Genomic DNA, 57,671 nt, shown 5'->3' with positions numbered 1-57,671 from the left:
CGATCCCGTTCAAGACGGCGCTATCATTCATGTTCATGATCAATCTCCGTGGGATTTTTCTGTAGCGAAGGGTGTATGCAGGCTATCCTGAACCGGTTTCGGACTAGGCCATACGCGCTGCAGCAACCGGGTGATGTACACATCGATGTACAGGCCGTTGTACAAGTGCATGTACAACCCTTCTCTCAAGGCAGTTGGAGCGTATTTGAGAGCCTGCTGCAACATCATCAGTGCCAGAAAAACACCGACGATGACAAGGGCTAATGCGCTCTGGAAAGGCCCAGCCGCATCCTGTATGGGCAGCACGCTACCCTTCAGGGCCATCTCAAATAGAGTATGCAAGGTGAAATAGGCGACGCAGACTACGGCGCTCAGCCCCAGGCCGCGCAGCAGTAATACGCCATTACCCATCGCGCTGGCCGATTGCAGCAGCAGCTGACTCATGGCTATTGCGACGATAGTCGCTGTGGCGATAAGGGCCGGTTGTGCATCGGGGGTGATGCCGAAGGCGGCCCCTACGCCTAGCGCCATGAGCCCCCCGGTAATCAGGGCCATGACTATCAGTCCGGGCTTGAAACCGCCGGGACTGCTGGTTATGGCGGGTGCCCGAAAGGCGTCCACACCACTGCCGGAGGCCAGGAAAGCGTGAGCCTTGTACAGAGAGTGGGCCACCAGGTGCAGCATGGCCAGGCTGTAGAGACCAAGACCGCACTCCAGCAGCATGAAACCCATCTGCGCGGTGGTGGACCAGGCTAGCGACACCTTGATGCTAGTCTGGGTGAGCATCACCAGAGAGGCCAGGGCCAGGGTGGTGAGGCCGATAACCGCCAAAGATCCCTGAGCGACTTCGGATTGCGACATGATGGGGCTCATGCGAATGATCAGAAAGGCACCGGCGTTGACGATGCCAGCATGCAACAGGGCGGACACGGGCGTGGGCGCCTCCACCACCTGAATCAGCCAGCCATGTAGTGGGAACTGGGCGGATTTGAGGACGGCGCTCAGCACGATCAATACCGATGCCCATTCCAGAGCAAGCGGTAATGGGCCATTCATCGCCGCCATGCTGTGGAGCACGTCCGCGTACTCAAGACTATGCAGGGTCGAACCGATCAGAAAAATGGCAGTGAGATGGCTCAGATCGCTGATCCGGTTGGCGATAAATTTCTTGTGCGCGGCCAACAAGGCAGCCGGACGCTCTCGATAGAACGTCAGGAGTTGATGCAGGCACAGACTGTTGGAGATCCAGGCCAACCAGAACATGAGCATATTACCCGATATGATCAGGGTCAGAATAGTACCCAGGGTCAGGCTAAGCCACTTGTGGAAGCGCCCCTGGTTGCGATCCCCATCCAGGTTGTTGCGCGAGTAGCGAGTCACCACGGCACCAACGAAGGACACCAGAACCAGCATGATTACGGTAACACTGTTGACGTAGGCGCTGATGGAAAAGGCACCAATGTCTCCCGGCAGGTCAATAGTGTAGAGGGTCCAGGTGCGGGTGCCGTCGAAGCTGTGTACTGCTGCCGCCAGCAAGGCGCTGAAGCAGGCGATCCAGGAAATGGTGCCGTTCAGGCGCGCCATAAACCTTGGGCGTTGGTTGGCCCAGCCAGTCGGTATCAATCCCGCCAACAGCAAGATCAACGGGGCAAAAATAACCAGAATAGGCGTAAGGAGGCTAGATATTGATTGCATGACAACCTCCGTTTAGGGTTAGAAAAAAGAGGGAATAGCATCCTTCTCTGCCGTCCCAGGGCAGTAGGAGGCAGGTGCATGGTCGCCCAGACGAAACGGATTTCGGCGTAGGATGATGGCTCATGATTCGACTCCTGGGTTAACAAAGGGATTTGGCGGGAGCAGTAAGGACGTGCCGCCATTGGGAAATAGTCTAGAGAATTACTATGGATAACGATAATGAATTATTACTATGGTTATGATAGACTTTTGGCTATATATAAATGTAATCAGGAGCCGGCTATGATGCATGTCACCCTGCGTCAGTTACAGACTTTCGAGGCGGTGGCGCGGTTAAAAAGCTTTTCCCGTGCCGCGGAGGAAATGCATGTCACTCAGCCCACCGTCTCGAAGCAGATCAGGCTGCTACATGAACAGGTTGGCTTGCTCTTATTGGATCAGCTTGGAAAGAAAATCTTCCTGACCGAGGCCGGCCAAGAGCTCTACCTGACTTGCTCCAACTGGCTGGATACATGGAACCGGTTTGAGCAGACCATCTCCAATATTAAGGGCCTAAAGCAAGGTCGCCTAAAGATCGCAGCAGTGACGACTACCAAGTACTTCATGCCCCGCGTGCTGGGCCCTTTCTGCGCTCAATACCCGGGAATAGACATCGCGATGGAAGTAGTCAACCGCGATCGACTTCTGGAGCGATTGGCTCGCAATCAGGATGATCTCTATATTATGGGGCTTCCACCCGATGATCTTGATGTTGAAAGCGAAGCGTTCATGGAGAATCCGCTTGTGGTAATAGCCCCGGTCTCGCACCCCTTGGCCCAACGCAAACGCATACCGTTTGCAGAGCTGGCTAACGAAACCTTTCTAATGCGGGAGCAGGGCTCAGGTACGCGAATAGCTATGGAAAAACTGTTTCAGAAACGCAAGACTCCCATAAAGATCAAAATGGAGTTAGGGAGCAATGAGGCCATAAAACAGGCTGTGGCTGGCGGTCTTGGGCTTGCGATGCTATCCAGAAGCACGCTCAACCCTGATCCCCGCCAGGAAGAGCTGGCTGTTCTGGATGCGCAGGGCTTCCCCATCATGCGGGCTTGGCATGTTGTCCGCCCCAAGGGGAAGGATCTCTCTGTCGTAGCCACTACTTTTCTGGATTTTCTGCGCGCCCATATAAAGCTGTTAACACCACGGCTGCAAATTTCAGCGCCAGAATATGTGCAATCACCAGAAAATAAATAATACGGGGGTGACGATGGACTGGTGCAGCGTGTCGAATAGTAGTGCACTTATTCAACGCGAAATAAGCGCAGGTAACCTTGCCGAGGAAATTGCCGGTTTTGGCAGTCCAAATGAATAACCTGGGCTCGGCGTTGTGACAGGAATTGAATTTATTGAGGAAATGGGTTGAAAAGCAGACAGCTATTCCGGGACTACCTCTGCAACAGAAACGGGTCGATATTGTGTAAAAACACACCTATAAAGCGGCATTTTACTGGATTAGCTTTGGCATGAGCTAACTTCCCCGTTTTCTGATTGACGTTGAAAACACGCTTGAATCTATCTGAAAGCGGTTTGTCATGGCCAATAATCCTGGATAATCAGAAGGCAATTTTTTCTTTATCTACAAAAAATGGATCCCATATTAAAAGTGATGACGTACCCCAATCACCGCTGTTAAATCTGCTGTTAATTGCACACCGTTTACATACTGATAAACAGGTTTCTGAATGAATCCATAAACCTGTGAATGTGGACCTAGTGCATAGCTCAAACCCGGACTTACAAAAACATATGTCCCTCCAGACAAATCCGGTTCAGCATTGGTGCCTGCATCTCGATTCTTATGCAGCGCATTCAATTGAAGCAATACTCCCCATTTTTCCGACAACGGGTAATTCAGCCCCAAATCAATGGCAATGCGATCGCCCGGTGTAAAATTGTCGTAAGTTGTTATGGCATGTTGCCACACGGCTTGCACAAACCAACCACCTGAAGTATTCGGCAGGGCCTGATGCACAAATGCGCCAAGCAATGCGTCTGTGCTACCCGTTCCTGGTTGAAGCGCACGCTCCGCCTTTGCGCCTTCAGAATTGACAATATCTGTGGATCCCGTTGGGAGTTTTACCCCGAATTTGAAGCCATACCGGAAATTCTGGAAAGCCTCTACAGAAGGTTGATAACGCCCCGTTACCAAAACATCACCCAATTTTGAAAAATTCCAGGATTCTGTCTCCTGCGTATCATTTAACACATGGGTATGATCGCGACTGACAATGGGTGCGCTTAACGCGAAACTCCAGTTTGCATCAAGCATATAATCCAGCGTAGTGACCAGATTCCGATTAGTAGTTTGCTTCTCTAGTGCTTCACCAGCGCCTTTCAGCGTTTTTGAAGCGCCTTCGCGCAATTGATCTTGCTTGATATATTCATAACGCAAATCAACAGCTATCCCCGGCGGCTGTATTCCCTGTTCCCACTGCGTATTAATGGCACAGGCGGCAGACCCGCAACTGGCATGGGCAAGTGTATGCACCAGCACAAACATCCCACATACAACAAAGCTGCTGCCTTGAACTTTCATATTACCCCTACCCATTGAATATTTTTTTGGCTTCATTGCATCATATCGATGTCATTCCAATTCAAGAATGTGACATGATGTCGCACCTTAACTATCCTTCCGGAAACAGGATAAAATAGGGATGACTGAAACACGGGACGACCCTTTATGATCTTGATTAATCGGCAAGTGCCAGCAGCCATTAACCTGCATCGTCTGTTCGTTCTGCGGAACATTGAGATTGCCGGGCAGGTTTTGGCAATCCTGGTAGCGCACTTTTTTTTGGCAATTTCATTACCATTAACTGCCATGTCCATTATCATCGGCGGTCTGGCGCTGATCAATTTACTCACCTGGCAACGTCTGAAGCGTCCTTGGTCAACCACTGATCTGGAACTGTTTGGGCAATTAACGATTGACGTAATAGTGCTGGCCTTGCTGGTTTACCTCAGCGGTGGCTCTACCAATCCTTTCATATCTTTGTTTCTGCTTCCGCTAACCCTCGCGGCTGCAACGCTGCCACTAAGTTATACCGCTGCAATGGCAACAATTACCATAAGCTGCTACTCGCTGCTGATGTTTTACTACGTCCCTTTCGGACATCCTTTCCCGGACCCTTCCCTACCGGGCAACATCATCTCTCGGGCACCTTCAGCTGCGCACATGCATCACACCGGGGGGGAAACATTCAGCCTCCACGTGCTGGGCATGTGGTTCAACTATGCGATCAGCGCAGTGCTGGTATCATTTTTTGTTGTCAAAATGGCTGCCACATTGCGGGAACGTGACCAACTACTGGCAAACGCCCGTGAAGAAACTCTGCGCAATGAACGCATTGTAGCCATGGGTACGCTGGCTGCGGGGGCTGCGCACGAACTGGGCACCCCGCTTTCTACCATGGCGGTAGTTACCAACGAATTACAACGCGAATATAAAAACGACCCGGAATTATCGGAAAATCTGCAAATATTGCGCGATCAGGTTGCCAACTGCAAGCAAATACTCTCTAATTTGCTCGCATCATCCGGACAAGTCAGAGCAGAAGGCGGCAACAGCTTGCCAGTAAATACCTACCTTTCCGAGTTAGTGGATAAGTGGCAAATTTTGCGCCCCAAAACGGAAATTGCTATCAATTGGGGCGGTACGCAACCCACTCCCGACATCATTGCGGACCAGACACTAAGCCAGGCGATCATGAATTTGCTCAATAATGCCGCAGACGCTTCCCCTGAAAGTCTTGAAATTCTGGGAAAATGGGACAATCAAACCCTGTTCGTTGAAATTCTGGATCGCGGCCCCGGTTTATCACCCGAAACGATGGCTCAGGCCGGCAAACCCTTTTTCACGACAAAAGCGCCCGGGCAAGGGATAGGTATCGGCCTGTTTCTTGCCAATGCCACGATTGAACGACTTGGCGGCACCGTGGAATTATTCAACCGCGAAGGGGGTGGAGCCTGCATCCGACTGACACTCCCTTTAGCAAAACTGGCTACGCACCTAATATGATGGAAAATAGCGCAACACCCTCCGAAGAAGAACTCCCCAGCTTGCTGCTGGTTGACGACGATGTGACTTTTTGCAAAGTTTTGGCCAACGCATTAAAAAAACGAGGGTTTACTATCAGTGTTGCCCATGAGGTTGGCACAGCACTGTTGCTCGCCCAAGCCAATCCGCCAGAATATGTCGTAATCGACCTGAAGATGCCCGGCCCTTCTGGCCTGATACTGGTAGAAAAACTCAAGGAACTGGATGAACAAACCCGTATTGTCGTACTCACCGGCTACGCCAGCATAACCACTGCGGTAGAAGCCATCAAGCTTGGCGCCACCCACTATCTGGCAAAGCCGGCTGATGCCGATGAGATTGTGGCTGCACTGCATAAAGAAAGTGGCGACGCCCAGATCGCCATTAACCCATCCCCTTTGTCTGTGGACAGGCTTGAATGGGAGCACATCCAGAAAATACTGGCAGAAAATCAAGGCAATATTTCCGCCACAGCCCGTGCCCTCAACATGCATCGCCGTACCCTGCAAAGAAAACTGACTAAAAAACCCGTCAAGGTATAGAAAAATTTTCGTTAACAACTACTTCAGTCACAGCCTAGCTAGCTTTCCAATAAAACACCGGCTACTTTAGGGTACACTTCAAGACGGCTAAAGAATTATGGCGCAAATCTAGAATGCGCTATTTTTCACACCCCAAATCTGCATATCACGCCGCATTTGCTAAAATAGCGCAGATTCCCAAAAAATTGGAGTAGCAACATGAATGCCCTGTGGATACTTGTTCTTCTGATTGTCCTTTCCGGATTTTTTGCCCTTGCCGAAATGGCGCTCGCATCCTCTCGACGCGGCAAGCTTATCAAAATGGCTAATGAAGGACACAAAGGCGCATCCGCTGCCATCACCATTAAAGAACATCCCAGCCGCCTGCTGGCAGCAACCCAGACAGGCATAACGGCTGCTGCCTTATTGATGGGTATTTATGGCGAGTCAGCCCTTTCTGCATCCGTTGATTCATTCATTCCCTCTGGCTTCGCCTTCCTCACAGAATGGCGCGGCACCATTTCATTCACCATTACCATTATCATCGTCACTGCTGTTTCCATTATTTTGGGAGAGATTGTCCCCAAGCGTATCGCAATCGCCCACCCGGAGCGGGTGGCTGCAATGTGCGCCCCGTTCATGGCGATTTTCATCAGGATGTTATCGCCGGCTATCCATTTCCTTTCCTGGACCGCAGACCGAATTCTGGCAATTCTGCCGATTAAATCAGCCCCTGCAGTCACCAGCGTGGAAGATATTCTTGCCTTTGTGGACGAGGGGTTCAAAGTAGGTGCCATCGCTTCGGAAGAAAGCCACTTGCTGGGAAATGTACTTCGACTGGAAGACCGCCGGCTTGCTGCCATTATGACCCCCACCGCTGATGTAACTTATCTGGATCTGCTTGCTCCCCGCGAACGCAATCTCAGACTGCTGCGCGAAGCCCCTCATTCACAATTACCGGTTTGCAAAGGCGACCTGCAACAAGTTATCGGCATCGCCGAGAGTCACGACATCCTGCAGGCGGCCATGGAAGGCAACGTGGATTTTGCCGAGCTTCCCCTGGCCACGCCACTTTTTGTACCCGGAACGCTAACCCTGATCGATCTCCTGCGCACGCTGCGTCAGCAAAAGGTCACATTCGCCCTGGTAGTCACTGAATTTGGTGTCACCGAAGGTATTGTCACTCTGGATGACGTGATGATGTCACTGGTAGGTGAAATGATGCCTCTTGGCGTCACTTCTGAAGAAGCCCTCGCCGTACGTCGCCCGGATGGCTCATGGTTGCTGGATGGTTTGCTGGCTATCGACGAAATGAAGGACAAACTGGAGATTCGCTCCCTTCCCCATGAAGATCTTGGCAATTTTCACACTGTCGGCGGATTCGTTCTTGCTTCTCTTGGCCGCATCCCTCGTAAATCCGAGCAGTTTTCTTGTGGTGAATGGGACTTTGAAGTGGTTGATGTAGATAGAAACAGGGTGGATCAGATACTTGCTATTCGGCACACCGAACCGGGTGTCGGGAATAATTAAGTACATTCTGATAACGTATAGTCACTAAAACACTTCAGAATCCATCAAGAATAACGTTTTTTTGCAGGCAAATTTGTTTGCAAATAGTGGATGTACCATTTATGCTTCCTTCAGCCAATATTAATGATCTGAAATAAATGCCACGGAAAAAACCTCCCATACAGCATCAATCAAAGCATTCAGGAATACAGAACTGCCTGGGAAATATCCAGGAAATCGATTCTGCGCTTCTTCATCATGAAAAATGGCTGAAAGATATACACCGATCGCTGATTTGCGATGGCAACCCCAATCCGGATGACCTTCAGGAAGACGGACACTGCCTCTGCAAATTTGGTCAGTGGTACTACAAGCAAAATCAGGGTGGATTAGGCTCGAACGTCAGGTTCCAAAAGTTGGAAAACCTTCATAAACTGATGCATGACAAAGTGCGAAACCTGCTTGTTTCCAAGACGGCTCAATCTCCCATTTCGATGGGGGCTTATAATGCATTTATGGATAATGCTATCCATTTTAAGCTTGAAACACGCAAACTTCAGTTTGAGCTTATTGAAAAAGTCTGCACAGTAGATCAACTTACTGGCACTTGGAATCGCCATGCCATGTCTTACAAGCTTGCCCAAGAACTGGAGAGATCAATTCGAACAAAAGAACCATGCTCTATTTGCCTGATGGATATCGATCATTTTAAAAAAATCAATGATCAATTCGGGCATCAGGCTGGAGATCTCGTTTTAAAGACGATCAGTCAGTTCTTTACTGACAGGCTGCGAAAATACGACACGATATTCCGTTACGGTGGCGAAGAATTTCTATTAAACTTTCCCGGTACGACGGAAGAACAACTTGAAGTCACTATCAATCGATTGCGTACCGAACTGCAAGCGCTGCCTATATCGATGCCTGACGGATCAATTATTCACGTCACCGCTTCATTCGGCATTGCTGACATGGTCAGTGACATAGGGATAGAGGAATCAATCGAACATGCTGACCACGCGCTACTTTGTGCAAAAGCAAGTGGGCGAAATTGCGTTTGCGTCTGGAAAACTTAGCGCTACCAGAAAGAGTATGAACAATTCTTTCGAATCAGTTCGATCCGATTTTCAAAATTATCCAGCATTTTACCCCCGGTGCTATAAGCACCATTTTTAATACCGGCATTACAGCTATACCTCCACCTCATCCAACCTTCTTCATCAAAACCAACCTGTTAACAAGCCGTACAACTCGCCACAGCTGTCAGAATCTCGTCAAATAAAAATAAAACTTATATATAAATCAATAAATTATAAGTGGCATATTTTTTGCTTCCTATTAATTGAGAATGAATTTTTTCAGAACAAGCTTTATTACTGAAGTCTGCCTTCACTAAAAATGGAATTAATGGATGCTCCATGTATCACGCTAATAAATTGAGGTCGTTAAACTCGCCATTGCGAAATAAATCCGCCCTTGAACTTAAGACAAAAACAACACGGCCAGCACAAATTCCTTTGAGCTTATCCATACAGCCATTTTGCAGGCCGCTTTTAGCCTGTATTATGCTGGCGCAACCGGTATGGGCTAATGCCGCCGAAAATACGCTCAAGCTTGCGGATTCACTCAACTCGCTGTCTTTTTCACTGACAACAGCTGAGCCCGTTTATCAGCAAGCGCTCGCTTCTTCTCGCAGCGGCAATCCGGATGCCGCTATGCTTTGGCAATCAGCGCTGACACAACCACAATTACCGCTTCGCTATCTGTTTGACTACGTAACAACGCTGACCTGGGCTGGGCGTGACCAAGAAGCATTGCTATGGATGGAACAATTGACAGCGCGGCGAGACACCCCAGCCTATGTACTGGAAGCCCTTGCCAGCGCCGCACGTAACTTGAAACATTACAGCCTGGCTGAAACCTTATACCGCCAGGTACTAGCCAATGCACCCGCACGCTGGGAAAGCCAATTGGGTTTGGTATATTCCCTGGCAGATGGTAACGCTTATGCATCCGCACTTACTGCAGGAAAATCCCTGACCATGCAATATCCCGACAAGCCAGACAGTTGGCGCGCTTATGGATATGCGACTGGAAGAGCGCAGGAATATACCGTGGCTTTGTACGCTTATCAGCGTTTGACAGAATTGGCTCCGAATGACCGGGAAGGGTGGCGTGGGCATGTCCAGGTATTACGCATGTTGGGGGCATATCACGAAGCTGGCTCATTAGCAGCAGCCCATCCCGGTGTGCTTACCCAGGCAGAAAGTGCCGCTTTACAAGCAGATACCACAGCCGTGCTGATACGCTGGGGTGCTGCAGATGAAGACAAGCCAATCTTGCGATTTTTACACACTGACATGGCTTTAAAAGAAAGTGATCAGTTACTAACAAATCCTCCACCCGCACAAACCACCCTGATAAACGACCAAATTCGGTATGACCGTGTGGTAGCGCTTACTAACCGGCGCAGAAGCGCTGAAGCCGTAGCGTTGTATGAGACGCTGCTACATGAAGGTAAAGCTGTGCCTGATTACGCCCGTGCTACAGCAGCCGCTTCTTATCTTGAACTTAAACAGCCAGAACAAGCACGCGACTTATATCGCGAACTCATAACACGCGACCCTAAAAATGCAGCGTATCGATGGGGATTGTTTCATGCGTTGGTGGATTGCGAATCCTATACCGAGGCGCAAGAAGTCATCGACCGCCTGGCCGAAGAAACCCCTTTACGAATTCACACCTACAGCCCGCTCATGGCGCGTGATAATCCGGCTTACCTGGAATCTCGGCAAGATGCGGCAATGGCACGCGCCTATGCCGACCAGTTAGACGAGGCGCAGCGCCGGCTGGAAGCGTTATTGCTGCGCGCACCGGGAAACTCAGGTACACGAGCGCTATTGTCACACATAGAGCGGTGGCGTGGCTGGCCGAGACGTGCGCTGGATGATGCTGACCTGGCCTTAAATATTGACGATAAAGACAAAGAAGCGCATTTGGCAGCGCAAGGCGCAGCACTTTCAAGACAAGACTGGCAACGTGCTCAAACAGAAACCCATTGGCTTTTGACAAACTATCCTGAAGACCGGACGGTTCGTGAAACAGCCACTTTGAACGCTCTGCATGACAAACCCGAACTTGTGCTGGAAAGCACTTGGGATGCGGGGGGCGAAGCAAGCCACAGTTTCGTTATGCGAGGCAAACTTTACTCTGCTCCGCTCGCCTGGGACACACCACGCTCATGGCGCTTATTTGCTTCGTTTGCACGTGCCGATGCTTCATTTCAGGGCGGAAATGGCTTCCGGCAGTGGATGGGAGCCGGTCTGGATTACGCTTGGCGCGACTGGTCGGCAGAATTGGAACTCAGACAAGCTGTCAAACCAAGCCGAAAAGGGCTGGCAGGCTCGCTGGCTTATGCCCCGGACGATCATTGGACTTTTAAGGCCGTAGCCGAAACTGATACCACAGATTTACCTTCAAAAGGCCTGAATCAAAACCTTACAGCCAGCAAGTACAGTACTTCTGTCACCTGGTGTCGTGATGAAGTACGTCAAATCGGTACAACCCTGTCATGGCAAGATTTTAACGACGGCAACAAACGTACGGACTGGAGTGCCAACTGGCGCGAGCGCTGGGTAAACCAGCCACGCTTCAAACTGTATACCGAGGCCAACTTCTCCTATTCCCAGAATTCACTGAACGATGCGGTCTATTTCAATCCAGCTCATGCAACCGGCACAGAGCTCACCGTAATCGGTGAATGGCTGGGTTTCCGCAGATTCGAACGATCCATGTGGCATCGCGTAGTGGCTGGCGCAGGCAGTTACGCCCAGGCAGGTTTTGGCGCTATGCCGGTTACCAGCCTGAAATACGAACAGGATTGGACACTTGACCATGCCACATCCTTTACCTGGGGCATCGGGCTCCGTCGCCATCCTTATGATGGCAATGAAGAAACTGCCCGCTACCTGGATTTACGCCTGAACTGGAGATTCTAACGCTGTGATGCACTTTATATTGCCAAAATTTTTCTCCCTGCTGCTCGGCGTCTTGCTGTTTTTGGGTTTGACGTTACCGGCCAGAGCCGCTGACAACGCCTATCTTGTATTGTGCTACCACGATGTAGTCAAGGATGTGCGAGCAGAACCTGATCCGGATGCAGTTGATCTTGATCAGCTAGTGGCACAATTTTCCTGGCTGAAAGAAAACGGCTACCACCCGATATCCGTTGATGACATCTTAGCCGCGCAAAAAGGAGGCAAAGCGCTTCCGGACAAGGCTGCACTACTCACCTTTGACGATGGTTACCGGAACTTCTACGAGGAAGTCTTTCCGTTACTCAAAGCTTTCAACTTTCCGGCAGTGCTCGCCCTGGTAGGCTCATGGATGGATGCGCCAGAAAACGGGACTGTCCTCTATGGTGACCGGCCATTATCCCGCTCAAAATTTGTCAGCTGGAAAAATGTTAAAGAAATGCAGTCTTCCGGCCTGATAGAGATCGCTTCACATAGCTACAACCTGCATCGCGGCATCCTTGCCAATCCACAGGGGAATCAGGAGCCTGCGGCAGTAACACGCACCTATAATGCCAGCACCCAACAATACGAGAGCGATACGGCTTTTCAATCACGTATTCGTGAGGATCTCGCCAGAAATTCGCAATTGATCGAAGAAAAAATCGGCAAGCGCCCCCGTATCATCGTCTGGCCATATGGGCGCTATAGTCAGGAAACAAGCGAGATTGCAGAGCAACTGGGCATGCCTGTGCAGTTCACGCTGGAAGATGGTATGAATCACGCCAACACGTCCGCTGCGCAACGTGAAATCCGCCGCTTTCTTATCCACTTTAACCCACCTCTGACTGGATTCGCCGATACTTTGCGCGTAACCACACCGAAACCGGTCATGCGCCTCATGCACATCGACCTGGATTATGTCTACGATACTGATCCGGATCAGCAAGAAAAAAACCTGTCCAGACTCCTCGACCGGGTGCTTGAATCAGGTGCCAACACCGTATTCCTGCAAGCCTATGCCGACCCTGCCGGACGCGGTACAGCCCAGGCACTTTATTTCCCCAACCGACGCATGTCGATGCGCGCCGACCTGTTCAATCGCGTTGCCTGGCAACTGGCAAGCCGCGCCAGTGTGAGGGTTTATGCCTGGTTGCCACTGTTGGCATTTGAGCTACCTGACAACGATCCAGCCAGCAAACATCTGGTGGTAGCTGCCAATGGTGACACCTCCGGTTATCGCCGTCTGTCGCCATTTTCTCCACAAGCCCGGCAAGCCATAAAGGAAATTTACGAGGATCTGGCTAAAAACACGCCGATTTCAGGTCTGCTGTTTCATGACGATGCCACATTATCCGATTACGAAGACGCCAGTTCCCAGGCCTTAGCGTATTACGCATCAGAATGGAAATTGCCGGATAGCGTGCCTGCCATCCGCAACACCCCTGCCTTGCTGAATCAATGGACAAAAGCCAAAACCAAATATTTAGTCGACTTCAGTCTGGCACTACGTGACTCCGCTGGGCGATACCGCCCCGGCTTGCTCACCGCCCGGAATCTCTATGCCTCAGTAGCGTTAAACCCTGAATCAGAAGCATGGTTCGCCCAATCCCTGCCGGTGTTTCTCAATGCCTACGACTGGACTGCCATTATGGCAATGCCCTACATGGAAAACGCGGCAGATACAGAAATCTGGCTGAAAACTCTCGCTACCAAAGTGTTAACTGAACCGCAAGCACAAGGCAAGGTGGTATTCGAACTGCAAGGGACAGATTGGCGAACGAATACTGCGGTTTCTGGCAATACTTTGGCGCAGCAGATGCGCCTGTTGAAATTAAACGGAGCGAAAAGCGTGGGGTATTATCCGGACGACTTCATTCAGAATCGGCCGACGCTTGACGAAGTCAAGCTGGAATTATCCTTACGTGTTTTCCCTAACCGATAGCGGAGAGATGTGTGTTTCAAGATTTTGGTAACTTCAGTGAACTTCTATTCGGGTATGTCTTCTATTACCCCTTCTTCATGTCCTACCTATGGATGGCAGGTGCACTATTCTATTGGCTGCATTATGAACGCAAAGGCAGCAACCCGGCTAATCCACCAAAATTGCCGGAATATCCCAAGATCAGCCTCATCGTGCCCTGTCACAACGAAGGAGACAATGCCAGAGATACAGTAGAAAATCTGCTCTCACATGACTATCCCGATTTTGAAGTCATCGCCGTAAACGACGGCAGCAGTGACAACACGGGCGCCATTCTGGACGAAATGGCGCAACGTCACCCCAAGTTGAGAGTGGTCCATCTGGCGCAGAATCAGGGCAAAGCCATGGCGCTTACCGCAGCAGCAATGGTGGCGGATAGCCAGTATTTCATATGCGTTGATGGCGACGCACAACTCCACCCCCATGCCGCATTATGGATGATGAGCCACTTCCTCAACTCACCCAGGGTCGGTGCAGTGACCGGTAACCCCCGCATCCGCACACGCTCTACGTTGCTAGGCCGCACTCAAGTGGGCGAATTTTCTTCAATCATTGGCCTGATCAAACGTGCGCAACGTACGCTGGGCAGAGTGTTTACTGTTTCCGGCGTAGCAGCAGGTTTCCGCCGCGCTGCTCTACATGACGTCGGTTACTGGAGCAAAGACATGCTCACAGAAGACATTGATATCTCATGGAAACTGCAATTGGCACACTGGGATATACGTTTTGAACCAGCTGCCACCTGCTGGATACTCATGCCGGAGACCCTGCGTGGATTATGGAAGCAGCGCTTGCGCTGGGCCATGGGGGGCGTACAAGCTATCCTGAAATATGGCTGGATGTGGAAATCCTGGCGCAAACGCCGCATGTGGCCGGTATACATCGAATTCATTTTGAGCATGGTGTGGGGATACGCAATGCTCACCACCATCATTCTATGGATTGCCGGTTTATTCCTGCCAATGCCAGCATCCTTGTATGTACCCACCCTGATGCCCGGATGGACAGGCGTCTTGCTTGCAGCAACCTGTCTGCTGCAAATGGGGCTAAGCCTGATAATGGATCGACGCTACGACTGTAATCTGCTGCGCAATTATTTCTGGGTAATCTGGTATCCAATGGCGTTCTGGCTCATTGGCATGCTCACCAGCGTTACAGCGCTCCCTAAAACCCTGCTTCGAGAAAAAGGAGCCCGCGCCGTCTGGGTCAGCCCCGATAGAGGAATAAAATGAGCTTTTCATCACCAAAAAACAAACAGGAGCAATTCGCTCTGCAAAGAGAGCAGAAACCCCCTGCCCCTTTTAATGTTTGTCAGTTGATCATCGAGAAACCAGAAAAACAGAAACCTGGACAAAAGTTTTTGCTCGGGAGTATTACCTTGCTGTTTTGGGGCGCATGGAGCTTCCTATGGGCGCCTGTTGCCAACACACTGGGGTGGGCATTCGGCTTTTATGCATTTTACGAACATCTGGTTGTATTACGCGGATGGGAAGGGTTGGTGAAACAACTGCCAACCTACGCAGTCATTGCTCAAATCATGTGCGGAGGACTGATTCTCTGGGCAATTATCAACTGGCGCCGCTTTAGTGGCTTTGATCGGCGCCAACCACCACAAGATGTCTCACTGGAAGACGTTGCGCAATGGCAATCGCAACCCAAAGAACAGATTCAAAAATGGCAACACGCCAGGCATATTGTGGTGCACTACGACACTCACGGGAAATTGATCGAAGTAGAAACAACGCCAAATTCCTCCAGCAACGCACCGTTACCTGAGTGGCAAGACCGGCGCAGCGCCTGAGCAACAGAGTTAATAAACATCATATTGACCTTACCTGTTTTCAATTTTGAAACAACCGTGCGGCCAATAAAGGTACTGTGTAACCGCCAAACTCTACAGCGCATGCAAAACTAATCCTGTTCTCTAGAAAAATGGACTTCTATATGGTCTCAAAAGTGCCAGGAACGGTCATTGGAGGAGATTGCCGTGATTGTCCGGTGTTACGGCCTTAGCTGCCATCGGTCAATTTGTCAGTTTAGTTATAAATATGGAGTTTGACCCCATTTAATTCGTTCTATTCATTTCCTGACTCACCTCTTGGGGGGGGGCAGGGTGGTCCTGGTAGATTGGCATTATTCGGGGAATACCAACCAGGTGAATTTATCGACAAGATTGTTGAAGTCTATACCGGACCCCATGATTTTTTGAACTCGGGGTACTGGTATGATAAATTGGGTAACGGAAAAAACCTAACTGGCTTCGCAAAAGCATTTGGAGAAGGATTTAATGCACTGAATGTGAATGTTGCAACACCATTCGCTGCTGCAGCTCCAGTGCCAACGTACACTTATGACATGGTCAAAAAATCCAAAGACAATCCATGAAAAACCTTCGAATCATTTTTTTATTATTGGTAACTGCTGCACTTTCTATCGCAAGTAATCTAACAATTAATCCGATTGGCCTATCATCCGGGATCATGAGTGCTGAGGCGCAAGAATTGCAAATACCAAAAAGGAAGGTTTCCGAATGTATTGAGATACATGGCATGTTTCGAAATTTTAGTGAAGACGCGCATTCAAGTAATAGGGTATTACATCTTTCACCATATTTATCATCTGATGTTCTGAGTAGCGGGTGGCCGGGGAAAAATATAGTCAAAGTGAAAATTGAAACTCTTGAAAATACTATCCTTCGATTTTGGTTTGTAGAGCAATTCGGCCAGACTTCTGAGTCGCAAGAATTTAAAGCGGTTTGTCAAAATGGGTGGTGGAATTTTAGCAAAGTTGTTTCTGGTGGAGGGGAAGGTTGGCACGGTACTCAAACAACTTTTATTCAACTTGCCATTTCCAACGACGGTTCGCTATTGGCGCACGTTGTTCGTAACAACAAGGGAAAGGATTTTTATCTGATACCACGAGAAAGCACAGAAAAATTCGAGTATCGCTTTCTGATTGCAGAGTAGCATGATACAGTTATCCAAGCCAACCCCCATGAAAAGTTGGACCGAAATATTTTCCTGATTTAAGTACGCCGAAGACGACATGAATCAGCTTTCGCATCACAGCCCCGATGATTACCTTGTTGGGAGCCTTACCGGAGGCTGCGAGGCGATCGTGGAAACGTTTTCCCCATGCTGTTTGTGAAGGGTAAACATGGCAGGCATATAAAGCGCTTAGCGGAGGAATCAGTGAATCAATGGGGTCAGACTCGATTGATATTGATTGAAAACGGAATACAGCTCGCGAGAGCAATTGTTATTGCGCCAAATAATCTCTCTTTCAATTCTTCAATAAACAAAAAGCCACTCCCACCTGCAAACTCGGAACAGGTGACTCCGACTCCTTACTGCTGCTTTTCGGACCTTGGACGACAGTGTGGTGATTGTCTCTCAAGGGTCGATATCGTCAGTTCACCTTCCCACATAAAGCTCAGCCAGACATCACTTATCAAATCAAACAAACCAACTAAAGCACATATCTTGCCAGATCCTCGCTTTGCGCGATCCCTTTAAGTTTGCTGTCTACATAATCAGCATCAATTACCAAGGTTTCATTCACATGGCGCCCCGCTTCAAAAGATACCTCTTCCAGCAATTTTTCCATCACGGTGTACAATCTGCGGGCACCGATATTCTCAGTACTTTCGTTTACTTCAAAGGCAATTTCAGCCAGCCGCTTGATGCCGTTTTCCTTGAATGCCAGCTTTACCCCTTCAGTTTCCAGCAAAGCTTGGTATTGACGGGTTAAGCAAGCATCGGTATTGGTTAGAATCTGTTCAAAATCATTGACGGATAACGAACCCAGCTCTACCCGAATAGGAAAGCGTCCCTGCAGTTCAGGAATCAGGTCTGATGGCTTGGACAGATGAAAAGCGCCGCTGGCAATAAACAAGATGTGGTCTGTTTTTACCATGCCGTATTTAGTGGTAATGGTGGTGCCTTCCACAAGTGGTAACAAATCACGCTGCACACCCTGGCGAGACACTTCTCCACCCGAGTTTTCTGAGCGACTGGTGATTTTATCCATCTCGTCCAGGAACACAATGCCGTTCTGTTCCACATTTTCCAGTGCACGGATTTTAAGTTCTTCTTCATTCACCATTTTCATGGCTTCTTCTTCCGTAAGCATTTTCATGGCTTCGCGGATTTTCAGCTTGCGCATTTTCTGGCGGGAATTTCCCATACTTTGAAACATACCCTGAATCTGGGAAGTAAGGTCTTCCATTCCCGGTGGGGCAAAAATCTCCATATGGGGCTGTGCGGCTGACACCTCAATTTCAATTTCTTTGTCGTCCAGCTGGCCTTCCCGCAGTTTTTTGCGAAATTTCTGCCGGGTGGCGCTCTCTTCTGTTTCCACCACAGCCTCAGCACCCAGCTGATGCGCCACATCACGCGCCGGAGGTAACAGGGCATCGAGTATGCGATCTTCTGCTATTTCTTCGGCCCGAAATTGCACTTTCTGGGTTTCCTGTTCCCGTAGCTGTTTGATCGACATTTCCACCAAATCGCGAATAATGGAGTCCACATCCCGCCCTACATATCCTACTTCTGTAAACTTGGTGGCTTCTACCTTGATAAAGGGAGATTGAGCCAGTTTTGCGAGGCGCCGTGCAATTTCTGTTTTACCTACCCCTGTTGGCCCGATCATCAGAATATTTTTAGGGGTGATTTCCTGGCGCAAGGGATCTGCCACCTGGCGACGGCGCCAGCGGTTACGCAACGCAATAGCCACAGCGCGCTTAGCGGCATGCTGACCGATAATATGTTTGTCCAGTTCATGGACGATTTCCTGAGGGGACATTTCTGACATGATATTTACCTTGCTTGTTTGAACCGCAGAGGCGCGGAGGCGCAGAGAAAAACAAAATCTTCCAGCAACAAATAAAGTCACGCGGGAGCAAAAATCTGCAAGACAGGGACTTCTCCTGCACTTTATCAACCTTGTGATTCAGCTCTCGCTTTTCTCTGCGCCTCCGCGCCTCTGCGGTAAAAAATTATTCCAAAACTTCGATCACATGATTGTGGTTAGTATAGATACACAAATCCGCTGCCACCGTGAGCGAATGCTTGACAATATCCTGCGGGCTCATCTCAGTGTGCTCCAGCAGTGCGCGCGCTGCAGATTGCGCATAAGCCCCGCCGCTGCCAATGGCAACCAAACCTAATTCTGGCTCCAGCACATCACCATTACCAGTAATAATCAACGATGATTCGTGATCAACCACAACCAGCATTGCTTCCAGTCGGCGTAAAATGCGATCCGTGCGCCAGTCTTTAGCCAGTTCTACTGCTGAACGGACCAGATGCCCCTGATGTTTTTCCAGCTTAGCCTCAAAACGTTCAAACAGAGTAAAGGCATCTGCCGTACCACCGGCAAATCCGGCCAGTATCTTGTCGTGAAATAAGCGACGCACTTTTTTTGCTGAAGCTTTTACCACAATATTGCCTAACGTTACCTGCCCGTCTCCGCCCAACGCAACCTGGTTGCCACGTCTTACAGATAAAATAGTTGTACCGCGAAATTGCTCCATCACACTCTTCCTGCATTACCAACAATTCAAATAATATAAACCAGTTACCCCATCACTGTAACCTGATTTTCCAACAATCCAGCCACTTGCAATCTGACATCAAAATGTCACAACCTTTGTGTACGCTTCCTGCCAAACACAACCTGGCAAACATCATGCTTAACGAAAATACCAATCCGTTTAAACTATTCGACCGCGTCACCCGCTTTGTGTTCGGAATCATGCTGTTTTTTATCATGCTGGGAATTATAGTCGGCGTTGCGCGATTATTCCTGAATCTCAGCGGTCTGTTATTTAATCCAGACATTACCAGCCAATACTTTCACATCATTTCAGAAGTACTGACTCTGTTCATCCTGATTGAGCTTTCCCGATCATTGGTCGATTATTTCTCGGAACATCGCTTACGCCTGACTTTCATCGTGGATGCGGGTATTGTGTTTGTGTTGCGAGAAATCATGATCAAACTTTTCGAGCACAATATCACGGCCGAAGAAATATATGCCTTAAGCACATTGCTGTTTGTTTTGGGAAGTCTGAGGATCGGTTCAGTGCTTGTTTTCCAACGAGAAAAAGCTATGCATTCCGAAAGCGCCTATCGCCTCTCTGAAAAACAGGTGAAAGAAGTAGCTTAGTGCGCCTTCTTTTTCAGGAAGGTCGCGAACTGATCAACTCCCATGACACTAAACAACGCGTGAATCAATTCATTCGGTTCACGAATAAAAATTTGCTTTCCACTGGTGCTAAGCTGAATCAGCGCATTCAGAAAGTTTCCGACGCAGATAAAATCCACCCTTAACACTTTAGACATATCAATACGAACATCTTGCCGCTTTAAGCCATACTCCAGTAATTCCTTGAGTATTTGCTCACTATTTCCGGAAATCACACCTGTCATCACAAAAGCATCTGCCAGTTGAGGACGCTCGCTGGCTTGCATATCTGTTTCTGCAGGTTCTTCAACCGATTCTTCCATCACAGCCTGCCCTACCAGGGGTTCCCACGAAGGGGGAGAAACCTCGAAAGTCACTGCATATTCAATAGCCAGTTCCTCAAAACTCTCTTCCTTCCCTAATAATTGATCAAATTCCAGGGCAAGCAGCCAATGAAATTGGGCATCCTCGCCAATTCCTGCTTTCATTGCGGTGTTTAACAGCCCAACAATATGGGTAGTGCCAATATATTGAATTTTGATGCCGGATTTCCGCAATCCTTGCAAGCTTTCCAGTAATTTACGACTACCATAAGCCTCCAGCCCTGTCACTTTAGAGAGATCAAGACGCAGATTGCCTGCTTTTTGGCCGATTTGCATCATTTGCTGAAACTTCGGCTCACTATCTACAGAGAGTACGCCTGTCAGTGCACAATAATTTGCAGACGCCGGAGCGGCAGCCTTTGATACTTCCTTAACAGGCACATTCCTTTCCACCCAAATAGGGGCTGACCGCTCAAATTTCACGACGAAATTAAGTGCCAGCTCTTCAAATTCAGGCTTTTTTCCCTGGATGCTGAATAAATCAAACAACATCAACCAGGGTTGAATATCTAATTCTGATGAGGGTTCATTAACATGGTTCAGCAGCGTTGCGGCGGCCTGATCCGCAAGATTGTTCGCATAGAATATTGCCGCCTCTTCCGCGACAGAAGATATAGCTGAATTACCTTCGGAAACTTCAATACCATCTGAAACGGAATATCCGCCAAAACCATCGTCTTCCCCAACGTCGCCAGGCAATTCCTGAGAACCTTTATTGGCAGATTGCTGCACATTCTGCGTAGCTGAAGCCATAGGTTTACTCGCGGGCGTAGCAGACGGTTTTTTTTCCGCCTTATCTTCACCCGCATCAGTCTGCTTATCTTTACGAAAAAAAGAGAAAACCACTATTAATTCACAACCCTAATAAAATTTATATGTATGCAGGACATGCTATGCCGTCCATTTTACATCCCAATGCGTTAGTTTACCTTAAACTTGGTCATCTATAGACAGCTTCTTTATAGCAATTATCTTAAACCATTCCAAGCTTCACGTATTCCCGGTCAGCCGGTCCAGTTTAAGCGCGTAAACCACCAATCCCAGCCCTGCCAAAGTCCACACAATCACTGCGCCACTTGGCAAATCATACAAGGAAGACAATATCAGACCAAGCGCATAACCCAGCACACCCAAAGTATAGCTTATTGGCAGCCGCCAACGTAAGGGGTAACGTCTGCATGCCAATGCTGGGACGATCAGGCTGGCAAAAACCAGATACACGCCAACCAGTTGCACGGATGCAGTCACAGCCAAAGCAAACATCAAATAAAATCCCAACCTGCCAAGCCGTTCCCTGAAACCAAACCACATGAAAAGAATAACTGCAGTTAGCAAAACAACAGGCAAAAGCTGAGAAAAATTCACCCAAAGAATCTGCCCGACCAGCAAATCTTTCAAATGCTCGCCTCCGTGAGGGTTATTGGCCAGCAGCAATACGCCACCGCTGGCTGCCAATACAAACAACACACCAATCAGGGCTTCCTGTATATCCGGCCAGCGTTTCTCTGTATACGTTAACAATACCCCGCCAAGCAATGCAGCACTGACCGCAACCACTTGAACAGCCCAACCTTGCGGTTCCCAACCCATTCCATCGGCTGCCACTACACCTAATCCGGCAATTTGCGCAATTGCCAGATCAATAAACACAATCCCCCGCGCCAGCACTTGCATACCCATCGGCACATGGGTAGCCAACACAAGCATTCCAGCCAGAAAAGCGGGGCCGAGTATGGTCAAATCGAGCCCATTTATGCTCATTTTATGGCGCTCAACAAACGCTGAATTGTGTCTTCATACAAGCCAAACAGATCTGTCGCTTTTTCCGATCCACCTACTGTGAAAGGGAGTGCGAGCGCATGTATTTTCGCGCGTTCCGCTAGCCAATCTGAGGCACGACCATCGTTATAGGCAGCGCGAATGATCACAGCAACTTTCTGACTTTGGACTTGTGACAACACTTCTGCCAAATGGGAACTGGTTGGCTCTACACCCGGTTTGGGTTCAAGTGCTGCCACTTCTTTTAACCCCAGCCAGTTTTCCATATAAGGAAATCCCTTGTGCTGCACAATAATGGGCAAGCCTTTGAGCGGTACGGCTTCTTTCTCCCATCGTTGCAACGCACTCTTCCAGCGATCTGCAAAGGCTTTGTGGCGGGCTTCATAATAGGCTGCATTGTTATGATCTATCTGTGTCAACCTTGGTAGCAACGCATTGGCCACCAACAGTATATTGCGGGGGTCGGTTTGGATATGAGGATTGCCGCCTGGATGTACATCTCCCTCAGCACGATCCAGACGAGTCGGCTTTTCAAGCATTTGCACATAATTCGCCGCTTCAAAATAGCCAGCCTTCCCCGGCTGAATTGCATCATTTCCAGATTGTCGCAACAAAATCGGCAACCAGCCGATTTCCAGTTCTGACCCTGTGCACACCAGCAAATCAGCTGATCTGGCTCGTGCAATCAGACTTGGCCTCGCCTGTATGCGATGGGGATCCTGCATGGCAGTAGTAGCAGTATAGATGGACACTTTATCACCACCTAATTCCTGAACCAGCGCACCCCACTCTGGTTCACAGGCAAAAACATTCAATGCTGCCGACGCACCCTGGGCAAGTCCTAGAAACATAATAGAAAATGCAATTAAAACCGAATTTTTCATCTTTCAATCCTCTTAATATATATGAGCGCCATGAGCACCCAGGCTCATGATGTATTGCAGAAATACCTGATTATCGGCAGCCCCTTGCCGCGATTTGTCTTGTGCTAACTGTAACCGCAACCGGCTGAACTCACTGGGGCTATAATCGACCATTACACTGTTTTTCGTCGGAATGTAATCCGGTCTCAACAGGTTTGCATTATTTACGCCATAATCTACGCCACCACTGCTCAAACGCTCGGTACGCAATCCTACTCGCCAATGTGGCACGAACTGATAAACACCTTGCACATACCAGCCCGATTGAGCAGAAGCGTAACTGCTTATAACGGGCGAAGTATCCACCTTATAGGCAAGATTCCCGTCTTCCCTGCGGCGCAAATATTCGCCTTGCAGTTTGAAGTTGCTAAAAGCAGGATCCCCGTTAGGCGCATATTTCCAGACAAAATCAGCGATCCAGAGCCCGCTATTTCCTGTAAATGCATTTTTAACCGTATCACCTGCGGCATCTATAACCGAATACTGGCGGTTTTGCGGGGAAGTTTGCAGAAAAGACAAACCAGCTCGCCAGCTCTGATTTATCCCCACATCTCCCCCCGCATGGGCAAATATCGTACTGGCACCAGCCCCGTTTTTATCACGATCAGAGCCAGGAAAACTTCTGCCACGGCCGATTTCTGCGCCCAATTCCAGATAAGTATCGGTTGGTGCCAGCCATTTAACCTGAAGACCGTCTTCACCCAACTGCGTCCCCAGGAACGCTTGGTACGCCAATGGATTGTCTACAAAATCCCATACGTGCGCATGCTGTTCATTAAGATAGCCAATGCCGGAGAAATAGCGCCCTGCTTTGAAGGTCAACCCCCTCTTTAATCCTATCGTTTGTACGAAGGCTTCTTCAACAGAAGCGGTATTATCCGGATGCATGGCAAAATTCAAGCCACCATAAAAATCAGGATCTATGTTGGCATACACTCCCAACTCAGATTCTGCCAGACTGAACCCCCGTTTCCCGGGACCAATATCACCACTGGGCACATAACCGGTAATGCGATAATTCGCAGGATCTTGCGACAAATTAGAATAGGTGCCTGACAGTACCAGCGAAATAGCTGGATTAAAAGAATTTGCCCCGGATGGCGGACCTGAAACCGGAGCAGATGCTACCTGGCTTGCTTTATCATCAGCTTTCGCTGCAAATGCCTCTGCATCTTTTAGACGCGTCTCAAGCGATTGAATTCTTGCCTCATAATTTTCTTTTAACTGCTGAATTTCATTGTGAATTTTCTGCAATTCGGCTGAATCAGCCGCCATAACGTCCGCAGAAAATATAACCATCAATGCAGTGCCAATGGCCACTGCACACGGTGTTTTATTAAACATGGTAATCCTCGTCTGAATATAAAACGTCAATCAACACCCGAATGAAAGGTGCTGAGTTATTTTGTCAGTCAGCCGAGAACAGGGGGGGCACGGGAAGAATAGAAAAAATCAAGTATGGAAACAAACGATTTATACTGCGGAAAATTCTGATTTAATGCCAACTGCGGAACAGGGAGCAAACTCGCCATAGCCGGTATAGCACCCGCCATATCCGCATAAAACATGCATTTATCACAAGCTGGTCCATGAGGAAGCTGTTTATCACTTTTGGATTGAAACGGCAGCGGCTCAGAAAAATGCGAAATCGAATGAGCAAGCGCACTCCCTTGTGCAAAAAGCAAAAGGAATACCAACCAAATATGAAAAATAAAGCGTGCGCGCATCCGAGCAGAATCAACTAAATTTTAATACCTGTCAAGAATAGAAGGGAAACATACGCTAAACCGCAAATTGCACTAGATAACGCATTATTAGCATGTTCCGAAACCCGCTCTACTTTCTAACACTCACACGATTTGCCTGGGGACCTTCGCTGCCCATTGTTTCAATAAAATGAACGTCCTCTCCTATATCTAACCGGTCAAAATCTTCATTTGCCAGGTTCGCTTGATGAAAATAGAGTTCACGCCCATCTTCCATTGTGATAAAGCCATACCCCTCATCCTTGAATAATTTGGCAATATGACCATGCAACGCCATATCATGCGCTTTTATTTCGCCTCGCTGGCGACGGCCATAATCCTCAAGTTTGCGCACCATGGCATTAAAAGAATCCCTGATCGCCACATAAACATCTTCGTCTTTATCGCGGTTAACCACTAGCTCTGCACCAGGCACAGTGACATCAATACGTACATTAAAAAGTTTGCCGTGATGCTGGTGCCGATGCGGCGCTTCAACGACCACCCGGCAACGCATGATCTTATCGTAAAATACATCCAGCTTTTCAGCCTTCTTATGGATATGCGCCTCAATGGCATCTGAATGAGGGATATCCCGCATAACAAGTTCAAATGGAAGTTTCATGTATTTATCCTCCAAAAATAAACACGCTTATTTCACTTTAGTACCAAAATATATCACTTTCAAATCCGCTGTTGAGCTCACTCCTTAAATTGAAAATCAGCCGGAGTTCTTTTCTTTTTTCTGGTGAATATTCCCTTCCCAGCAACAATGAATATTGCAGCAACGATAGCGCCAAACGTTGTAGAACAGACTTATCAGACGATCAAACGGACGCCTGTGTATCCTGGAAACGTTTCCGTGACAACGAGGACAAACAATTTGAATTTCATGAGGAGAATCTTGCAAGATCAATGGCTGAGGAAATTGCATAATGCCTGCTTTTTTTAACACCATCCTAGTTTAAGATTAGCACAGTATTTCTAACCTGCCAGGTTCTCATTTAACAACGGATAACGTTTGAAGTTTCGGAAATGCAGAGGGAGGGAACTTGTTTGATGTCATGATCCGCAATTCATGAACGCCAAGACGCCATAATTTGATCTTCCCTGCGTCTCTGCGGTTAATGCACTATTTTATTTATGGCTTCTTCTTTGCCCGTGGATGCGCCGCATCATACACCTTGGCCAAATGCTGAAAATCCAGATGGGTATAAACTTGCGTGGTGGAAATACTGGCATGCCCGAGCATTTCCTGCACAGCCCGCAGATCACCACTGGACTGCAATAAGTGCGTGGCGAAAGAATGACGTAAAACGTGGGGATGTACGTTACCCGTTAAACCCTGTTTCAGCGCCCATTCCTTGATCCGATACTGAACAGACCGCTGCGACAAAGGTTTACCCTGTTTACCCAGAAAAATAGTGGTCTCTTGTGTCTGAGCCAGGCTTGCTCTTACGGCTAGCCATGCCTGGATAGCTTCGACAGCAAACTTTCCTACTGGAACAATGCGCGTTTTATTTCCTTTACCAGTCACACGAACTTCACCCGCAACCAGATCAAGATTTTCCAGCCTTAATTCGACCAGTTCGCTTAAACGCAATCCAGAGGAATAAAACAGCTCGAAAATAGCCTTGTCACGCACGCCTAGTGGCGTTTCGCTATTCATGGAAACCAGTTTACTGGCTTCATCGGGAGACAACACATTGGGAAGTTTTTTTGCGGATTTTGGTGCCCGCATTCCCAAACAGGGGTTATGCGTAAAATGGTGGTCCCGCGCCAGATATTTGTAAAACCCTCGCCAGGCCGAAAGCATTCTGGCCAGGCTTTTACCGTTTAACCCACGGCTGTGAAGTTGGGCAACGAAACGCCGAACATGGTGAATTTGCAACTGCTCCAGTGGTGTTTCGCTGGACAGTTCGATAAATTGCCGCACATCCCGCAAATAATTTTCGCAAGTGAGTTTACTTAAACGCTTTTCATGAGCAAGATAGGATTGATAACCCTCCAAATAAGCCGGGGTTAGTTCCTTCTCGCTCATTTGTTACTTATTACCCTTTAAGCGTACGCATCAAAGCAACGCTAATCAGCTCACCCAACCGTTTTAAGTACAGCGTACCCATCTCCGGATAAAACCGCTCAGGATCTTCGCTAGCCAGCATCAGCAGGCCAAACGCCTGTTCTTCACGCAACGCTACCATGGCAAATGAGCGAAGGTGTTCACTATTTTCGCCAAACCAGTTCATGGTGTCATACAGGGCATGTGCGCCACAGGAAGGGTTGGTGAGATTGTCCGCGTACACGCGTAATTCATTACTCACCGGCTCAAATTCAGGCAGTTCGGGAAACTGGGTAACATCGCTCCACAAACGCAACGCAACATGGGGAACGGCAAAATCCTCGCGCAAGTTAAAATAAATGGAATACAGCAGCGATTCCAAATCACGCGCCATCATAAGTGCCAAAGTAATGCGATGGACTTTTTCACCCACAGCATCATTTTCTTCGCCAAACTGAATCAGCTCTCCCAGTTTGGATTCGAGGACTTTCACTTTTTCCCGCAACGCCAATACTTGCCGCTCTCCAATGGATATCGCACGCCCTCCATGGGGATGGGGAATAACCAATTCCATCAAAAGATAAGCGTACTCTTCATAAAATTCCGGATGTTCCTTTAAATACGCTGCTACATCTTCAGCTTTCATTACCTATCCTTCTTATACATTAATTTCACCTTCGAAAACTGTCACCGCAGGCCCTGTCATGAATACCGGCTGGCCTTCACCCGCCCAACGAATCATGAGATAGCCTCCATGGGTAGTCACATTGACCTCTGCATCCAGCAAACCGCGTGCTATACCTGCCACAACGGCAGCACAAGCTCCCGTTCCACAGGCAAGGGTTTCCCCAGCGCCGCGCTCATAAACACGTAGTTTAATCTGTTTACGTCCAACAATCTGCATGAACCCCGCGTTCACCCTTTCCGGAAAGCGCACATGTTGTTCAATTAGTGGCCCATGGTGCTCAACCAAAGCGGACTCCACATCGTGCACAACCTGAACTGCATGAGGGTTACCCATAGAAAGCACGCTTACATCAACTGTCGCATTTTCAATTTCCAAAGCATAAGTCAGCTTTTGCCCATCTGCAACAAACGGGATATCATCAAGTCCAAATTTTGGGACACCCATATTCACAGTTACTTGACCATCTGATTCCAGCCGAGGAATGATGATACCCGTTGCCGTCTCAACCCGAATTTCCGTTTTCTTTGTCAAACCCTTGTCATACACGAATTTAACAAAACAACGGGCGCCATTTCCACATTGCTGAACCTCACCACCATCCGCATTAAAAATGCGGTACCGAAAATCTGCATCGGCAGCATTTGGGTTTTCAACCAGCAAAATCTGATCACAGCCAATACCAAAATGACGATCACCCATTAATTTCAATTGCTCTGGTGACAACTGTATAGCCTGACTAATACCATCCAAAACAACGAAATCGTTGCCAAGCCCATGCATTTTAGTGAATTTCAGTAACATAAACTTTCAACCCAATATTTTAAGATCGCATTTAGGGAAGAATACATGGCTAGACGCATATCCCGACAAAATCCCTGTAAATACAGCGATCCATCACTACAACCATACCCGCATCCCGCGCACGCTCCGCAGCTGGTTCATTAATAATGCCATCCTGAATCCAGATGGCGGGTATTTTCAAAGCAATACATTCTTCCACAATGGCATCAATATGTTCTGCAGCCCGAAATACATCAACAATATCGATTGACCCTGGGACCTCAGCAAGCGTGGCATAAGCTTTTTGCCCCAGTACCTCACTGACTTTCGGCCTGACAGGCACAATCGTATAGCCAAAACCTTGCATCGCCTTTGCAACACCGAAGCTGGGCCTTGATACGTTGGGCGACAAGCCAACCACAGCGATGCGATTGCTTTTTTTCAGCAATGCGCAAATTTCATCATGCGAGGGATTTTCAAACATCCATTGTTCCCCAAATCAATATATGTCTATCACTGACTATCTCAACCTGAAAATGATCCAGATCAGCCTTATATAACTGGCGCTTCACTTCTTGCTGCCTATAAGATGCCAGCAGCGAATGGTAAAAATCCTTTTGCATATGTGGTGGTGCATCCGACGCGTATTGACGAACAAACTGAAACGCTTCCACTATCGATGTGGGCCGCATCAAGTCCATTACTAACACTGGCGCCCCGGGTTTTGCCACTTGTTTTACTGTTTCCCACAGTGTCATAGGATCATCGAGGTGGTGCAGCAAGCTGTTACTGATCACTGCGTCAAAATGCTGCGCAGCAAGTGTTTCATCTGGCAAATAACGATGCTCCAGGTGAATATGCCCGCCTAATTCGTTACCATCAATCATTTCCTGTCCACACTGAAGCATGGCCGGCGCACCATCTACACCCAGAATTTGAGCTCCCGGATAAACCCAGCAGAAACGCATTGCCACATCCGCTGTGCCACACCCCAGATCCAGCACTTCTCCTTCATGAAAATCGGGAAACCGTTGCCGAAAATGGGCTACAAAGGCATCGTGCGGCTCGCTAAAATCAGTGGATGCATAGGCCAATGCCTGTTCTGGCGTATCCATTAATTCTGGTTCAGGGGTACGGTGCATTGTAAAAATTTACCACAAACTCACTAAAGTACGTAAAAAAAGCGGTCAAAATGACCCAATCAACCCTATCCCCAACTCTTTAACCATAAAATCTGGCCTCACCCTCAGGCCTTGTTTTGAAGCGTTTATGCAACCAAAAATACTGTTCAGGCATTTCTCGCACACACGCTTCAATAAAAGCATTCATGCGTCGCGTATCCTGTTCTAAGTTCTCCCCCGGAAAATTTTCCCACGCAGGGTAAAATTTCATCACATACCCTTTTCCACCAGACAATTGTTTGGTTACACAAGGCACAACTGCCGCACCGGTCATTTTAGCAAGTCGGGAAAGGCCAGTAATTGTCGCTGCCTGAACACCAAAGAACGGAACAAAAACGGCATCCCGCGGCCCATAATCCATGTCTGGCAAATAATAAAATGGCAACCCCTCTTTTAGCCCTTTCACAATGGGTCGTATACCATCCTGACGGGATGCCAGCCGTGTAGTACCAAACCTTGTACGGGAACGGTAAAGCACTTTGTTAAAAACGGGGTTTTTCTGATTGGAGTACATGGACACTAACGGAAACTCACTGGTTAAACGTACCCCTCCCATATCCAGACCAACAAAATGGGGAGCCAGCCAGATAACCGGTCTGTCTTTAACGGCCAGCCAGTGTTCCATACCTTCTATGCGCACCAGTTTCTGGATGCGCTCTTTGCTGGACCACCACAAAATTCCCCTCTCCAACACGCTGCGACCAAAGGCGCGAAAATGGCGACGCACCAAAGCTTCCCGCTCTGAGTCCGGCATATCTGGAAAACAAAGGCGCAAATTGATACGTGCCACCCGTCGGCGTTCCGAACCTAGCCAATAAAGCAGCATGCCCAATCCCTGTCCAATCGGGGCCATCACCGAAAGCGGCAGAAAATGAACCAGCCAGACAAATAGCAAACCTAAACGAATCATAAAAAAATAATGAGCAAAATGACTGAAATTGAGTCTTACACCGGTGGTGCCTCAACACCTTTTGGCACTTTGTAACGGTTGTAACTCCATAAATACTGTGACGGACAGGCTTTAATCATGTTTTCCACAGCAGCATTCAGCGCAACTGCTGCTTCAACCTTATCCGCAGGAAAAGCTTCAGGCAAAGATTCAAATCGAAGAATATACCCTTTGCCTTTCGATAAACGTTCAGAAAACGACAATAAAACCGTCGCACCTGTCGCTTTTTGCAACTGACCAACTAAAGTCATGGTATAGGCCGGTCGTCCAAAAAAATTCACCCATGCACCATCCCCCCTACTCGGTACTTGATCAGGCAAAATACCAATCGCTTCACCCCGCCTTAATGCTCCCAGTAGCGCTTTCACCCCTTTGAGATCAGCAGGTACAGCTTTCAGCATACCTCTCTCTCGACCCGATACAACCAACGATTCCAGCCACTTTTGACGGGGAGGTCGGTACAGCACCGTAATCGGAAGTTTTGAAGCAAAATACTGTCCCGCAATTTCATAACACCCCAGATGAGGGGTCAGAACAATAATCCCTTTTCCCTTTTCTTGAGCCGCTTCTACCAGTGACCAACCTTGGCATTCCCGTACCAAATCCAACACTTTATCGTGGGGCCGCAACCAGACCACCAATAGTTCCAGAATGCCCTTGCCCGTTTCTAAAATCACCTGTTTAAGCAACTTTTTATAATTTCTTTCATCACTAAAGACCCTGCTTAACCTAAGGTTTTCCTGCATACGTTCTGCATAGCGCCCCGACAGATGAAAAACCACCCACCCCATCGCGCCACCCACCGCATGAATCAGCCAAAGCGGCAATAAAGCAATTAAACGTAATAAACCAGTCATGAACTTTACTTTATAATGCCAAAGAAATTTGATACCCTAATGGTTTTTGCATCTACGGCAAAACCCTCTAAAACCAAAAATTTATAAGCTAAAACTGCTATGAAAGAATTTCTGTTTACCTCTGAATCAGTATCTGAAGGCCACCCGGACAAGGTCGCCGACCAGATTTCAGATGCTGTATTGGACGCTATCTTAACGCAAGACCCTCATTCACGGGTAGCTTGTGAAACATTGGTGACAACGGGATTAGTCGTTGTAGCGGGTGAAATTACCACGGGCGCAACGGTTGACTACAATCAGGTCGCACGCGACACCGTCAAACGCATTGGTTACGACAGTTCAGAAATCGGCTTTGATTATCACACCTGCGCAGTACTCACCACTTTTGGTAAACAATCGCAAGATATCGCTATTGGTGTCAATGAAGGCGAAGGCATGTTTCTGGATCAGGGTGCCGGTGATCAGGGCCTGATGTTTGGCTATGCCTGCGATGAAACCCCTTCGCTTATGCCTATGCCCATTTATTACGCGCACCGTTTGATGGAACGCCAGGCAGAGTTGCGTAAAGATGGCCGTTTGCCATGGTTACGCCCAGATGCAAAATCTCAGGTTACCATCCGCTATGTAGATGACAAGCCACAACATATAGAAACCGTTGTGCTTTCCACTCAGCATAACCCTGAAATTTCTCACGCCATGCTGACCGAAGCGGTGATTGAAGAAATCATCAAACCGGCCATTCCTGCGCATCTGTTGAATGGTGACACCCGGTTTCTGGTAAACCCAACCGGACGCTTCGTGATTGGCGGCCCAATGGGCGATGCCGGTTTGACCGGCCGCAAAATCATTGTGGATACCTATGGCGGCGCTGCGCCTCATGGTGGTGGTGCTTTCTCCGGTAAAGACCCTTCCAAGGTTGACCGCTCTGCGGCCTATGCCGGTCGCTATGTAGCAAAAAATATCGTTGCTGCCGGTATCGCCAGCAAATGCCAGGTGCAAATTGCCTATGCCATCGGTGTTGCAAAACCGGTCAGCATGATGGTTAATACCTTTGGTACCGGTAAAATCACTGACGAAAAAATCGTTGCACTGATTGAAGCGCATTTTGATTTGCGTCCAAAAGGGATTGTGCAAAGTCTTAACCTGCTTCGCCCGATTTACACACGGACTGCTACCTATGGCCACTTTGGTCGTGATGAGCCGGAATTTACCTGGGAAGCAACCGATAAAGCTGAAGCATTGCGCGCGGACGCAGGCATCTAGTCATTTTTCCGCCACGCTGAGGAGCGCTGCAGCAGGCTATTTGCCTGCCAGGCTCGGCGTGTGAGGGTTTTTGTTTCAACGGCGCTCGTTCTTTGTTCTATTCAGGAGAACGTATATGAACGCTGTCACCAACTTCACCGACTGTAAAGTCGCCGATATGTCTTTAGCCCCTTGGGGTCGTAAAGAAATTCAGATTGCAGAAACCGAAATGCCTGGCCTGATGGCTTTGCGTGAGGAATTCGGCACCACAAAGCCGCTCAAAGGCGCGCTGATTGCCGGTTCGCTTCACATGACCATCCAGACTGCCGCATTGATTGAAACCCTGCAAGTTTTGGGTGCAGAAGTGCGCTGGGCTTCCTGCAACATTTACTCCACTCAAGACCATGCAGCCGCTGCCATTGCTGCCACCAACACACCGGTATTCGCCTACAAAGGTGAGTCACTGGAAGAGTATTGGGAATATACCCACAACATTTTCGAATGGCCAAACGGGCAATTCGCGAACATGATTCTGGACGACGGTGGCGATGCCACCCTACTGCTACACCTTGGTGTGCGTGCAGAAACCGATGCGTCTGTTATCTCCAAGCCAACCAATGAAGAAGAACGGGTGCTTTATGCTGCCATCAAGAACCGTCTGGCGACCCAGCCAGGCTGGTATTCTGCTCGCATTGGCCACATCAAGGGAGTGACTGAAGAAACCACCACCGGCGTACATCGTCTGTACCAGATGGCTGAAGAAGGCCACCTGAAATTCCCGGCAATGAACGTGAATGATTCTGTTACCAAGTCCAAATTCGACAATTTATACGGCTGCCGTGAATCGCTGCTGGATGGTATCAAGCGCGCGACTGACGTGATGATCGCCGGTAAAATTTGCGTAGTACTGGGTTATGGGGATGTAGGTAAAGGTTGCGCACAAGCTTTCCGTGGAATGGGTGCGACAGTTTGCGTGACTGAAATTGATCCAATTTGCGCTTTGCAAGCTGCTATGGAAGGTTATCGCGTTGTAACCATGGATGAAATCTGTGACAAAGGGGATATTTTCGTTACCGCTACCGGCAACCTGGGCGTCATCAACCATGACCATATGGTCAAGATGAAGCACGAGTCCATCATTTGCAACATTGGCCACTTTGACTCCGAAATTGAAATTGCTTCCATTGAAAAATACGAATGGGACGAAATCAAGCCACAAGTGGATCACGTTACTTTCCCTGATGGCAAGAAAATCATCGTATTGGCCAAAGGTCGGCTAGTGAATCTAGGCTGCGCTACCGGTCATCCTTCTTTCGTGATGTCGGCTTCTTTCAGCAACCAGACTATTGCGCAGATTGAGTTATACAACCACCCTCAGGATTATGAGAACAAGGTGTATGTATTACCTAAACATCTGGACGAAAAAGTAGCGCGTTTGCATCTGAAGAAGATCGGTGTGCATTTAACCGAACTCACGCCAGAGCAGGCTGCCTATATCAGCGTGCCCCAAAACGGCCCGTACAAGCCAGCGCATTACCGTTATTAATTGATCTAATCGCGGATGCGGCAGCAAACATGAAGCAGATTCAGAGATTGCACACCCCAGTGCAATGATTTCTAATCTGTGATAGTTGCTGCTCCGTATCCGCCACTTCTGCGGTGAATGATTATGACTTCAAAAAACAAAGGCCATCCGCGCACGTTCAGCTTTGAGTTTTTCCCACCCAAGACCCCCGAAGGCAGGGAAAAACTTCGAGCAACCCGTCAGCAACTGGCCCAACTTAAACCAAAATTCTTTTCCGTTACGTTCGGTGCAGGTGGTTCTACGCGCGACCATACGTTAGATACTGTCGTTGAAATCCAGTCAGAAGGATTCGATGCTGCGCCACATCTTTCCTGCATTGGCTCTACGCAGGATAATATTCGCGCCATTTTAAATGAATACAAATCCCACGGTATTCGCCACATTGTAGCGCTCCGTGGTGATTTACCTTCAGGCATGGCTGACCCGGGTGCATTTCGTTATGCCAATGAATTGATTGAATTCATTCGTGCAGAAACGGGCGATTATTTTCAGCTGGAAGTTGCAGCCTATCCGGAATACCATCCACAGGCACGTTCGGCCAAAGATGATCTGCTTAATTTCAAGCGCAAGGTAGAGGCCGGCGCCAATGCCGCCATTACCCAATATTTTTTTAATGCGGATGCTTACTTTAACTTCGTGGATGAGTGCACTGCGATGGGTATTGATATTCCTATCGTGCCGGGCATTATGCCCATCACTAATTACGTACAACTGGCGCGCTTTTCTGATGCCTGCGGCTCAGAAATTCCACGCTGGATCAGAAAGAAACTGGAAGGATATGGGGACGATTTACCTTCCATTCGTGCTTTCGGACTGGATGTCATTACGAACTTGTGTGATCGGTTATTGCAAAACGGTGCGTCTGGATTGCATTTTTACACGCTGAACCAGGCTGGTCCTACCTCTACTGTTTGGCAAAGGCTTGGGCTATAAAACGTTCAAAAACAACGGACTACCCGTTTGTAGTCAGTAGAGTTGCTACCCGCAAAACATTGAGGCTGCTGGCTTAAGTAAAGCCAGCAGCCTCAATGTTATCAACCATAACAATTGCAATATTATGCTTTACGTCTTGCTACCCCAACCAGCCCAACCAAACCCGCGCCCAATAACCATACTGCAGCTGGCAACGGAACAGGGGTTACATTTGCACCTGAAGGAGTAAGTGTCACTTGCGTCCCAATACCTGAAGGAAGATGCGAGTGTGACAGATGTCCAAAAAAATCAGATCCCGCTTTTTCATCCCGATCGTCATCCTTGTCATCTCCAGACTTGCCCGTGTTTTTTGCGAATTGTTCGCTCAAACTCTGACCAACCTTCGACTTGCTTTTTGAGTCGTGCTCACTCAAGTTTTTGATGCTTTTATCGTTACGCTTTTCGTCCCGCACATCCCAGGAAAACTGGCCATTCACATTTGCGTGAAGACTTGCTTTTTCCAGGCCTTTATCGCTATTCACAAAAGAAGCCTGCGCGCTGAAGGTGCTGATGGCGGCCATTACAGCGGCTAACAGTGTTAACTGCAATTTCATTATTGTTATTCCCATTAATATATTGATTTCTGAATGGCATGCACAAACAAAACACTGTGTAATTTATTGCACGCATTCTGACCCATATAAAGCAATTTTTATGCCATATATATTTATACTAATAAAAACAAATTATTATAGAAATAAATATTCAACAAAAATGTAACAATGTAAATTTATTCGACATAAAGTTTTCATACATTAATGATTTTCATTTCAATACAAATAATGGTTTCCTTATATTTTCATACGGTTACGTAGCAACTGTTAATGAAACAGGATTTCTTTACTAAATTTATATGTAAAATTTACCGACAAATTAAATTTACAGATATTGGAATGGCGATATATATAAGAAAATATCAACTAAAATGAAGAGGCACTTCTCAAAATCCGGGTCAAAAATTAACCTATTCAAGTAAGACCAAGATGAATTGCAACATTAACCCTGAGTATTTACGCTTTGTTCTCTGCTGCACCCGTTACAACCGGAGGTAATTGACTATCTAACGGCAGCATAATTTGCGCAACAACGCCTTGTTTATCATGCCTGTTGGCAATACTGGCTTGACCATGATGGAATTCTGAAATCAGGCGCACAATGTAAAGCCCCAGGCCAAGATGCGGCGCCTGACTCTCTTTACGGGGACGGATTGAAATCATCGATTCGAACAATTGACCTGCCATTTCAGTGGGGAGAGCAGGCCCTTCATTCAACACCCTCAGCGCTGCCCAGTTTCGGTCTTCGGCCAGCCAAATCTCGATATTCGTTCCTTCAGTACTGAAATCTGCTGCATTGGATACCAGTTTATCCAGCATCTGCGCAATCAGGTCTGGCACGCCATGCACTACCATGGGCCATGCAGGAACACGCACCACAAAAGTGTGCCGGGGGTAGGCGGCTTTGTATCCTTCTGCGCATCCGGTAACCACCTTTGCCAGATCAAACTGCTCCTGCTCGGATTGTTGTAATACCTGTTCCAGCCGCGTTGCTTCGCTCATTCTGGTTAAAATAGCATTGAGTCGGGCCAAGCCCTCCTGGGCACGCCCCATGTAAACCTTTGCCTCATCAGGCAGGGCTTCCATGGCCAGGTTATCCAGTGACGAGCGCACCACGGCCACAGGCGTGCGTATTTCGTGTGACAACCTGCTGGCCATACTCTCAAGGTAACTGTTGTACTGGGATAGCCTTTCCAAAACACTGGAAAAACTCCGTGACAAATCTCCTATTTCGTCTCCCGCATGGGTACCAGCAATGATGCCCCGTACACGTCCGCTTGAATCAATGGATTGTTCAGCTTCATTGCGTAATCGACGGATGCGGGAAGAAACGCGCGATGCGAAGAGGAACAGTGCCAGAGAACCAAACAGGAACACCCCCAGAATAACTGTAAACAGTCTTTCAAAAGCCTGATTCTTGATTGTTACGATCGCATTGGTTGTTTCCTCCACGACCACGGCCCCTATCACGTGATCTTTAGACCATACAGGGTATGCCGCAGAAAGTATCACCGCACGCGAATCCGGCGTGGATCGCCGGCGTGTTGCAGGAATTCCACTCAGCGCCCGATCTATTTCTGTCCCTTGCAGTTGGGAGGCCGCTTTAAGATCATCCTGAAAATTATCAGTAGGCTGATTGAGAATAAAGGTATACACCGGCCGCAGATATCGGTCTTTAATGGCTGCCCAGCCCCAGTGCTGTTGAGTATTTAGAGGAAGAACAGGGTTGAGCAATTGGGTATTTTCGGGCCGTAACGAGCCAGCATGGGCCAATACTCGCTGGTGACGATCAATAATCCAGATACGGGAAGTAGTACGCCCAAGACCGCTAATGATCTGATCGATGTCCGCCGCCGGCACCAGTGCCGCGCCGAGTTCTTCTGGTGTCCCGACTCCCGAAGTGCCGACAACCGATACATTCCCGTCAATGTCCGGATCGTCAACATTTGCAACGGCAAAGGCAAGCTTGGCACCAACCATTGAAAGCGGCATTTTCAGTTCAATCGAATAGCCTTGCGGAGTATCAATCCATTTACCCTTGATCCGGCTATCCGGCCGCATCATCATATCTGTCTGGCCAGTGGACATCAGGTTGGCAGTAAACCAACCCGGTGCCGTAGGACTGATTGTGTAGCGATTAAACTCCCCGCTTGGAGATACCAGCGCGATTTCCACATAATCCGAATTTGCAACACTGTTACTGCGAGGCAATCGGTAAACCACATGGGGATCCGTGACTTCAATCAAGGCAAAGAGTGCATCATCCTGTTGGCCGACCCGTAATTTGAAAGACACTAATGGCGCGCTATTCGGATTTGGCTCTTGCACCACGCTTTCTGGTCCATACACCCGTATATCGTCCGCCACATTTGGCCAATCTAGTGCCAAACCATCCACCGTGATGGTATTCGCTAAAGAACGAATATATAAATCCCGCGCATTATTCGCCCCCCCCTTGCCCACAGCTTGCCCATCGAACAGTTTTGGCCGATTATGCAGGGCAGTCGCCACCGCGCGTGCTGTACCCACTAACGTGCTTTCTTGCCCTGCACGTAAAAATTTCTCCATCTCTCCAACGTATTGATACCCCAGCCAGGGGATAGCCAGCAGCACCGAAGAAATAAGCAGCAGCTTAGTTCGGATACTAATGGAGAAAGGAAAATTCATGTGGAAACGTCGCTCATATTCCACCGATAGCCCATTCCATAAACTGTATCGATGCAATTAAATGATGGATCAACCGCTATAAACTTTCTACGGATACGCTTGATATGCGACGTAATGGTACTGTCGTCTACCACCACTTTAGCTTCTGACATCAACTGATCCCGGTCCTTCACGTGGCCTGGAAATTTTGCCAGGGCATGCAGCATCCAGAATTCCGTGAGTGTCAGCGCCACCGGCATTCCTGACCAGGTAGCAACCATTCGTTTCAAATCCAGAGTGAGATGCCCCCGTTCCAGAATATCTTCTGCGTCCGTGGTCACGCGCATTGCTTCCGTTCGCCGAAACAGGGCGGCAATTCGCGCGAGCAAGTGCGGCAGGCTGATATCTTTGGTCAAGTAGTCATCCGCTCCCATCCGAAGCCCCGATACCGTATCAAAATCACTATCACGGGCGGTCAAAAACATGATCGGCAATGTAGCGGAAAGCGACCGCAAATCTCTGCATAATGTAAAGCCACCATCCATTTCATCGCCCAGCCCTATGTCGATAATCGCCAGATCAGGCAACCTGACTTTCAGGGCATCAAATGCTTCCTGCCGAGACGCATAGGCACTGACTTCATAACCGTATTTTCTGAGCGCATCCGCGTAGTTTTCACGTATGGCGGGTTCGTCTTCAACAATGGCGACTCTCTTGCTCATTTGCTTGTTACCTGATTAAAACCGATGAAGCGAATATACACGATTGCATGCACACAGTTAACGCCTGAAGGCAATTGCCTTTTTTTTGCCACATTTCATCTCAGCTTTTCCATATCTCCCGCCTTATCAGGTCACTTTCATGGCTTTAAATGAGAACTGTCAGAAGCCGTTTCGAAGCAGTCCATTGAAGCCAGCCAATCTGAGTATCAATAACTTGTTGCCTAAGGAGAACAAAAATGTGCAAAACCAGCTGTGCTTATGTCAGCAACCGAGATAAATGCTTTGCAGAAGATACCGAAATGGGCTGCCTGTGCAAACGACAACCCAAGCCCCGGGTGCGCAAAATCCAACGCGCCTGGGTGGCATGGCGATCAGGACATCGTTTTCAGCCGCGCACTCACCTGCGCATGATCAAAACCTGGCAAGCATGGAATGGAGAACAAAAATGAATACCACCAACGAAACTACCCGGTTACCCTACCCTGCACGCGCTATCGTAGCCGACCTCTTGCGGATCGTTGCAGGAGGCGTAGCCGTCAGCATCATATTCAGCCTGATCGCCAGTGTGTTTGTGCTCCTGCTTGCGGGCAATGCCAATGCAACGGTTTCAGCCGAAGATGAGACTACCCCACCAGTCAAACTCTCTGATGCGCAAGAAGGTAGTCTGTTATTCAAAACGGGTGTGAAAGGTGAATACCAGCTCGCGCCAACCTTAAAAACAGACGTGGTCATGCACGTGTCAGGTTTGGTCTCCCGCACCCATGTGACTCAGCGCTTTCACAACCCATCTACAACCTGGGCCGAGGGAGTGTATGTATTCCCCTTGCCTGAAAATGCTGCCGTTGATCATCTGAATATGCGCATAGGTAGCCGTATGATTCAAGGGCAAGTCAAAGAAAAAGAAGCTGCCCGTGCAACCTATGAACAAGCCAAGCAAGAAGGTAAAAAAGCCTCACTGGTAGAGCAGGAACGCCCGAATATTTTCACCACCAGCGTTGCCAATATCGGCCCCGGGGAAGATGTAACCATCGAGATTGAATACCAGCAAACTCTGCATTACGACCAAGGCACCTTCCACCTGCGCTTTCCAATGGTAGTGGCACCTCGTTACATTCCAGGCACACAGCAAGTAAGCGGGTTTGCCGGTACGGGCTGGGCAAACAACACCAATGTTGTTCCTGATGCAGCGCGTATTACACCGGTGGTACTGCACCCCGCCAATAAATCCATTAATCCGGTGAGTATCAGGGTTGAACTGGATGCCGGCTTCCCATTAGCCCGTCTGGAAAGCCCCTACCACCCGATAAACACCCAAAAACTGCCTGACAATCACTATGTAATCTCACTAAAAGAAGGCGAAGTACCTGCCAACAAGGACTTTGAACTGGTATGGGCGCCCGCACTGATTAATGCGCCACAGGCAGCACTCTTCACCCAGCGCAAGGCTGACAAAACCTACGCTATGATGATGGTTATGCCGCCTGCGCCTCAGATTGCTGAAACCAAATTGCCACGGGAGGTTGTGTTTGTGATCGACACTTCCGGCTCCATGTCCGGCACATCGCTCACACAAGCTAAGCAATCACTTACTCTGGCTTTGGCTCGTCTGAGTCCACAAGACCGATTCAACGTGATTCAGTTTAATTCGATTACGGATATGCTGTTTCCCTCCTCAGTACCCGTCACCAATAACAACATCAGTCAGGCGAATAATTACGTTAACCGTCTGGAGGCGACTGGTGGAACAGAAATCGCAGCAGCCCTTAACGCCGCCCTAAACAACAGCAGTGAAACTCAGGTCGTTCGTCAGGTCATATTTTTAACAGACGGCAGCGTTGGTAACGAAGACCAACTGTTTGGCATCATCAAACAAAAACTGGGCAATTCCCGTTTGTTCACTGTCGGTATCGGCAGCGCGCCCAATAGTTACTTCATGAGCAAGGCGGCAGAGTTCGGCCATGGCACTTTCACTTATATCGGCGATGTTTCCGAAGTAAAGGAAAAAATGAGCCAGCTGTTTTCAAAACTTGAAAGCCCGGTTCTGACCGACATCCAGATCAAATGGACAGATGCGCAATCAGTGGAAATGTGGCCAAACAAAATTCCGGATCTGTATCTGGGTGAACCAGTCATCGTCATCGCCGCAATGGATGAACTGAAAGGCGAAGTCACGCTGCAAGGAAAACGCGGCAACCAGCCTTGGCGCATGACCTTACCCTTAAAAGGCGGAAAAGACGAAAATGGCGTACCGGCATTATGGGCGCGCAAAAAAATCGGTGCCCTGATCGATTCAATCCATGATGGCGCAGACCCAGAGGCGGTCAAAAAACAAGTCGTCGAGGTAGCTCTTACTCATCACCTGGTCAGCAAATACACCAGCCTTGTTGCCGTTGATGTCACCCCTGCACGACCAAAAGACGAAGCACTTAACACCGCCGGCATGCCAACCAATCTACCGGAAGGATGGAGTCATGAAGCCGTGTTCGGCACCCTGCCGCAAACTGCCACACCGGCTGAGCTAAATCTGGCATTGGGCCTAGGTGCACTGTCACTGGCTGCACTACTTGGGTTTACCCGAAAAATACGTTTCGCTGATACCCGGTTGAGGGGTTAACCATGCTAAAGATTGGCGCCAAAAAAATTACCTGGCGTAGCTTGCTTATCGGCGCACTGCTACTGGCAGGCGTCTGGCAAACAGGTGAAGCTGCCTACATCCATCTCAAGGCGCAACTGGCTCAACACCTGCTGCGCACTGCATGGGAGAAGACACGCGCCGGTGAAAAAGAAGTGAAGCCCTGGCCCTGGGCAGATACCTGGCCAGTTGCCCGGTTACGGGTACCTTCTCAAGGTGTCGATCTTTACGTGCTCGCAGGCGCCAGCGGCAGAACCCTCGCCTTTGGCCCCGGTCACCTAAGCGGCACACCACTGCCGGGACAAACCGGCAACAGCGTATTAAGCGCTCACCGTGATACGCATTTTAATTTTGTAAAAAAACTGGAGGCTGGCAATCAACTGCTTGTAGAAAGCCCCGATGGAAAAGTAAAAGGTTACCGCATCAGTGCAATGCAAGTGGTAGATAAACACGATACTTGGGTGACCAGAAATTCTGAAAACGCCAGACTGACATTGATTACCTGTTATCCATTTGACGCAATCCTACCTGGCGGGCCATTGCGGTATGTTGTAACGGCAGAGGCTAATTATACAGGCGTATAAATTACGAATATTCGACTGTCTGTTTCGTAACCAGCCTGCACCCAAAACTTTTCAGATAACGGCTAAAAGTATTACCTCAATGGAGCACCACTATGTTTAGAAATAAAGTCATTATTGCAGCCTTGATCACATTCTCCGGGCTTTCCTACGCAGGGCCTCCCAAGCCAATTGTTGTAATTGATTATAACGATACGTTTAGCAAAGATACCTTTCCTCGAAAAAGCGCCTGGTACGGACTCTATTGCAACGCATCAAACTGTGAAGTTCGGAATGCAAAAGTGCGCATTACTTCATCCACCGCGAAAAACATACTGGATGAGAACGAGCCAATTGACGTCTTGCACGTTAATGATAATCCAATTGCATTGTTTAACGGCTTTCCACTTAAAATTGGCAAAGTCACAACATGGTTTAAAGCCAACAACCCGATGGTTGAATCAGGACATTACTCAAAATTGAAAACGCTTGGTCAATGGCACTTGCCGTGGGGAACCACACCATTAACAGTCACATGGGTAAAGCTTCCTGAATACGGAGGCTTTCGTTACCACGTGAGTGATGGCAAAACAAAACAATTCCTGTTTAAAACTGAAATTGAAGGTCATTATGGTGGGGATACAGCCCCTTTTATTCATTGGATAGGCGATCTTGACAGAGATGGCAAGATCGATTTACTGCTTAGCCTCCCAGACGATAATTGCGGTTTTGATTATCGGCTTTATTTATCATCACAAGCCGGTAAAGGGGAATTGATGCACACAGCAGCCCAGCTTTCTGGGCGTTTTGCGGCTTGCGGTTGCTGAGTTTGGCACCCAATCTCTTAGTCCAAGCTTACGTGGAAACTCTCTGACCATGATTTAAAATTAACAGCTTTAATTTGTGAAAATCACTTTTTTCTGTCATTGAGATCCAAGGGTGTTTGCCAATGATATTGTGCATAGTCTAACCATAGACTATGCTTTACACAGGATTGACTAACTAACGTAATTTAAGATGGAAAGAGGATACAGTGAGCGCCGGAACAGCAGGCAGTCCTAGTCAACAAGGACAAACACTAGAAACGCTTGACCACACCCTTGTGGATGCCGTCAATGCAGCAGATCTGCTATTGGCTTATGCAACAGAGCAGGGGAGCAACGTTGACGAAGCTCTTATGGCGACGATCGTGCATTCGAAGCATATATTGGCCAGTCGCACTACATTGACTGAGGACGAAGAAAGTGCATTTTGGTATGCCTACCGTAAGCTCTGTATTGCAACCGCCCCTGTCTCCTATCAAAGCCTTGAGGCGACAAATCCTCGACTAGGTGTAATGGGAAACGTTTCCGATGCCGGCAAAGCTGTTCTTCGGTATCAAGGATTTACTATCTCCTTCATTGTCATACTGTTGCTTTTCCAAGTTTACTGGGTTTTTCTTTCGACCCTTGTCGATGATTCAAGGAGGATACACAAGGAAATTATTGAAATTCAGGTCGCAGCAAACATACAAGAAAAAAAAGACCCCACAAGTGCGCAGCAAAATACTCAAACGATAGAAAACGATCCAAAGTACATAGACTTGTGGCACCGATGGCAAGCGAACCTCGCGCTACTGAGCAAAGCAGACATCGTTGGTAAATTCTTCAAGGGAACTATCGAAGAAGCTGCCAAAAATGCCCCTGAAGATTTAAAATTATATATTAGTAAAAATAAGGATTATTTAGAGGCAGCCCAGCAAATGCAAACAGGTGCTATTTCTCTAACGATCATGTCTCTGTATATCCTGCCTATTCTTTACGGATTGATTGGCGCCAGCGCATATGTTCTGCGAACCTTATCGCAACAGATCAAAACACGCACGTTTACAAGAGCTTCAAAGATCCGCCTCCAATTACGGATCGTGCTCGGTGCCCTCGCTGGCTTTTCTATCGCTTGGTTTGTTGGAGGAGATGATTCGGTAAAGATTGCAGGCAATACGGCCCCCTTAACTCCCTTGGCTCTCGCGTTTCTTGCAGGGTACAGCATCGAGTTATTATTTTCCGCGATGGACACACTTGTAGAGGCATTTACGCAGGGTCGAGCCCATAAACCCATGCAACTCGAAAGTCCCAATAAATAGTAGTCTTATTCCATAACCGGCCACGGACAGGCAAAAGAAACAAGTGGCGGTAGGCACTCTCAAAAGCTCCAAAAAAAGCGACCCATTTGGGCCGCCAATCTTGAGTAAAAGGCTTGCTAAGCTACTTTGCGCCGCGCAATACCTACTAATCCAAGCAGACCAGAACCCAGCAACCATGCAGCAGCAGGCACTGGAACAGCAGAAACCGTGTATGTTAAGTTATCGATAACCGCACCATCGCTTGATCCATTAAATGCAATATGATCAACCAACCCGCTATAACCTGAACTCAACCAGGACAGTGAGCAGCAAGTATTGGGATCAAGCGGGCCGTGAGCCACTAGATTTCCACCCAAGTATAGATCGAAAGCATATCCGCTTTGAGCACCGCCCCAAGAATTGTAGTCAGCACCCTCAAAAACAACTGGAGCAGAAAAATCAACCTCAATTGCGGCAAGGCGTCCATGGTTAGCACGGATAAATGTATTCCCAGCGCTGGTATCCTGACTTCCTGTCCAGGTTGCAAGGACGTAAGTGGTTACACTACTGTCAGCCAGATTATCGAAGGTAATGACAGTTGTAGTCGTGGGAACAAATTTCATTGCATTTGCCATAGTGACAACTGAGGCCAGAAAGAGAAGAACCTTTACCCCTGAATTCAAACAGAAAGCGGTGTGCTTGGTGCTTAACCATGGATACTCAATATCTGAGGCTAGCCGCTCACTGGATGTGAGTGAGCGCGTATTAAGACGGTGGGCCCAGCAGCTCAATAGCGAACGTCAGGGAGTGACACCCAAATCCAAGGCACTTACCCCTGAGCAACAACGGATTTAACAACTCGAAACCCGGGTTAACCGGTAATAGTTGACCACTACGCTGAGAGTAAAGTTTGTTTAAATTGCATTTTTTAGATCCCTTGTTGAGAAATTAAGTTCTTTAACCTCTGAGGCGCGAAGGCGCAGAAGAAAACATCTTGATAGTAAAGTATGCGGAGCCACAATAAATACTGGGGCACCAAAATCGGATTACCCCTGCGTCTCAGCATCTCTGCCTGATACAAGCTGTTTTACACTAGCAAAACAACGAAGCGCCACTCAGACGAAATTCTTGCTAACCAGATTATTTTGCATCATAAAAACCATTTGCAGCAACCACGGCCCTCCCTGACTGGATGGGTGCTTTCATATCCGTTAGCACTTCATCCAGCGCACGCAAGGCCAGCAGTACATTTTCAGGCCTGCTACTATAACCCATGAGGCCCAGGCGCCAGATTTTGCCGGCCATGTCACCTAGCCCTACGCCTATTTCCAGATTGTAATCCTGTAACAAGCGGCGTCTGACTTCTGCATCGTCTATTCCTTCCGGGATGCAGATCGCGTTTAACTGGGGCAGGCGTTGGTCTTCTTGCACAAAAAACTTGAGTCCCATAGCATCAAAACCAGCCTTCAATGCCTGGTAATTATGGGCGTGACGGTTCCATGAATTTTCCAGCCCTTCGTTCTGCAGCATAACCAATGATTCGTGCAATCCATAAAGGGCATTAATCGGTGCAGTATGGTGATAGGTACGTTTAGTGGCGGCTGACCAGTATCCCAGTACAAGATTCAGATCCATAAACCAGCTTTGCACCACTGTTTTGCGGTTTTTAACGGTTTCTATTGCACGCGCGCTAAAGCTGACTGGTGATAAACCGGGGGTACAGGAAAGGCATTTTTGACTGCCTGAATAAATCGCATCGACCTCCCACTCATCCACTTTTAGCGGGGTACCGCCCAGGGAGGTCACTGCATCGACTATGGTCAGGCAACCATGCCGGTGGGCAATTTCTACCAGAGTTTTCGCGTCGGACTGGGCGCCGGTGGAGGTTTCTGCATGGACGAAAGCGACCACTTTGGCATCCGGGTTGGCTTTTAACGCATCTTCCAACTTGCCGGAGTCTACTGCACTGCCCCAGGCATCGTCTACTAATACCGGTACACCACCGCAACGCTTTACATTTTCTACCATCCGCCCGCCAAATACGCCATTTCGGCACACTATGACTTTATCGCCAGGTTCTACCAGGTTAACGAAGCAGGTTTCCATGCCAACGGAACCTGGCCCGGATACGGGAAAGGTTAAATCGTTATTGGTCTGAAACGCATAGCGCAGCAGGGTTTTTAATTCTTCCATCATCCCGACAAAAGCCGGATCAAGATGGCCGACCGTGGGGCGGGCCATGGCGTCCAGTACGCGTTGATGCACATCGGAAGGCCCCGGGCCCATGAGGGTGCGATGGGGTGGTTGAAAAGACTGAATATGTGGCTGATCTGACATGGTGTCTCCCTGCTTTAGTACTAATGGTTTTATAATTCTTCAGGCACTTCTACGATTTTGCTGCCCTCGGGTATTTCCCCCACATTTGCGGTATCATCCATCAAGGGGCGCATGGCAGTCAGCAAGCTTGCAAATAGTTTGTTATTTTCTGACTCCAGCTGCGCCAGAACGGTTTTCATGTGCATGCGCTGTGAGGGCATGGCAAAGCAGGCCGGGCAGTTTTCGGGTATTACCGGCAAGCTCGCCCGCTCTGCAAAATCTGCGGTTTGCCGCTCCCTGACATAGACGAAGGGACGAATAACCCGGACATCTTTGGCGTCGTTGAGGTAGTGCGCCTTCATAGTACGCAATTTGCCTCCGAAAAAGGTGCTCATGAGAAAGGTTTCGGCCAGATCATCCAGATGTTGGGCTAAAGCCAGTACGTTATAGCCATTTTCCCGGGCTGTTCGATACAAAATGCCGCGACGCATTCTGGAACAGTACGCACAAAACGAATCTCCCTGCAGGGATTTTTTGGCTTGTTCTACAATAGGCTGGCTTTCATAAAAATACTTCACCCCTAGGCTAGCCATGTAATCTTTGAGAGGTGAAGGGTCGAAATCAGGGGATTGTGGATCTACCGTGACAGCTGCCAGTTCAAAACGAATAGGTGCCCGTTTCTGCAAATCCAGTAATACGTGTAAAAGGGATAAGCTGTCCTTTCCACCTGACAGGCCCAGCAGCACCCGGTCCCCTTCACGGATCATGTCGTAATCACCAATTGCGCGCCCGGCTGCAGAGAGCAAAGACTTTGCCGGTTTGACGGGTTGTTCAAGCATCATCATAGCTTTGCACTCCGGCCGCCATCAACGGCCAATATTTGCCCGGTTATATAGGGGGCATCTTCAATCAGAAAACGTACTGCTTTGGCGATATCATCCGGTCCACCGGCACGTTTTAAAATAGTGTGGTCAATAATGCGTTCACGTGAGGTTTCATCAAAATTAGGGTCGTCTTCTGGCCACATAATCGGGCCTGGAGAAACTGCGTTGACACGAACTTCCGGGCCCAACTCTCTTGCCAGGGATTTGGTCATGGATACCAGCCCTGCTTTTCCGATGCTGTATACCACATAGCTTTTCATGGGACGTTCGGCATGGATGTCGGTGATATTCACAATACAACCCCGACTTTTTTTCAATTCAGGGGCGGCAGCCTGGGACAGGAAAAGCGGGGCTTTTAAATTGGTGCCGATCAGGTCTACCCAGGCTGTCTCATCTATATTACCGACAGCTGTAGGATAAAAACTGGAAGCGTTATTTACCAGCACATCCACATTGCCAAATACTTTGACGGTTTCGTGCACCAGATGAGGTAGCGCAGCAATATCCAGCAAATCGGCCTGGACCAGCGCCGCTGAATTGGGCCGGTCTGCATTTAATTCGGCTACCAGTGAGCTGGCCTCTCCTAAAGAGGACCGGTAATGAATCATGAGATTTGCACCGTCACTGTGCAATAACCGGCTGATAGCGGCACCGACTCTTTTGGCTCCCCCTGTGATTAATACCGTTTTGCCCTGCATCGAACCCATCTTATTATTTTCTGTTACAGACACAATCACACCACTTAGACTATTAAATTGATTAAATGTAGCATTTTATTGCACTATATTTATGGAATTTTTGGGTTTAATTACCAACTTAACTGATTTATTGCCCACAGAAGAGCATTTTTTCACCAATAATCCTGACAGATGAGCGCATCATTCAGGAAGCCTCAAGATGTTCCCTGCCACCAAACAATCAGACCTGTTTCAATAGGTGTAAGTACGTCTGCATGATAAGCCATCACACGAGGCGTAAAATCCGAAGCAGGTCGGGTAGTCATAATTGCGCAATCATAGACGTACCCATGGATGGCGCCAGGTATGTCACACCCACATGCCATCATGGGCAATTCAACTGTTTCGCCAGCTTCAGGCTCTGCATACAACTGCACCCGCACTGACTCTGGTGGAATCGCGCCCAGATAAACCTGGAGAGAAAATAACCAACCTCCTTCCTGCTGCTTAACCTCCAGGTTTGATAGATGTATTTCATGCCAGTTTCTTCGGACTTCTGATTCCCATGCTGCGAGTACTTTGCCCAAACGCCCGCCTTCTGCAGTGCGCTTCCGGTAAGATGCTATGGCCGGTAAGTAAGCATTGCGCACATACTCCTGCAGCATGCGGTTGCTGCTGAACTGAGGTGCCAGCTGAGACATACTGGCGCGCATGCGCGCTACCCATTCGCAGGGGATACCCTGAGAATCCCGCCGGTAATACATGGGTACAATTTCATGTTCCAGCAAGTCATACAACTGCTCAGCTTCTACTGCATCCCATCCAGGTTCGGCGTGCTCCTGACCATCACCCAATGCCCAGCCCACCCCTGGTGTGTAGGCTTCGGCCCACCAGCCATCCAGCTCCGAAAGATTAAGTCCGCCATTCACCAGCACTTTCATGCCGGAAGTACCACTCGCTTCCCATGGCCTGCGTGGGGTATTGATCCAGACATCCACCCCCTGAACCATTTCCTGGGCAAGATCCATATCGTAATCTTCCAGAAAAACCACATGTGCGCGAACACTGGGGCGACTCACAAACTCAGCCCACGCCTGAATAAACAGTTTTCCGGTTTCATCCTGAGGATGGGCTTTTCCAGCAACAATCAGTTGCACTGGATGTACCGAATTGGTCAACAAACGCTCCAGCCGGTCCGGGTCTCGCAATAGCAAATTGGGACGTTTATACTCAGTAAAACGACGCGCAAATCCTAATGTGAGCATATTTGGATCGAGAAAGTTTTCAGCTTTGGCGAGCATTTCATCGTCCGCACCCCGTTGCCCCAGTTGCCGTGCCAGCCGATGACGCGCGTATTGCACTAACTCATGGCGTTCTTTACCCCGGAACTGCCACAATGCGTTGTCACCCAGGGATTTAATTGCCTCCGACAAGGTTTCAGGCGTACCCAGCCAACGCCCTTTACCGCAAGTCTTAGTCCAAATTTCATCCGCCCATGGCGAATCCCAGGAAGGTACGTGGATGCCGTTTGTAATATGGCCAACGGGGATTTCACGTTCCGGCCAGTGCGGGTACAAATCATCAAAAATACGACGACTTACCTTGCCATGCAGCTCGCTCACGCCATTCACCCGATTACAGGTACGCATGGCCAGATAGGCCATATTGAATGCATCGTCATCACCGTTGTGTGACTTGCTGCCCAAAGCCATTAACTCTCGCGCTGAAACACCCAGCTGTTTGGCGTAATGCGCGCCATATTCTTTGATCAGCACACGAGGGTAAACATCAAAGGCAGCCGCTACCGGCGTATGGGTAGTAAAAACATTACCGCCGCGAGTGGCCCATAACGCTTCCCAGAAATCCACGTTATTTTCCTCCATAAAGTAACGTGCACGTTCCATTGTGACAAAAGCAGCGTGCCCTTCATTCAGGTGGCACACGTCAGGGCGTAAGCCCAATGCTGCCAATGCCCGCCAACCACCCAACCCCAGCGCTATCTCTTGCACCAGACGCGTCTCCAGGCCACCACCATACAATTTACCGGTAATACCTCGGTCAAGAGGAGTATTCATGGCATCATTACTATCCAGCAAGTAAAGGTTCACTTTCCCTACCTGCACCTGCCATACCCGTAAAATCAGAATCCGTCCTGGCAATTCAATCGGCACACCAAGCCAGCTGCCATCTTCTGCCCTTACTGGCGTGATAGGCATGCTGGTTGGAATATTGTAGGGGTAGATTTCGAGCTGCCTGCCACGGGCGTCAAGCATCTGACGGAAGTAACCTTCCTGATAAAGCAAACCTACAGCGACGATCGGCACACCAAGATCGCTTGCTGTTTTAAGATGATCTCCTGCCAGCATGCCAAGACCGCCGGAATAAAGCGGCAGCGCTTCTGTCAAACCGTATTCCATGCTGAAATAGGCGATCAGCCCGTCATTATTGGCATAGTTATCACCGAACCAGGATTCACTTTTGTGATAATCCCGCCGTGCCTGTTCCAGGCGATCCAGTTCCGCCAAAAAACTCTGATCTTGCGCTAACTGCTCCAAACGTCGTTCAGAAACACTTTGCAGGATCAACCAGGGGTTTTTAGTACGCGCCCAAACCGCAGGGTCTATCTCCTGCCATAAATGATCCGACCCATGACTCCAGGCCCAATGTAGATCCAGACTAAGCTCTACAAGTTTTTCCAGGCCTTGCGGCAGTTCTCTTAAATACGGATGTACCATGCTTACTCATAATCCTTCAAATAGATAAATACCGGGTGTTATTCAGGCCATTTCCAGTTGCGTATTTCAGGCATATCCTCGCCATAAGTCGTAATGTAAGCTTTATGCTCGATCAGCTTGTCGCGCATGATCTGCTTCAAATGTGCTGCCCGGTAACCCAGTTTAGGAACGCGGTCAATTACATCTGAAACCAGATGAAAACGATCAAGATCATTACGGACGGCCATATCGAATGGCGTGGTCGTGGTTCCTTCTTCTTTGTAGCCTCGCACATGCAGATTATTATGATTCGTACGGCGATATGTGAGTCGGTGAATTAGCCATGGATAACCGTGATAGGCAAAAATGATCGGCTTGTCAGTAGTAAACAGGATATCAAAATCCTTACCAGGCAATCCATCAGGATGTTCCTCTTTTGGCTGCAATGTCATCAGGTCTACCACATTGACTACGCGAATCTTCAAATCCGGAAGATATTGACGTAACAAGGCTACCGCTGCCAGTGTCTCCAGCGTTGGCACATCGCCCGCGCACCCCATTACCACATCAGGCTCGCCATCCGCATCGTTGCCCGCCCATTCCCAAATCCCGATACCGGTAGTGCAATGTTTGATTGCAGAATCCATATCCAGCCACTGAAGATCTGGTTGTTTACCCGCTACGATGACGTTTACCAGATTGCGACTGCGCAATATTTTGTCAGTAACAAACAATAAGGTGTTGGCATCTGGGGGTAAATACACTTTGATCACATCGCCCTTCTTGTTGACTACGTGGTCGATGAAGCCAGGGTCCTGATGAGAAAACCCATTATGATCCTGACGCCAGACATGTGAAGTCAGCAAATAATTAAGGGATGCAACAGAACGGCGCCACGGGATTTCTTTGGTAACCTTGAGCCATTTTGCATGCTGATTAAACATCGAGTCCACAATATGGATAAACGCCTCATAACAGGAAAACAAACCGTGGCGCCCTGTCAGCAAATAGCCTTCCAGCCAGCCTTGGCAGGTATGTTCGCTCAAAATCTCCATTACCCGCCCATCCGGGGCAAGATGATCATCATCATCGAAATGTTCTGCCATCCAGGTTCGATCGGTCACTTCAAACAGCGCACCGAGACGGTTAGAAGCGGTCTCATCCGGCCCCATAACCCTGAAATTACGTTTATCCCTATTTAGCTTCATCACATCGCGCAGCATTTTGCCCATAACGCGTGTGGCCTCACCCAGCACCTGACCGGGTTTAGGGACATCTATGGCGTATTCACGAAAGTCCGGCATCAAAAGCTGTTTCAGCAACACGCCCCCATTGGCATGGGGGTTGGCCCCCATACGGCGTTCACCTAACGGAGCCAGTTCTGCAATTTCCGGCAAAAGCCTTCCAGTTGCGTCAAACAGTGTCTCCGGCTGATAACTTTTCATCCATTCTTCAAGCAGCTTCACGTGCCCCGGCTTTGTAGCCATCTCAGATAGCGGAACCTGATGTGATCGCCAAGAGCCTTCTGTTTTAAGCCCGTCTACTTCCTTCGGCCCGGTCCAACCCTTCGGGCTGCGTAAAATAATCATTGGCCATCGCGGACGCTCAACCACACCGGTGGTCCGGGCACGCGCCTGAATGGATTTAATGACACCTATCGCCTTATCCATGGTTGCTGCCATTAACTGATGCATCGCCTCCGGGTCCGAACCCTCAACAAAATAAGGCGTATAACCATAACCGATGAACAGATTTTCCAGCTCATCATGGGTTAATCGGGCGAGTATCGCCGGGTTGGCGATCTTATATCCGTTCAAGTGCAAAATAGGCAGTACAGCCCCGTCGGTAGAGGGGTTTAGAAATTTATTGGAATGCCAGGAAGTAGCCATAGGTCCGGTTTCCGCTTCGCCATCACCCACCACACAGCAAACCAGTAAATCGGGATTATCGAAGACCGCGCCAAAAGCGTGTGAAACGGCATAACCCAGCTCACCCCCTTCATGAATGGAGCCGGGTGTTTCTGGTGCAACGTGGCTGGGTATTCCCCCCGGAAATGAAAACTGCTTGAACAGTTTTTTCAAGCCCTCGCGATTTTGTGAAATGTTAGGATAAACCTCACTATAAGTACCTTCCAGGTAGGTATTGGCCACCAATCCCGGCCCGCCGTGACCTGGGCCGGCAATGTAAATCGCGTTTAAATCCTGCGATTTAATGATCCGGTTCATGTGCACATAAATGAAATTAAGGCCGGGGGTTGTGCCCCAATGACCCAGCAGCCTTGGTTTTATGTGCGAAAGTTCTAAAGGTTCTTGCAGCAGCGGATTATCCATCAAATAAATCTGCCCAACCGAAATGTAATTAGCGGCTCGCCAATAGGCATGCATATTGCGCAACTCTTCAGAAGAAAGCGGTATTGTTGAGACAGATTGCGTTGTTCCAGTTAAGATTTCAGAATTCACAAATCATTCCTCCAATACACATTAATGTGCGACAAGCGCGAGTGCGTTCTGCGCCAAAATGGCGGCTTCATCAACCAGAATCACCCACACTTTTATTTGACTACCTGGGGCGCTAATGCAGCTTTCCGCAGCAATAGCAGCAAGATTCTTCTCTTCATCCAGCACAATGCCAGCCCATTCCATCCCTTCCAGGATAGCCGCCCTGATCGCAGGGGCATGCTCTCCCACCCCACCGCCAAAAATGATGGCTTCAGCGCCACCCAATACTGCGAGATATGCCCCCAGATACTTTCTTGCCCGATAGCAGTACAGTGCTATTGCCAGGCGGGCATTCTCATCTTCCGAATCCAGCAATGTACGCATATCAGCACTGATTCCGGAAACGCCCAACAGCCCTGATTCATGATTCAAAATATGATTTGTCTGCTCGGGTGACAATCCCTCGTGCTGTTGCAGATAGGTCAACAAACCGGCATCCACATCTCCCGAACGCGTAGCCATCACCAGCCCTTCCAGCGGTGAAAATCCCATGGATGTATCACACGGTTTGCCCTGTTTGCTCGCTGTAATCGAACACCCTGCGCCCAGCTGAAATGAAATCACTCTGCCGTTGGCAGCCTTTTCTGGTTGCAATTTACACCAGCACTGCCACATAGCCTGGTGGGCAATGCCATGAAAACCATAGCGTCGGAAACCATACTTCTTAGATAGAGTGCCTGGAAGCGCGTAAGTTCGTGCAACCTCTGGCAGATCCACATAAAATGCGGTATCGAATACTCCTATCTGGGGAACGCCATCACCCCACACCTCTTTTGCAGCACGTATCCAGCGCAAAGCAACCGGATTATGCAACGGCGCAAGCGGCACCAACTGCTCGATCTCATTTTCAACTGCTTCATTAATCAGTATAGGCGCATTAAACTTCACGCCACCGTTCACAACACGGTGGGCCACTAAATGCACTTTTGCCAGATCATGCTTCTGCGAAAAGGCACGTAACATCGTTTGGGGATCACTGCCATCGTTTTGAAAGTGGTCACTTGCTATTGCTTTCAAATTCCCGTGATCATCGCGTTCAAAAGCAACCAGGCGAACAGACGAACTACCCGTGTTCACGGTTAAAATCAGCATCGTGTATTTTCTCCTGGTTTCACATGCAATCCATCACAACTATTCTAGTTGCCGATTTCACCCTAAAAACAGCATGCCATCAAACGCTAAGAAAATCGTTCTAACTTTCTGATTCTCTCTGCGCCTCAGCGTCTCTGTGGTTCCATTGCTTTTAAATTTACAAAATTCTTGCTGCAATCCAATATATTCAACATTGAATCGTTTGTTTTCACCCATCATGTAAAATGTAAGTCATTCATGTTTCAATTTAGCATACTCCTATGGCCCATCTACCAGAACCCACTCCCGAAGCCCTGATTCATAGCCAGCAACTCGCCAATCTGATTCAGGCAGAAATTGAAAACAACCATAACTGGATTTCTTTTGCGCGATACATGGAACTGGCGCTTTACGCACCCGGCCTTGGCTATTACAGTGCAGGTGCATCAAAGTTTGGTCATTCTGGAGACTTCGTCACCGCACCGGAAATTTCCAGTCTTTTCGGCAGAACCCTTGCCCGTCAGGTTTCGCAAATATTACGTATGACTGACGGAGACATTCTTGAAACAGGTGCAGGTACGGGCGCCCTTGCTTTCCAATTACTTTCCGAACTAGCTAAATTAAACAGCCTGCCATCCCATTACTACATATTAGAAGTAAGTGCAGACTTACAGGAAAGACAACGCTCTTATTTGCAACAGAAGCTGCCTTATTTGGTTGATCGTGTCGAGTGGCTCAACCAACTGCCAAGCGCATTTTCCGGCGTTATTCTGGGAAATGAAGTATTGGATGCAATGCCCGTTCATCTTGTAGCGTGGCGCGAAAATGGATTGTATGAACGTGGCGTGACCTTACAGAACAACCGGTTTGCATGGCGTGAGCACCCCCTCACTACAGGCCGATTATTTGAAACAGTGTCAAAATTGATAGTGCCAAATGGTTACGTCAGCGAAATCAATCTGGCCGCACAAGGCTTCATCGCCAGCCTTGCTCAAATCCTTCAACAAGGCATTATACTGATGATTGACTATGGGTTTGGCGAAAGTGAGTACTATCATCCACAACGCAGTGAAGGCACACTCATGTGCCATTACCGCCACCACGCCCACGCTGAACCATTTTATCTTCCCGGATTGCAGGACATTACTGCCCACGTAGATTTCAGCGCTATCGCACTCGCCGGCATATCCAATGGATTGCAGTTACTCGGCTACACAACCCAAGCCAGTTTTTTGATCAATAGTGGTATCACAGACGTACTGAGTGAAACTTCACCAGAGAATGCAAGCATTTACTTACCTCTTGCAAATCAAGCACAAAAATTGCTCAGCCCCTCTGAAATGGGGGAGTTATTCAAGGTCATCGCCTTGGGTAAAAATATCTCTGACAGATTGATTGGTTTTACTATGGGTGACAAAAGCCGGTTGCTATAAAAGAGGGTAACTACGTGGCGCTAGGGACCGCGCGCCTTTGTGCCGTCCCGATTGGTCAGCATGATTGTCATTGTTTAGACTTTAAATAACTACTGACTTTCTATTTGTCTTGGTTCTAGCAAACATATGCACCCTGAACCATTGCAATAAGTGAAATGCAAATAGCGAGCCAAAGCTTTGTCATGGGTGTATATGCCAACCACACAAACGGGTACGTCACAAAATAAATTAGAGAAACCCAATTTCCAGAGTTTACCTTTTGCTTTGCGTCAGCCAAAGCGTCGATAAAGTGCTGTTTTCTGGTATACCGGAAAAATGTTGCTATGATCCATAACATGTACATTACCCCAAAAGCTACTAGGGGTTCGCTGTATTCACAAAAATTAGATGTCATGCTTTGGAACATTTGCAGCTACATAACCTAAAGTTTGCGGGACGGTTGTAAAGAGAAACAACGAAGCACTGATAATTGAATACATTGTACGATCCAAAAAGGTCACTATTAGCTACCCTTGCTTCAACGTTGGATTATGGCTTGTTGGTTGGTTACGAGGAAAACACAACCATCATTGTCTGACTGGCGTACCAAGTTGGCTTGTTCTCTATTTAAACATCGTGGCTTCATTTTCATAAAATCACCTTTGTTTCTAGGATGTTCAGTGTACGCAATGACTTCGTTTCCCTTCACAAAGGTAAGGACGTATATCCCGTCATTGCTACCGATAGAAGTCTTGCCAGTTGCGTCCCACTTGAACCCGAGGATTTTTTCGGCATGATCGTTCATAGTGTAGGGGCCTAAGACACACACCCGCTCCCATGATGACGGGCCGACGAGCGCCAAGTTGATTGGGCCCGTAGAGCTGGCATTGAACTGTGTCTGAATTTGCTCACTAATTCCGTTATTGCTGTCCGCACATGCAGAAATAAATAAGAAAGTGACTGTGGTGCTAAATATGCGAATATTCATGAGAATTAACGCAGAAGTTAAGAGACGGCAACTCAGCAATGGAACGAAGGCATGAAGTTAATGATAATAACATATATTAAAAGGAACAATATGGTCTTTCCCGTTCGATTGCGTTGAGCTCTTAATGATACTTCAACTGCGTTTCCATGCATTTTGACACAGTGAAGCCTCATTAAAGTTTGGGGCGGTTACGCGTAGTGATAAAAATTATCACAAACTTGATAGCTTGCATTCAGTAGGACCAGACTTTGACTTATCCTCATCTGCGCCGCTGAGCGTTACCGGAAAAATCGGGATGAAGGCAGTGCATGTCTGAGCATGTAGACGCGCAGCGGATCGTGCGAGTTTGCTCTGCCGCCCGATTTATTCGGTAACGCTCAGGCATCCCGAAGGGACGGCGTAGTTGGCGTCGCCTTCTTTTGGTTACTTTGCTTGGCGAAGCAAGAAAAGGGACTAGCCGCCGGGCTACCCCCGGCAGGTCAATTCAATTCGACTACCTTAATTTGCATACAAAACCAAACACCCACTCAAAATGAACGCATATAAACTCGCAAATATCCGGTGCAATGCACTTCGCTTATTGCACATTACGAATTACGCGAGTTGTCTGTTTTTAAACCACATCAATATAATCAAAGTTAATCCCATTATTAATGGGCCACTATTAAATATCGCGGATTCAAGTTTGAAGTGCAAGGCCTGTTGATTCGAAGAATACCTGATTGGGCGTTTGATATCCAAGTCGTTTTCTGGGGCGATTGTTCAAT

49 protein-coding genes, 2 pseudogenes and 1 riboswitch (1 of these 52 running past the window's edge) are annotated in these 57,671 nt (G+C 48.4%); of the genes and pseudogenes, 22 read left to right on the top strand and 29 right to left on the bottom strand.

The features are described 5' to 3' along the window. Positions 1–37, bottom strand: partial view of a YbcC family protein gene (locus EDC63_RS10820; RefSeq protein WP_124945327.1) — the start only. 2,573 nt of this gene lie to the left of the window's left edge; only the first 37 of its 2,610 coding nucleotides appear in the window; its start codon is at positions 35–37; the stop codon falls past the left edge of the window. A 2-nt stretch (positions 38–39) separates the two neighbouring features. Continuing rightward, entirely contained in the window at positions 40–1,695 is a 1,656-nt protein-coding gene (locus EDC63_RS10815; protein ID WP_124945326.1) for an NADH-quinone oxidoreductase subunit L, read from the bottom strand. 282 nt (positions 1,696–1,977) lie between these two features. Here EDC63_RS10815 and EDC63_RS10810 point away from each other — a divergent pair, with 282 nt between their 5' ends. Beyond that, on the top strand, positions 1,978–2,928 hold the full coding sequence (locus EDC63_RS10810) for a LysR family transcriptional regulator (protein WP_124945325.1): 951 nt from the start codon (positions 1,978–1,980) through the stop codon (positions 2,926–2,928). Positions 2,929–3,331: 403 nt separating this feature from the next. Here EDC63_RS10810 and EDC63_RS10805 read toward each other — a convergent pair whose 3' ends face one another. Further along, positions 3,332–4,270, bottom strand: coding sequence for a transporter family protein (locus EDC63_RS10805; RefSeq protein WP_124945324.1), 939 nt, complete (start codon positions 4,268–4,270; stop codon positions 3,332–3,334). A gap of 147 nt (positions 4,271–4,417) precedes the next feature. Here EDC63_RS10805 and EDC63_RS10800 point away from each other — a divergent pair, with 147 nt between their 5' ends. The 10 genes from EDC63_RS10800 (at position 4,418) to EDC63_RS10755 (ending at position 16,766) form a co-directional block, all read left to right on the top strand. Then, the gene (locus EDC63_RS10800; protein WP_124945323.1) at positions 4,418–5,755 is read left to right on the top strand and encodes an ATP-binding protein; all 1,338 of its coding nucleotides are present in this window, start codon (positions 4,418–4,420) and stop codon (positions 5,753–5,755) included. Continuing rightward, positions 5,752–6,315: a response regulator transcription factor gene (locus EDC63_RS10795; RefSeq protein WP_124945322.1), complete on the top strand. Its 564-nt coding sequence runs from the start codon at positions 5,752–5,754 to the stop codon at positions 6,313–6,315. Before EDC63_RS10800 ends, EDC63_RS10795 begins: the two co-directional genes overlap by 4 nt. 198 nt (positions 6,316–6,513) lie before the next feature. Beyond that, a complete protein-coding gene (locus EDC63_RS10790; RefSeq protein WP_124945321.1) occupies positions 6,514–7,824 on the top strand; it encodes a hemolysin family protein in 1,311 nt (436 codons plus the stop codon). A 137-nt stretch (positions 7,825–7,961) separates the two neighbouring features. Next, positions 7,962–8,879, top strand: coding sequence for a diguanylate cyclase (locus tag EDC63_RS10785; protein ID WP_124945320.1), 918 nt, complete (start codon positions 7,962–7,964; stop codon positions 8,877–8,879). A 441-nt stretch (positions 8,880–9,320) separates the two neighbouring features. Beyond that, entirely contained in the window at positions 9,321–11,801 is a 2,481-nt protein-coding gene (pgaA, locus tag EDC63_RS10780) for a poly-beta-1,6 N-acetyl-D-glucosamine export porin PgaA (RefSeq protein ID WP_165922981.1), read from the top strand. 7 nt (positions 11,802–11,808) lie between these two features. After that, positions 11,809–13,761, top strand: coding sequence for a poly-beta-1,6-N-acetyl-D-glucosamine N-deacetylase PgaB (pgaB, locus tag EDC63_RS10775; protein WP_223248176.1), 1,953 nt, complete (start codon positions 11,809–11,811; stop codon positions 13,759–13,761). 11 nt (positions 13,762–13,772) lie between these two features. Next, positions 13,773–15,032 (top strand): poly-beta-1,6-N-acetyl-D-glucosamine synthase, encoded by a 1,260-nt coding sequence (pgaC, locus tag EDC63_RS10770; RefSeq protein WP_223248171.1) that lies wholly within the window; start codon positions 13,773–13,775, stop codon positions 15,030–15,032. After that, positions 15,029–15,601: a poly-beta-1,6-N-acetyl-D-glucosamine biosynthesis protein PgaD gene (gene pgaD, locus EDC63_RS10765; RefSeq protein WP_124945317.1), complete on the top strand. Its 573-nt coding sequence runs from the start codon at positions 15,029–15,031 to the stop codon at positions 15,599–15,601. The genes pgaC and pgaD overlap by 4 nt, the downstream gene beginning before the upstream one ends. A gap of 254 nt (positions 15,602–15,855) precedes the next feature. Continuing rightward, positions 15,856–16,185: a hypothetical protein gene (locus EDC63_RS10760; protein ID WP_124945316.1), complete on the top strand. Its 330-nt coding sequence runs from the start codon at positions 15,856–15,858 to the stop codon at positions 16,183–16,185. Further along, on the top strand, positions 16,182–16,766 hold the full coding sequence (locus EDC63_RS10755; RefSeq protein WP_124945315.1) for a hypothetical protein: 585 nt from the start codon (positions 16,182–16,184) through the stop codon (positions 16,764–16,766). Before EDC63_RS10760 ends, EDC63_RS10755 begins: the two co-directional genes overlap by 4 nt. Positions 16,767–16,776: 10 nt before the next feature. On the opposite strand, the pseudogene EDC63_RS10750 reads toward EDC63_RS10755, so the two are convergent. The 3 genes and pseudogenes from EDC63_RS10750 to hslV form a co-directional block, all read right to left on the bottom strand. After that, a pseudogene (locus tag EDC63_RS10750) lies at positions 16,777–16,976 on the bottom strand (IS110 family transposase); the annotation flags it as partial. 292 nt (positions 16,977–17,268) lie between these two features. After that, complete coding sequence (hslU, locus tag EDC63_RS10745; protein WP_132920930.1) at positions 17,269–18,612, bottom strand: ATP-dependent protease ATPase subunit HslU; 1,344 nt, start codon at positions 18,610–18,612, stop codon at positions 17,269–17,271. A gap of 184 nt (positions 18,613–18,796) precedes the next feature. Continuing rightward, positions 18,797–19,333, bottom strand: a complete 537-nt coding sequence (gene hslV / locus EDC63_RS10740; protein ID WP_124945313.1) for an ATP-dependent protease subunit HslV — start codon at positions 19,331–19,333, stop codon at positions 18,797–18,799. 104 nt (positions 19,334–19,437) lie between these two features. Between hslV and EDC63_RS10735 the strand changes: the two genes are divergently transcribed. Then, positions 19,438–19,968, top strand: coding sequence for a phosphate-starvation-inducible PsiE family protein (locus EDC63_RS10735; protein WP_124945312.1), 531 nt, complete (start codon positions 19,438–19,440; stop codon positions 19,966–19,968). Here the strand turns inward: EDC63_RS10735 and EDC63_RS10730 are convergent. From EDC63_RS10730 to EDC63_RS10670, 13 genes are all read right to left on the bottom strand, one after another. Then, positions 19,965–21,215, bottom strand: coding sequence for an STAS domain-containing protein (locus EDC63_RS10730; protein WP_124945311.1), 1,251 nt, complete (start codon positions 21,213–21,215; stop codon positions 19,965–19,967). The genes EDC63_RS10735 and EDC63_RS10730 overlap by 4 nt on opposite strands. Before the next feature lie 144 nt (positions 21,216–21,359). After that, positions 21,360–22,130, bottom strand: coding sequence for a metal ABC transporter permease (locus EDC63_RS10725; RefSeq protein ID WP_124945310.1), 771 nt, complete (start codon positions 22,128–22,130; stop codon positions 21,360–21,362). Next, positions 22,127–23,032 (bottom strand): metal ABC transporter substrate-binding protein, encoded by a 906-nt coding sequence (locus tag EDC63_RS10720; protein ID WP_124945309.1) that lies wholly within the window; start codon positions 23,030–23,032, stop codon positions 22,127–22,129. Before EDC63_RS10720 ends, EDC63_RS10725 begins: the two co-directional genes overlap by 4 nt. Positions 23,033–23,044: 12 nt before the next feature. Further along, entirely contained in the window at positions 23,045–24,415 is a 1,371-nt protein-coding gene (locus EDC63_RS10715) for a porin family protein (protein WP_124945308.1), read from the bottom strand. 68 nt (positions 24,416–24,483) lie between these two features. Beyond that, positions 24,484–24,798 (bottom strand): hypothetical protein, encoded by a 315-nt coding sequence (locus tag EDC63_RS10710; RefSeq protein WP_124945307.1) that lies wholly within the window; start codon positions 24,796–24,798, stop codon positions 24,484–24,486. Between the two features lie 109 nt (positions 24,799–24,907). Then, positions 24,908–25,441 (bottom strand): HPF/RaiA family ribosome-associated protein, encoded by a 534-nt coding sequence (locus EDC63_RS10705; RefSeq protein WP_124945306.1) that lies wholly within the window; start codon positions 25,439–25,441, stop codon positions 24,908–24,910. A gap of 516 nt (positions 25,442–25,957) precedes the next feature. Next, positions 25,958–26,857, bottom strand: coding sequence for a tyrosine recombinase XerC (gene xerC / locus EDC63_RS10700; RefSeq protein ID WP_124945305.1), 900 nt, complete (start codon positions 26,855–26,857; stop codon positions 25,958–25,960). Between the two features lie 10 nt (positions 26,858–26,867). After that, a complete protein-coding gene (locus EDC63_RS10695; protein WP_124945304.1) occupies positions 26,868–27,521 on the bottom strand; it encodes a DUF484 family protein in 654 nt (217 codons plus the stop codon). A 12-nt stretch (positions 27,522–27,533) separates the two neighbouring features. Then, positions 27,534–28,364: a diaminopimelate epimerase gene (dapF, locus tag EDC63_RS10690; protein WP_124945303.1), complete on the bottom strand. Its 831-nt coding sequence runs from the start codon at positions 28,362–28,364 to the stop codon at positions 27,534–27,536. A 49-nt stretch (positions 28,365–28,413) separates the two neighbouring features. Then, positions 28,414–28,827 carry a CoA-binding protein gene (locus EDC63_RS10685; RefSeq protein ID WP_124945302.1) on the bottom strand — a complete coding sequence of 138 codons (414 nt, stop codon included), beginning with the start codon at positions 28,825–28,827 and terminating at the stop codon, positions 28,414–28,416. Beyond that, a complete protein-coding gene (locus tag EDC63_RS10680; protein WP_124945301.1) occupies positions 28,820–29,485 on the bottom strand; it encodes a class I SAM-dependent methyltransferase in 666 nt (221 codons plus the stop codon). Before EDC63_RS10680 ends, EDC63_RS10685 begins: the two co-directional genes overlap by 8 nt. A gap of 79 nt (positions 29,486–29,564) precedes the next feature. Continuing rightward, complete coding sequence (locus EDC63_RS10675; RefSeq protein ID WP_124945300.1) at positions 29,565–30,434, bottom strand: LpxL/LpxP family acyltransferase; 870 nt, start codon at positions 30,432–30,434, stop codon at positions 29,565–29,567. A gap of 35 nt (positions 30,435–30,469) precedes the next feature. Beyond that, on the bottom strand, positions 30,470–31,330 hold the full coding sequence (locus tag EDC63_RS10670; RefSeq protein WP_124945299.1) for a lysophospholipid acyltransferase family protein: 861 nt from the start codon (positions 31,328–31,330) through the stop codon (positions 30,470–30,472). A gap of 99 nt (positions 31,331–31,429) precedes the next feature. Between EDC63_RS10670 and metK the strand changes: the two genes are divergently transcribed. The 3 genes from metK to metF all read left to right on the top strand — a co-directional run bounded on the left by metK (position 31,430) and on the right by metF (position 35,090). Next, on the top strand, positions 31,430–32,593 hold the full coding sequence (metK, locus tag EDC63_RS10665; RefSeq protein ID WP_124945298.1) for a methionine adenosyltransferase: 1,164 nt from the start codon (positions 31,430–31,432) through the stop codon (positions 32,591–32,593). A 12-nt stretch (positions 32,594–32,605) separates the two neighbouring features. Then, positions 32,606–32,687, top strand: a riboswitch (S-adenosyl-L-homocysteine riboswitch). Between the two features lie 21 nt (positions 32,688–32,708). Then, positions 32,709–34,118, top strand: a complete 1,410-nt coding sequence (gene ahcY / locus EDC63_RS10660) for an adenosylhomocysteinase (RefSeq protein WP_124945297.1) — start codon at positions 32,709–32,711, stop codon at positions 34,116–34,118. A gap of 123 nt (positions 34,119–34,241) precedes the next feature. Next, positions 34,242–35,090, top strand: a complete 849-nt coding sequence (gene metF, locus EDC63_RS10655) for a methylenetetrahydrofolate reductase [NAD(P)H] (RefSeq protein WP_124945296.1) — start codon at positions 34,242–34,244, stop codon at positions 35,088–35,090. A 122-nt stretch (positions 35,091–35,212) separates the two neighbouring features. On the opposite strand, the gene EDC63_RS10650 is transcribed toward metF, so the two are convergent. The 3 genes from EDC63_RS10650 to pdsR all read right to left on the bottom strand — a co-directional run bounded on the left by EDC63_RS10650 (position 35,213) and on the right by pdsR (position 39,051). After that, a complete protein-coding gene (locus EDC63_RS10650; RefSeq protein WP_165922980.1) occupies positions 35,213–35,683 on the bottom strand; it encodes a VPLPA-CTERM sorting domain-containing protein in 471 nt (156 codons plus the stop codon). A 456-nt stretch (positions 35,684–36,139) separates the two neighbouring features. Further along, the gene (gene pdsS, locus EDC63_RS10645; RefSeq protein WP_124945294.1) at positions 36,140–38,350 is read right to left on the bottom strand and encodes a proteobacterial dedicated sortase system histidine kinase; all 2,211 of its coding nucleotides are present in this window, start codon (positions 38,348–38,350) and stop codon (positions 36,140–36,142) included. Beyond that, positions 38,347–39,051, bottom strand: coding sequence for a proteobacterial dedicated sortase system response regulator (pdsR, locus tag EDC63_RS10640; RefSeq protein ID WP_124945293.1), 705 nt, complete (start codon positions 39,049–39,051; stop codon positions 38,347–38,349). The genes pdsS and pdsR overlap by 4 nt, the downstream gene beginning before the upstream one ends. Before the next feature lie 236 nt (positions 39,052–39,287). On the opposite strand from pdsR, the gene EDC63_RS18570 reads away from it, so the two are divergent. The 5 genes from EDC63_RS18570 (at position 39,288) to EDC63_RS10620 (ending at position 44,365) form a co-directional block, all read left to right on the top strand. After that, entirely contained in the window at positions 39,288–39,500 is a 213-nt protein-coding gene (locus EDC63_RS18570) for a hypothetical protein (protein WP_165922979.1), read from the top strand. Then, positions 39,497–41,665, top strand: a complete 2,169-nt coding sequence (locus EDC63_RS10635; RefSeq protein WP_165922978.1) for a marine proteobacterial sortase target protein — start codon at positions 39,497–39,499, stop codon at positions 41,663–41,665. The genes EDC63_RS18570 and EDC63_RS10635 overlap by 4 nt, the downstream gene beginning before the upstream one ends. Positions 41,666–41,667: 2 nt before the next feature. Further along, complete coding sequence (locus EDC63_RS10630; protein WP_124945291.1) at positions 41,668–42,267, top strand: class GN sortase; 600 nt, start codon at positions 41,668–41,670, stop codon at positions 42,265–42,267. A 92-nt stretch (positions 42,268–42,359) separates the two neighbouring features. Beyond that, positions 42,360–43,070: a hypothetical protein gene (locus tag EDC63_RS10625; RefSeq protein WP_124945290.1), complete on the top strand. Its 711-nt coding sequence runs from the start codon at positions 42,360–42,362 to the stop codon at positions 43,068–43,070. 206 nt (positions 43,071–43,276) lie between these two features. After that, a complete protein-coding gene (locus tag EDC63_RS10620; protein WP_124945289.1) occupies positions 43,277–44,365 on the top strand; it encodes a hypothetical protein in 1,089 nt (362 codons plus the stop codon). A 116-nt stretch (positions 44,366–44,481) separates the two neighbouring features. Here EDC63_RS10620 and EDC63_RS18805 read toward each other — a convergent pair whose 3' ends face one another. Then, entirely contained in the window at positions 44,482–44,967 is a 486-nt protein-coding gene (locus tag EDC63_RS18805) for a VPLPA-CTERM sorting domain-containing protein (RefSeq protein WP_223248169.1), read from the bottom strand. Between EDC63_RS18805 and EDC63_RS10610 the strand changes: the two are divergent. Next, positions 44,936–45,196: pseudogene (locus EDC63_RS10610) on the top strand (transposase); the annotation flags it as partial. The gene EDC63_RS18805 and the pseudogene EDC63_RS10610 sit on opposite strands and share 32 nt — an antisense overlap. Before the next feature lie 288 nt (positions 45,197–45,484). Here EDC63_RS10610 and EDC63_RS10605 read toward each other — a convergent pair. The 6 genes from EDC63_RS10605 to EDC63_RS10580 form a co-directional block, all read right to left on the bottom strand. Beyond that, positions 45,485–46,681 carry a pyridoxal-phosphate-dependent aminotransferase family protein gene (locus EDC63_RS10605; RefSeq protein ID WP_223248168.1) on the bottom strand — a complete coding sequence of 399 codons (1,197 nt, stop codon included), beginning with the start codon at positions 46,679–46,681 and terminating at the stop codon, positions 45,485–45,487. Between the two features lie 29 nt (positions 46,682–46,710). Beyond that, positions 46,711–47,505 (bottom strand): ATP-binding protein, encoded by a 795-nt coding sequence (locus EDC63_RS10600; RefSeq protein WP_223248167.1) that lies wholly within the window; start codon positions 47,503–47,505, stop codon positions 46,711–46,713. Further along, complete coding sequence (locus EDC63_RS10595) at positions 47,502–48,242, bottom strand: pteridine reductase (RefSeq protein WP_124945385.1); 741 nt, start codon at positions 48,240–48,242, stop codon at positions 47,502–47,504. The genes EDC63_RS10600 and EDC63_RS10595 overlap by 4 nt, the downstream gene beginning before the upstream one ends. Before the next feature lie 194 nt (positions 48,243–48,436). Further along, on the bottom strand, positions 48,437–50,956 hold the full coding sequence (gene glgP / locus EDC63_RS10590; RefSeq protein ID WP_124945288.1) for an alpha-glucan family phosphorylase: 2,520 nt from the start codon (positions 50,954–50,956) through the stop codon (positions 48,437–48,439). A 38-nt stretch (positions 50,957–50,994) separates the two neighbouring features. Further along, entirely contained in the window at positions 50,995–53,394 is a 2,400-nt protein-coding gene (locus EDC63_RS10585; protein WP_223248166.1) for a phosphoketolase family protein, read from the bottom strand. Positions 53,395–53,415: 21 nt separating this feature from the next. Further along, positions 53,416–54,525, bottom strand: a complete 1,110-nt coding sequence (locus EDC63_RS10580) for an acetate/propionate family kinase (protein WP_124945287.1) — start codon at positions 54,523–54,525, stop codon at positions 53,416–53,418. Positions 54,526–54,785: 260 nt separating this feature from the next. On the opposite strand from EDC63_RS10580, the gene EDC63_RS10575 reads away from it, so the two are divergent. Next, positions 54,786–55,937 carry a class I SAM-dependent methyltransferase gene (locus EDC63_RS10575; RefSeq protein ID WP_124945286.1) on the top strand — a complete coding sequence of 384 codons (1,152 nt, stop codon included), beginning with the start codon at positions 54,786–54,788 and terminating at the stop codon, positions 55,935–55,937. Positions 55,938–57,671: the final 1,734 nt, after the last annotated feature.

This window comes from Sulfurirhabdus autotrophica, assembly GCF_004346685.1.
Taxonomy (GTDB): domain Bacteria; phylum Pseudomonadota; class Gammaproteobacteria; order Burkholderiales; family SMCO01; genus Sulfurirhabdus; species Sulfurirhabdus autotrophica.
This window is presented reverse-complemented; position numbering and strand designations above follow the sequence as displayed.

Excerpts from the sequence above, each read along its gene's own strand:
- xerC (WP_124945305.1), bottom strand. The coding sequence starts at position 26,857 with ATGAGCGAGAAGGAACTAACCCCGGCTTATTTGGAGGGTTATCAATCC.
- EDC63_RS10680 (WP_124945301.1), bottom strand. The coding sequence starts at position 29,485 with ATGCACCGTACCCCTGAACCAGAATTAATGGATACGCCAGAACAGGCA.
- EDC63_RS10795 (WP_124945322.1), top strand. The coding sequence starts at position 5,752 with ATGATGGAAAATAGCGCAACACCCTCCGAAGAAGAACTCCCCAGCTTG.
- EDC63_RS10785 (WP_124945320.1), top strand. The coding sequence starts at position 7,962 with ATGCCACGGAAAAAACCTCCCATACAGCATCAATCAAAGCATTCAGGA.
- pdsS (WP_124945294.1), bottom strand. The coding sequence starts at position 38,350 with ATGAATTTTCCTTTCTCCATTAGTATCCGAACTAAGCTGCTGCTTATT.
- ahcY (WP_124945297.1), top strand. The coding sequence starts at position 32,709 with ATGAACGCTGTCACCAACTTCACCGACTGTAAAGTCGCCGATATGTCT.
- EDC63_RS10800 (WP_124945323.1), top strand. The coding sequence starts at position 4,418 with ATGATCTTGATTAATCGGCAAGTGCCAGCAGCCATTAACCTGCATCGT.
- EDC63_RS10790 (WP_124945321.1), top strand. The coding sequence starts at position 6,514 with ATGAATGCCCTGTGGATACTTGTTCTTCTGATTGTCCTTTCCGGATTT.
- EDC63_RS10725 (WP_124945310.1), bottom strand. The coding sequence starts at position 22,130 with ATGAGCATAAATGGGCTCGATTTGACCATACTCGGCCCCGCTTTTCTG.
- EDC63_RS10625 (WP_124945290.1), top strand. The coding sequence starts at position 42,360 with ATGTTTAGAAATAAAGTCATTATTGCAGCCTTGATCACATTCTCCGGG.
- EDC63_RS10630 (WP_124945291.1), top strand. The coding sequence starts at position 41,668 with ATGCTAAAGATTGGCGCCAAAAAAATTACCTGGCGTAGCTTGCTTATC.
- EDC63_RS10815 (WP_124945326.1), bottom strand. The coding sequence starts at position 1,695 with ATGCAATCAATATCTAGCCTCCTTACGCCTATTCTGGTTATTTTTGCC.
- pgaD (WP_124945317.1), top strand. The coding sequence starts at position 15,029 with ATGAGCTTTTCATCACCAAAAAACAAACAGGAGCAATTCGCTCTGCAA.
- EDC63_RS10635 (WP_165922978.1), top strand. The coding sequence starts at position 39,497 with ATGAATACCACCAACGAAACTACCCGGTTACCCTACCCTGCACGCGCT.
- EDC63_RS10575 (WP_124945286.1), top strand. The coding sequence starts at position 54,786 with ATGGCCCATCTACCAGAACCCACTCCCGAAGCCCTGATTCATAGCCAG.
- hslV (WP_124945313.1), bottom strand. The coding sequence starts at position 19,333 with ATGGAGCAATTTCGCGGTACAACTATTTTATCTGTAAGACGTGGCAAC.
- EDC63_RS10810 (WP_124945325.1), top strand. The coding sequence starts at position 1,978 with ATGATGCATGTCACCCTGCGTCAGTTACAGACTTTCGAGGCGGTGGCG.
- EDC63_RS10705 (WP_124945306.1), bottom strand. The coding sequence starts at position 25,441 with ATGAAACTTCCATTTGAACTTGTTATGCGGGATATCCCTCATTCAGAT.
- EDC63_RS10695 (WP_124945304.1), bottom strand. The coding sequence starts at position 27,521 with ATGAAAGCTGAAGATGTAGCAGCGTATTTAAAGGAACATCCGGAATTT.
- EDC63_RS10755 (WP_124945315.1), top strand. The coding sequence starts at position 16,182 with ATGAAAAACCTTCGAATCATTTTTTTATTATTGGTAACTGCTGCACTT.
- hslU (WP_132920930.1), bottom strand. The coding sequence starts at position 18,612 with ATGTCAGAAATGTCCCCTCAGGAAATCGTCCATGAACTGGACAAACAT.
- glgP (WP_124945288.1), bottom strand. The coding sequence starts at position 50,956 with ATGGTACATCCGTATTTAAGAGAACTGCCGCAAGGCCTGGAAAAACTT.
- EDC63_RS10675 (WP_124945300.1), bottom strand. The coding sequence starts at position 30,434 with ATGATTCGTTTAGGTTTGCTATTTGTCTGGCTGGTTCATTTTCTGCCG.
- EDC63_RS10670 (WP_124945299.1), bottom strand. The coding sequence starts at position 31,330 with ATGACTGGTTTATTACGTTTAATTGCTTTATTGCCGCTTTGGCTGATT.
- EDC63_RS10685 (WP_124945302.1), bottom strand. The coding sequence starts at position 28,827 with ATGTTTGAAAATCCCTCGCATGATGAAATTTGCGCATTGCTGAAAAAA.
- EDC63_RS10715 (WP_124945308.1), bottom strand. The coding sequence starts at position 24,415 with ATGTTTAATAAAACACCGTGTGCAGTGGCCATTGGCACTGCATTGATG.
- pgaB (WP_223248176.1), top strand. The coding sequence starts at position 11,809 with ATGCACTTTATATTGCCAAAATTTTTCTCCCTGCTGCTCGGCGTCTTG.
- EDC63_RS18805 (WP_223248169.1), bottom strand. The coding sequence starts at position 44,967 with ATGAAATTTGTTCCCACGACTACAACTGTCATTACCTTCGATAATCTG.
- EDC63_RS10605 (WP_223248168.1), bottom strand. The coding sequence starts at position 46,681 with ATGTCAGATCAGCCACATATTCAGTCTTTTCAACCACCCCATCGCACC.
- metK (WP_124945298.1), top strand. The coding sequence starts at position 31,430 with ATGAAAGAATTTCTGTTTACCTCTGAATCAGTATCTGAAGGCCACCCG.
- EDC63_RS18570 (WP_165922979.1), top strand. The coding sequence starts at position 39,288 with ATGTGCAAAACCAGCTGTGCTTATGTCAGCAACCGAGATAAATGCTTT.
- EDC63_RS10650 (WP_165922980.1), bottom strand. The coding sequence starts at position 35,683 with ATGAAATTGCAGTTAACACTGTTAGCCGCTGTAATGGCCGCCATCAGC.
- EDC63_RS10580 (WP_124945287.1), bottom strand. The coding sequence starts at position 54,525 with ATGCTGATTTTAACCGTGAACACGGGTAGTTCGTCTGTTCGCCTGGTT.
- pdsR (WP_124945293.1), bottom strand. The coding sequence starts at position 39,051 with ATGAGCAAGAGAGTCGCCATTGTTGAAGACGAACCCGCCATACGTGAA.
- EDC63_RS10805 (WP_124945324.1), bottom strand. The coding sequence starts at position 4,270 with ATGAAAGTTCAAGGCAGCAGCTTTGTTGTATGTGGGATGTTTGTGCTG.
- EDC63_RS10720 (WP_124945309.1), bottom strand. The coding sequence starts at position 23,032 with ATGAAAAATTCGGTTTTAATTGCATTTTCTATTATGTTTCTAGGACTT.
- metF (WP_124945296.1), top strand. The coding sequence starts at position 34,242 with ATGACTTCAAAAAACAAAGGCCATCCGCGCACGTTCAGCTTTGAGTTT.
- EDC63_RS10710 (WP_124945307.1), bottom strand. The coding sequence starts at position 24,798 with ATGCGCGCACGCTTTATTTTTCATATTTGGTTGGTATTCCTTTTGCTT.
- EDC63_RS10595 (WP_124945385.1), bottom strand. The coding sequence starts at position 48,242 with ATGCAGGGCAAAACGGTATTAATCACAGGGGGAGCCAAAAGAGTCGGT.
- EDC63_RS10735 (WP_124945312.1), top strand. The coding sequence starts at position 19,438 with ATGTCACAACCTTTGTGTACGCTTCCTGCCAAACACAACCTGGCAAAC.
- dapF (WP_124945303.1), bottom strand. The coding sequence starts at position 28,364 with ATGTTACTGAAATTCACTAAAATGCATGGGCTTGGCAACGATTTCGTT.
- EDC63_RS10600 (WP_223248167.1), bottom strand. The coding sequence starts at position 47,505 with ATGATGATGCTTGAACAACCCGTCAAACCGGCAAAGTCTTTGCTCTCT.